The organism is Mesorhizobium sp. M1D.F.Ca.ET.043.01.1.1, from assembly GCF_003952385.1.
GTDB lineage: Bacteria > Pseudomonadota > Alphaproteobacteria > Rhizobiales > Rhizobiaceae > Mesorhizobium.
Genome location: NZ_CP034444.1, coordinates 3,953,094 through 4,010,764 on the forward strand (window position 1 = coordinate 3,953,094; position 57,671 = coordinate 4,010,764).

Genomic DNA, 57,671 nt, shown 5'->3' on the forward strand with positions numbered 1-57,671 from the left:
AAATAGTTTCTTGAATCAGGTTGGTGTCCGCAGCCCGAGGTTGAACGGCGAATATTGATGACCGCCGCGAAGCCGCTCGCTCGCTACGGCGCCATCGAGGAGCGCGCTCGCGAGCGGCTTCGCTACCGCCGAGCGACACAACCTCTGGCGACGCGACCCTGCTGATCTCCTTGGACCCATTCATTTGTGCGGAGGCGCTATGGGCAGCGATGGGTGGGTACGTCAACTACCTGATGCCATAGTATCGGTGCTTTCGCGGAAGGTTTAGAAGCCATCTTGTTGCAGCACATTCCCCGAAGACATCCGAATGGAGGGCAACGCAACCAACAATATTCAATGAGGATCCCGGCACCACCAGACCAAACCCAGACCAAACAAAGCTGCCTCCGGCATTCTGCTTCAATGTTAAACGACGAACATATGCCGCAAACCACTAGCCATTAAACAGCTCTCTTCTTTGACGACTATGTGCAGAGGACTTAATATGGACACCGACGCTTTCACGGCTCATGAATCTAGCGTTCGTCGTTATTGCCGGGCGTTCCCCACCGTCTTTACGAAGGCCCTTGGGGCGACGATCTGGGACGAGACGGGTAAGCCCTTTATCGATTTCCTGGTGGGTTCCGGCGCACTCAACTACGGGCACAACAATCCGGATATTATGGCGCCGGCGATTGAATATCTCGTCGGTGAGAACATTCTTCTGTCGCTTGATATGCATACGGCGGCAAAGCGTGACTTCATTGAAGGGTTCGTCGATTGGATCCTGAAACCCAGAGGCCTTTCATACAAGATTCAGTTTCCTGGGCCGACCGGCACGAACGCCAACGAAGCGGCTCTGGCGCTGGCGCGAAAATACACCGGCCGCTCGAGCGTCATGGCCTTTACGAATGCGTTCCACGGCATGTCGCTCGGCTCTCTAGCGGTGTCGGGCTCGGCCTCAACCAGGGAACTGGGAGGCGTCGCTCGCCACGATGTGATCCGTGTTCCCTATGACGGCTATCCGAGCCAAGCTTTCGATTCCGCCAGTTACATCGACAGCGTTTTGAGCGACCCGGGGAGCGGCATAGAAAAGCCTGCCGCAATCATTCTGGAGACCATCCAGGCAGAGGGCGGCATGAACGCCGCATCCGCAGCGTGGCTCACGGAAATTCAGCGCATTTGCCGCACGCATGGCATTGTTTTTATCGTCGACGACATCCAGGCAGGTGCGGGCCGAACTGGCGACTTCTTCTCATTCGAGTCTGCAAAAATCGAACCGGATATTGTTTGTCTTTCTAAGTCCCTTAGCGGTTCAGGTAGTCCGTTGTCCATCGTTCTGATTCGACCCGACTTGGATATATGGAAGCCCGGAGAACATAGCGGGACCTTCAGAGGAAACAATTTCGCCTTCGTGACGGCAGGAGCCATGTGCAAGATGTGGTCGGATAGGAAATTTACTGCAGGTGTCGAGCGGACAGCCGTCAGGCTGCAAACGCACCTCGATCGCCTGGTTGCGAAATTTCCAAGATACATCGAACAGAAGCGCGGCCGCGGTCTGATGGCCGGCCTGAAATGCCGTTCACCGGCAGTTGTCGGCCGCGTGCACGATGTCGCATTCGAAAATGGCCTTCTTATCGAATCCTCGGGGCCAAATCGCGACGTTATCAAAGTCCTCCCGCCGATAACCATCACCGATGCCGAACTCGATCGTGGCATCACCATCCTTGAACACGCACTACAGGAGCAAGACAATGCCTAGTCAGATATCTCAAGTGCCAGCCATCTCGCCGGTTTCGATCAAAGAACGGACCGGGTCGATCAACACGGCGGAGATCATCTCGGTCCTGAAAGGTGAGCTCACCGCTCTGCACATCAAGCAAGCTTTCAGCACCGAAGTAGCAGAGGAGATCACTACGAACTTTATTGGAAGCTCCGGTCTCAGAGAGCGTAAAGATGGTGTGCCCGGACAATATGTCGGTGCATCTCACTACAGAAAGGATGCAGCCACCTATTTCGCAGACGCCGAAAACGCGCGGCCGTACGTCGATGCCCTTTTTAAGAATTTGGTTGACCCGGTTCGAGCAGTATTCGGGGCGTTGAAGCGAGAGCTTCACAACCAGGGAATCGAATTGCGGCTAGCGCGTTCCGAACACGGCCAGGCCAATGTTTGTCGCGGCCTCAGTTGGTCGGGCACAGGCACGTTTTCCTTGGATCCCCACGACGACGTCGCTCAAGTCTTACGTGCTGGCGATGATTACGAGCTTTCTGCGGTGGCGCACAATACGGTCGCAGCGCTCAACCTCTATCCCAGCATGCCTGAGGAAGGCGGCAATCTGAAGCTCTGGAGCCACAAGCCGACGGTTGCGGACCGGATATCGCAAGGTGTGGAGACCACTGGATACCCCTATTCGGCAGCCTATCTGGAGGCCGTCCCTTGCCGCGAGTTCGAGCTCAAAACTGGGGATATCGCCCTAATCGATGGCGGCTTCGTTCACGGGGTTACCGGTCAATCAGGCAACGGAAAGCGTCGCGTGCTGCTGAATTGCTTTTTCGGATTTGCGCGGCCAGATCTTGTTCTCTGGTGGACCTGAGTGGATGTCCCCGACCGCGGGTCATATCGGCCTGAGTGGGAGCGCCGCGGCGAACAGAAGCCACAAAAGCTCCTGAACCGTCTAGCAGGAGCGGGAAGTAGTCGGCGGTGGCCAGGGAGGCGCCGCCGACGTCGTCCTGATTGTGGGCGATACAGGTGCCGCCCCTCCGGTGTTCAGCTTTGATTGTGCCGATGACGGGCTCGACCGCGTGGCGGTTCCCTTGTCTCGCGATTCATTTCCGGTGTCATGTTCCACCTAGTGCTGAAAACTCCAACCTGGGCTTTGCGGCACGTTGTGCCAGGATGCGCCGGCTACTCAGGGCAGAAGAACTCTTCACCCCAGAACTGGGTATTCGGGTCTCTCCACCCAGGGCGCGCCAGCTCCTCATCCGACAGACTGAAGGTGTCTTCGGGATCATATCAGACGGCCATCAGCCGCATCGGAATTCGGCGGTTCGCAATTTGGATCACGTGAGACTGGGGAGCCAATTTACCGCAAATATGCACTTTTGAAAGGACGTCCAAATGTCTCCGGTGGAATTCACAGCGGGCGCTGCAAACGCCAGTCATTTCCGCAACACCGCTTCGGTCATTGATCGGACGCGAATGCATTTCGAACGGGCTCACCAACGTGGTCTCATGGGTGTTTACGGGCGGTCTTTAGAGGGGAGGGCGGTCATGATCACGGAGGGCGAGCGTCGAGGCGATACCATGGCCGACTACGTACGTTGTTGCTACCTCGGCTTGGACAATCATCCAGCTATCGTTGCAGGCGCGGTTGCCGCGATAAAGGAATACGGATCACTCCACTGGTCTTGTGCACGCACGCGCCTGAATTTCGGACTCGTTGGTGAACTTGAGGGATTGCTTTCCCAACTCTTTGGGGCGCGGATTATTACTTACTCGACGGTTATGATTGCCAACATGGGCGCACTGCCAATCATCGCCTCCGGACATTTAACGGGAGGTCAAAGACCTGTCATGGTGTTCGACCGTCTGGCACATGCCTCGCTTGCCTTTCATAAGCCAGTTGTGGCCGAGGAGACCCAAGTCGAGACAATTCCTCACAATGACCTCGATGCTTTGGAGCAGCTTTGCCGCAAGCATCCAATCGTCGCTTACGTCTGCGATGGCGTCTATTCGATGGGCGGCTTCGCGCCGATCGAAGGGCTTCTTGAGTTGCAGGAAAAGTATGGCCTTTTTCTTTACATCGACGACGCACACGGAATTTCACTATTTGGCGAAAGTGGCGAAGGTTTTGCGCGCTCGCAATTACCCAACGAGCTAGGTGAGCGCACGATCGTCGCGGCGTCCCTCGCCAAGGGCTTCGGCGCGTCGGGCGGCATGCTCATGCTGGGAACGGCATATCAAGAAGAGCTATTTCGTTGCTACTCCATTCCGCATGCCTTCTCGGCTTCGCCCAACGTTGCAGCTGTCGGTGCCGCTATGGCCTCGGCGAAAATCCACCGCACGAGCGAGCTCAGGGTTCGCCGAGATCAATTGATCGACCGCATCGCCCTGTTCGACGATCTCATCAACACAGATCAGCGAGGCGCTCCTCTGCCAATTCGCATGATTAATGTGGGCGATGAATTTGCGGCTATTGATTTCGCAGCACGCCTATTCGATGATGGCTTTTACACTTCCGTCACGTTCTTTCCGACGGTCGCTCGGGGCCATGCGGGCATACGCATCTGTCTTACAGCGAGTCACGATCTGTCAGACTTGGCGCGGCTCTGTAATAAGATTCAGATCCACGGACAATCCGTGTTTACCGCAACAGAGGAGCCTCACTGAACACCAAGAATTGTCAGTCGTCCGTGAACAACGAGATTAGTCAGGCTTCGAGTCCTCTCGGCTGACTGGGCTGCGATGAGAAGCCACAAAACCTGTGAACCAGTTGAGCAGGAGGGAGAAGTTGTAGCCGGCGGCGGCGTTGAGGGCGTCGCCCTGCTGGCCGGCGAGGAGTTGCGGCTCATCCGGTGCTCAGCCTTGATGTGGCCGATGCTCTATGGGCTTGCGAGCGTGTGGCCGCCATAGGGATTGCCGGGCAGCGCTTTTTGCATGCAGGGCGAACTGGCCGCCCGGACGCTTCAGCGTGGTGGCCACCGACACCTTCCCCCCGAACTCGTAGGGCATATGCGCCTTCCCTTGCCAATGCATTCCACCTCGTGCGCGTGCAGGCAGTAGATCTTGCGGACGCGCTGGCGCTGACGTTGCTGGAGAACGGTGGCGGCCTGGTAGAGCGGCCATTTGAAGAGCGCGTCCAGCCCCGCATTGCCGGCGATCTGGCGACCAATGTCGCGAATGGTCCGGCCGACATAGTCTTGAGCCTGCGCAGCGCCTTGTTGGCCCGCTTGAACTGCTTGGCGTGGGCATAGCGCTGGTGGCTGATCAGCGCCAGCTTGCCGACCCGCACATAGCTCTGGCGCAAATGGAGGCCCGTCCTCTTGGCCAGCCGCACCAGCCGCTCGCGCGCCCGGTGGATGAGCTTGGCGTCGGTCGGGAACATGACGTTCTTCGGCTGCACGGTGGTGTCGGTCCTCGGACTGATCCGGGGATCACCTGGCGCGTGTCGGCCGGCTTCATCGCCCCGGTCTTGACCGCAAGGCTGAGTCTCGCCTGCAACAGCGCCACGATCCGCTCCTCGCCCATGCGGCTGCGCCAACGCGTCATCAACGAGCGGTCGAACGGCAGCGTATGGCAAAAGAACGTCTCCCGGTGAGATACTGGAAATAGGGGTTCTCCACCCAGCGCTCGCACAGCACCTCGTCGGACAGGTTGAAGGTGTGCTTGAGGATCGCCAGCCCCGCCATCAGCCGGGTCGGCAGCGGCGGCATGCGGGGGCCGTCCGAATAGACCGCGCCAAAACGCTCCTCCAGCATCGGGCAGTCGATCGCATCCGCCAGCCGCACCAGCTCGTGCTTCATGCTGATGATCTGGTCGAGCCTGGAGCGGAACAGGTCCTGCTCTCCCGTCTCGCGCTTCTCGCGTGGCCCCGACATTCGCCGTCCCTCGATTCGCCCGCCGCCGGCCGAGCGAATCACGTTTCGGTTACAGCGTCTATGAAGCGCCCCGCCCACTTGTCTGATTCTAGGAAGGCAGACTATGTACAAAGGGCCGATTCAATTTGAATTCTAGAACAATCGTCATGCCACTCCATATGTAGCAAACCATTTAGTATGCGAAGGATGCGACACTTCCCGCTCTCGGGACTGGTCAACATGAGCTGAAAAAGGAAGGCTGCGACTTCGCAAAGCCCGGCGTGAGACTGGGCTGCTTGCGGAGCCGTCATGCCTTTGATCATCTTGTCGCAAAAAGAGCTGCCGCTCACGACCGCATCGCTCTCGGCGAATCAAAGAGCACGGAAAACGTGTATCGGATCGGGCACACTCACCATCGTAAGCTGCCATGACAGGTCGAATGTTCGCAAGTGCGACCTCGGCAAGCTGCGAGGTGGCGACCTTTACGTACAATGGCGTTGTGTTGATGCTTCGGTGCCCTAGAAGATCGACGACCTCGTTGACCGGCCTTCACTGCTTGACGAGCTGGGTAGCAAGACTGTGGCGCAGGAGATGCGCACCTGCGACTCGCCCGAGTTCAACCCCGCCATGTCGCAAACGCGCATTTGAATGCTGCCACGGGCGGCGTGAAGGACAGGAACAGATACGGACTATCCACCTTCGGTCGAGCGCGCAGGACGTAGTCGGCGAGCGCGGCGCCGGTCTCCTCGAGCGGCGGCGCCACCCGATCCCGCTTGCCCTTGGTGCGCCGGACCGATACCTCGCCAGCACGCCAGTCGATATCCTGCAGCTGAATGGCGCGTAGCTCACCGTTGCGAATGCCCGTCGTGGCGAGTAGCAGCAGGGCTCGATCGCGGATGTCGACGGGCGTCGTTGCGCCGATCGCATCGATTGTCGCCGAAGGTCATCCCATGAAGACGCGGCGGCAAATGCGCCAAACCGCTTTGATGGGTCCGCGGCTTCGGTGCCGGCGAAGCCCTCCGCCTCTACCTGCTGGCCATCCAGGCCCAGAAGCAACTGGTCCTCGGGCAGGCCCTCCGCCCTTGGCCCGAAGCGATAGCGCTGCAACTCCTTGATGATTTGGCGGAGCCTCTCATTCTCCGCACGCGCGGCCAGAAGCATCGCCTGAAGCCAAAACCTCGAGGCGTTGACGGCTGAGCACGTCCTCGCTGCTGTCGAGCATCCGCTGTCGCTATCGGCCACCACCTCCCGCCAATGAGGCGTCCTTGGAACGACGCGGCCGAGATCCTGTCATGGTGGCCTTCGGATGTGAGAAGTCGCCGCCGTGCGCGTGATGCCAGGGCTCGCTTGGCTTGACCACGGCCCTGTCCGAAGGCAGCCTGTTCCAGGCGTTCGCCATGGCCCCTAGTGCAGCAGGTCCGTAAGTTCGCGCATGCGCAGAATGTGCGGGAGTGGCCGGCGCCGCGTCCTTCGTCACTGAATGGTTTGTGCCGCCGGCCGACAGATTAAGAGGGGGCGAACTCACCGCCGTTGACATCGATGATGGCGCCGTTAATGAAGTCGGAATCCGAGCGAACAAGAAACTTAATGACGCGGCTGATGTCTTCGGGCCTGCCGAGCCGGCCGATCGGGATCCGCGCGAGTGCAGCGCGGTTTCCGGGCCTCTCGGGCGGTCCCGTCATATTGCTTAAGACACGGCCAGGGCAGATCGTGTTCACCGTGATACCAAGCCCGGCGTATTCGCTCATGATCGACCGGGCGAGCCCTGCAAGCGCGCTCTTCGAGGCAACGTAGCTCGCTCCGGCGATCTTCGGCTGCGTACGCGCCGCGAGTGAACTGATCAGGACGATACGGCCTTGCCGGGCTTCCGCCATACCGGGCAACACCTCGCGGCAACAGAGGAAGGCGCCCGTGAGGTTCACCCGGATAACATCATCCCATTTGGCAAGCGGCATATGGCCGAGAGCGACACGCTGATCGTTTGGACCTTTCGGCGAGTAGCCAGCATTGCAGACAAGCGCGGATACCGTTCCCCACCGCTCGCGGACATTGGCGAAGAACCGGCAGACGCCGCGTTCGTCACGGAGGTCGACCGTGTCGGCGTGGATATTCCAAGCTGGAAAACGGGCGCGTAGATCGACAGCGGCAGCCTCCACCCGCTCTCTCGTCTGGCTGAAGAAAGCGACGCGCCAGCCAGCGTCGATTAGATGCGCGACGGTCGCAAACCCGATCCCGGTTGCCCCGCCGGTGACGACCGCAACGCCCATTGATTTGGTGTTTTCTGTCGTCATCAAACGGAACCCACGTCGCGCACGACGTTCTGGTCAACCGCGCCGCCGAAAAGGGAAAGAGCAGGATGGGCGTTGGGGGCGGCGACGACCTTGACTAGCCACGGCCTTTCAGAGGCGAGCGCCTCGAGAGCAGGCCCTATGTCGTCCGGTACCCTGACGACGGTCGCGCCGCAACCGCACGCCCGGGCGATTGCTGCGTGGTCGACTGGAGCGAAATGGCAGGCGCTCGTACAGGGTCCTAACGGCATTGCTTCGGCATGCCTTTGGAAGCCGAGCACGCCATTCTTTAGCACGATTACGACGACGGACACGCAGTTGCGTACCATCGGCGCGGCGGCGCCACAGGTCGATGTGTTGGAGGATTTGACAAAGAGCGTTGATCGTGACCGCAGCATGGACCACGAGGCACAGCGCCTCGTAGGTGCAACCGACCTCGGTTGGATCGACGCCGATATGGATGTTGCACGCGCCAGGCGTGATCTGGCGCCAACTGTCTGTTCCATTCTGGTTGGTGCGCGTTCCGACAGGCTCGCCTTGAAAGCCTCCGGAAGTGATGGCACGAGGATGGCCGCGGGCGGCCCGTTTTGGGTGGTAACCACTGCAATCCTGCTTAAGACGCGTTCAAAGTCGTCTGCCATGGCGCCCCCCATCTTCTCCTGCCGGTAGGCGAGCTGGCGGGATGCCAATCGTACCGCAGGCGAGGAGGACGGCAGACGGCAGGCTCTGGCCAAACAAGGGCTTCAACGCACGCGCGATCGCCTGTGCGACGGTTTCTTCCATGATCTAACCCGTGATAGTGTCGAGGAGCGCCGCGCGCTGAATTAGGAAGCGGTCGAAAGCATTTGCGACGAAGGCGATCTCATCCTCCCCCATCGGTGTTGAGAGGCAAGCGGCGGCCGCTTTGGGCAGAATGATGCCTTCCGTGGCGAAGAAGCGAGTTAATTCCGTCATCACGGCCACCTCCTGTAGGGTAAGGAAACTTTCTCGGAACTCTCGCGGCGGCTTGCGCCGCGGGTGAAGGCGAAAGAGGGAAGTGGCTCCAGTGACGCTGAAAGGGGCGCCGTGCCGCGCGATGATGCGTTCGAGCCCGTTTCGCAGTTTGTCCCCCAGCCGCTCGAGGTAATCGAAGGCAGCGCGGTCGAGGGCTTCCATCGCGGCGAGTCCTGCTGCCATCGAGAGCGGATTGGCTGAAAAGGTGCCGCCCTGCGGCAGAGCAGGACCGCCTGATGCGGCCTCGAAGACTGCCATCACCTCGCTGCGGCCTCCGATCGCGCCGATGGGGAGCCCGCCGCCAATGATCTTGCCGAGCGCGAAGAGATCGGGGGCGAGCCCATAGAGCGCAGAGGCGCCTTCGTAACCCTGTCGGAGGTTGAGAACCTCGTCGCTGATAACAAGGATACCGTGACGACGGGCCGTCTCTTGGATGGCGGATACGAAATCCGGCGTGGGCGAAATGAGCCCACTGCGGCTCGGCATGGGATCAACGAGGACGGCTGCGAGACGCCCTGCATGTTCCGTGATCAGCCGGCGCGCGCCCTCGGCGTTGTTGAAGCGCAAAATCACAACGTCATCGAGCACAGCTGGCGGCATGCCGCGATAAGAAAGAGTGGGCGCGGGATGTTCGGGATCGCCCCACGTTTGAGGCGTTGCAGCCTGGCTGACCTCGACCCAGTCGTAGGCGCCGTGATAGGCTCCCTCGATCTTGGCAATGGCGGGACGTCCCGTGAACGCCCGCGCCGCCTTAATCGCAAACATGACCGCCTCGGTACCGGTATTGACGAAGCGGATGCGGTCAAGATGCGGAATTCGGGCGCAGAGAAGCTCAGCAAGATCGATTTCAATCTCGGTCGGGTTGGCGAAGCAGCATCCGCTTCTGAGCTGCTGCGTCACGGCCTCGATCACGGGCGGGAAGGCGTGGCCATGGATGAGGGTCGTGAAGTTGCCGTTGAGGTCTAGGAGACGACGGCCATCAACGTCGACAAGAAACGCACTCTCTCCGTGATGCATGTAGCGGGGAATGGGATCGCGCTCGATAGTGATCCGCGTGGTGCCGTCCGGGAAAACCCTGCGCGCCCGGCCGAAAGTCTCGGCAGAACGGGGTCCGACGAGCGGAGGGGGGGGCAGGGCTGGTTGCTCTAACACCGCGGCTATCCTCTTGCTGTGGCCTGGGAATTACTCGCGCGACATAGCCGCCGCAAAAAATCAGAAGACAATTGTCCACCGCAGATAAGTTCAATTGCCTAGAGGTTCCCAGAAACAAAATTAGGTATCATTCACTTTGCGACGACCGCACTTGATTTTGCACTACAAGTTTCCTCTTCAATAGCTTCCCCTGGTGCGGCGACTTGAGGGGCTGATGATTGTCTTTGTTCACGGAAATGGAGAGATCGACCAACTGATTAAGTTCACCGCACGCTGAATTATCGCCTCGGTCCGGACACGGTCGGGTGAAGCGGCTATGACATGTCCCATGCGATCTCGATAGTCGCCTTTCCTCACGATAGGGGTATTGGGCTCGACACAAAATTGCACCTCTGCGACACCCGGTACAGCAGCAGCCTGACTGCCGCCATGGATCCAATCGACGATGCCATCACGGTCAGGAATTAGGACCCGGACGGCCACAATGTGTGAATGCCTTCTGCGCAAATCCCATTCGTGGCCGACGGCAAGCTTGATGTGTTCGGTGATAAGATCGACTCCATAAGCCAGCCGAACCAATTGAGAACCCGTCCCGCCCAAAAGTCGCGGATTCACTTCAATGACGACAGGGCCAAGCTTCGTCCACCGGAGTTCAACATTCGTGGGACCCCAGCCAAGGCCGAGAATTCGCAAGCAGCTCAGCGAAACGTCGGCGATTCGCTCGTGCTCGTCATCTGTCAGCGAGGCTGGCTGGGTGCCGCTATGAAAGACGAAATGCGGTGGGGGGCCGTAGTCAGCGGCGGCAATCGCAACGACCTCATTTCCCATTATCTGAGCGATATAATGCGGACCATTCGCGTATTCTTCAACAAGTATCCTCGGCGAAGATCGCCAAATGTGCTTCCCACCCAATAGGTAGGTGGTATGTTCGGCTAACTCATCGACGGTGCTGCATAATCGCACACCGATGCTGCCGCTGCCTATGGCTGGCTTCAGAATCACCGGCAGGCCGATCTCGGCGGCAGAGATTTCAACCTCCGCTGCATTCGCTGCTAAGCGATAAGCAGGTATTGGAATGCCGGCCTCCGCGAGGAGCTGACGTTGAGTAAATTTGTCGCAGCATTGTTCAATCGATGCGGGGTTCGGTCCCGGTAGATCGAAATGCAGGCAGAGCTTGCCAACTGTCGCGTAGATCGACTCGTCGTCGCCCGCAAAGCCAGTAATGCCAGCAATGTCATACGTCGCACGTAGCCGCGAACATTCGTGAATCAGCCATCGATTGTCTGTATCGCAATCCAGGTGAAGTCGAGGTCCTCGAGTCCGGCCCAGGCATACTCCGCACGCGGCGTCATTTCCCTTATCGACGAATTAAGCGGACCTTTCGCAGTATTCAACAAGTATTCGGGAAGTGCCGTGTGGGGGCCGTGGGCAGATTTCGCAGTCAGGCGGTCTGTACGCACCGTGCGCGGTATGCTGGCCAGAATCACGCGGCAGGCGGATCCGGCGCAGGTTACGCTGATTGTGTGGGGGAAGCATATGAGCGGCCTCCGCGAGGAGCTGGATGCTGGATTCGTGTCAGCGCATCGAGATTGTCTGTATCGACACGGATTGTCTCGACACTTTCCGCCGCAAGGTAGTCATACCGAGCAGGATCAGCCGACAGGGTAATTGGATGGAAACCAAGACTCTGGGCCGCTTGGACGTATCGCAGACCAATTACCCTATGACCTTCAACTAGGATAAGCGCTCTCGTTGCTCTTGGCATCCATTTCTCCATTGCGAGCTGCGGCGGTCCGGGCGTAAACAGGGTATTAGCCTCTTTCAGCGCGCCTGACCTCAGATTTAAGATGAACCTATAACCTTCAGGGACTTGCGCTCGCAAAGATTCTATAAATTTATTTGAAGCATTTGTTGCATGTATTCGCGGAGCGTCTAGATACCTGAGTAATTCGTCCACACCGCCTAATCCGGTGAAGTCGATTTCGGCGGCCACATATCCCGACGCGGCGACCGCCATTTGCGTGAGCTTGTTTACGAAGAGGCGTCGGTTAGGGCACGGGTCTACAGCTCCGGGAGAGGATCGGCTTGAAAAGAGCTGCCGTTGGTGTGGCGCGCGAACGCGGTGATATACATACGACGCTTGAAACCGGCGAGCTCTTAAATGCGATGCACGATCGCCTGAGGCGTCCCTGCGGGGACGAGAGCCTAGCTATTCCGCTGATCGGGGTTGCACCGCTGGCTTAGCAAGGTGCGTCGTTCCCATTGAACGCTCGTCCCGTAAAGTCCCATCATGCGGCGAACCAATATTGACCACGAAGAACCGTGTGGCTAGTCAAAAGCTCACGAGGGGAATATCCGCTGCAAACGGCCGCCGTCTCCTCGATCGCGCTCCTCGATCGCGCCAAGATCGGCTGCACAACGCAGCGCACAGCGGATGGGCCGGCCAGAGGATAGCGGTATGCTGGGAGGTGTCCCCACCGAGGCTACCGAGAAAGCTGAAGGCTCTTGGAAGCGGGAGCTGCGCCAGGCCAATGAGATCCTGCGCAAGGCGATGCTTGGTTTGCGGTGGCGGAGTTCGATCGTCTTTAGAGACGATACTCGCCTTCCGCGGAGAAGAGGTTGGTCGAGCCGATCCGTCGATCTGAGGTGCTGCCGAACGCCGTGTCACATGGGATTCACTTGTCGCTGAGCTACCTGCAAGTTCCTTTTTTTGGCCTTATCCAAGTTCCTGCCGACTCCGTGCTTGTCTTCGCGGGTTCACCGTGGTTCCCGGTTACCAGCACGTTGCAACAAATGCTTCAAATAAATTTATAGAATCTTTGCGAGCGCAAGTCCCTGAAGGTTATAGGTTCATCTTAAATCTGAGGTCAGGCGCGCTGAAAGAGGCTAATACCCTGTTTACGCCCGGACCGCCGCAGCTCGCAATGGAGAAATGGATGCCAAGAGCAACGAGAGCGCTTATCCTAGTTGAAGGTCATAGGGGAATTGGTCTGCGATACGTCCAAGCGGCCCAGAGTCTTGGTTACCATCCAATTACCCTGTCGGCTGATCCTGCTCGGTATGACTACCTTGCGGCGGAAAGTGTCGAGACAATCCGTGTCGATACAGACAATCTCGATGCGCTGATTCACGAATGTTCGCGGCTACGTGCGACGTATGACATTGCTGGCATTACTGGCTTTGCGGGCGACGACGAGTCGATCTACGCGACAGTTGGCAAGCTCTGCCTGCATTTCGATCTACCGGGACCGAACCCCGCATCGATTGAACAATGCTGCGACAAATTTACTCAACGTCAGCTCCTCGCGGAGGCCGGCATTCCAATACCTGCTTATCGCTTAGCAGCGAATGCAGCGGAGGTTGAAATCTCTGCCGCCGAGATCGGCCTGCCGGTGATTCTGAAGCCAGTCATAGGCAGCGGCAGCATCGGTGTGCGATTATGCAGCACCGTCGATGAGTTAGCCGAACATACCACCTACCTATTGGGTGGGAAGCATATTTGGCGATCTTCACCGAGGATACTTGTTGAAGAATACGCGAATGGTCCAGACTACGGCGCTTACGCAATGGGAAATGAAATCGTTGGGATAGAGGCTGCTGTATATGGCGGCCAGCCGCATTTCGTCTGTAGTGAAGGAACCTTCCCAGCCCCGCTCATTGATGACGAGTACAAACTTATGGCCGATGTTTCGCTGAGTTGCTTGCGATCTCTCGGCCTTGGCTGGGGGCCAACCAGTATCCAATTCCGATGGACGACACGTGGTCCAGTCGTTATTGAAGTCAACCCGCGGCTTGGTGGTGGTCCTCAACCGGTTCATCTGGCTTACGGAGTCGACCTCGTCACCGAACACATCAAGCTTGTCATCGGTCGCGAATGTAACCTGCGCAAAAGCCATTCACATATCGCGGCCTGGCGCTCATTGTTTCCTGATCGCGATGGCATCCTCGATTGGATCCATGGCGGCAGTCAGGCTGCTGCTGTACCGGGTGTCGCCGAAGTCAAATTTTATGTTGAGCCCAAGACGCCGATCATCAGGAAGGGCGATTACCGAGACTCCATGGGGTACATTATCGCCGTTTCATCCAACCGTTCTCGGACAAAGTCGATACTCCAGCAAGCCATCGACCTAATCGACTGGTCGATCACACCATTTCCGACTGAACAGGAACAATAATCGGTTCCTCGTCTCTCCGCACCAGCGCAGATGTCCCAGCCAAAGAGTGATCGTTGCCGAACATTGGTGCGATTGAGAGCACGAAAGAGATGCGGAGCCATAGCTATACTTTGCGATCCGTGGCGAATCGCGATCGGTTGATTTTTGCTGATTCACAGAAGCCTCGTGCTTTGCTTTCCGCGACACGATCGTGAGTGGCGACTGATTACCTGCGCTCCAAAGGGGCTTTGCGCGAGCTAGGCTTCGCTTGATCAGGCGGCCGCCACCTGCTGAACAAGTCTCTCGGAGACATCTTGCAGCCAGATGACGTCGATATGGAAACTGCATTTGACCATGGCCGCTGGGCGTTCAATCGTCTGACTTCTCTAGCCGCGAGTTGAACAACAAGCACAGGACGATCAAGCCTCAGCGACCGGATTGTGCTGGCCAGTCTTAGCGGAGGCTGTGTCATTGTTGCGCGAATGCAAACCTCAAAAATCAATGGAGTAGACTCATGACGATCCCAAAGGGTGTACAGGCATTTCCACGCACTGAATACCTGCGCCGGCTGTCCGCCGTGAAGGCTGAAATGGAGGGACGCGACGTGGACGTACTGCTCGTTTTGGACGCTTCCAATATCACTTATCTTTCAGGCTATACCACGCCGTCCGGATATGTTCCTCAGGCGCTTGTGATTGACGGGGTGGCTGAGGAGCCGACATTCATCCTTCGTCGTTGCGATGCGCCGGCGGCCATGTACGAATGTTTCATGGAACAGGATAAGATCATCGGCTACCCGGAAGCGCTCATTGGCAATCTAGCCAACGACGGATACGATGCCGTCATCGACTTCCTGAATGAAGCTGGTCTCGCGAAACGGGGGCTGGGTATCGAGATGTCGAGCCTGCCTGCAGCGACATCGGAAAAGTTCAAGTCACGGCTGCCTGAGGCTCGCGTTGTAGACTGCACCAAGCTTGTCAGCTGGCTCCGCCTAGTCAAATCCGATCTCGAAATAGAAGTCATGCGGGAAGCCGCCGCCATTTCCGACGCCGCGATGAAGCGCGCCAGCGAAGTCATACGTGCCGGTGTAGCGGAAGCCGACGCGGCGGCAGAGATCGCGGCGGCGTTAATCCGGGGAGCGAATGGAAAGCCGGGAACGGCGCTGAAGGCCTTCTATCTCTGCGCCTCGCCTCGGATAGGTACCTGTCACATTCCGTGGACGGGGGACGTGTTCCGCGACGGGTCCCAGATCAATCTCGAACTCGGCGGCACTCGCCATGGATATTCCGCGGGCCTCATGCGTACTTTCTCGATCGGCGCCCCGTCCGAACGCCTGCGCCGCATTCATGAGGCCCAGGTCGAAGGCCTTGAGGCGGCACTCGCCGCAGTCCGGCCGGGATCAACGTGCAGCGAAGTGGCCAACGCGTTCTACAAGACGCTCCGCAAACACGGTTTCGAAAAGGAAACGCGCTGCGGCTACGCGCACGGCATTGGCTGGCTCGAACCGACTGCAAGCCTCCGGGATGGCGACACGACTGAGCTGAAGCCGAACATGACCTTTCATTTGATGCTGGGCAACTGGATTGAGGACGACTTCGGTTACGTGATCAGCGAGACATTCCGGGTCGCCGGCACCGGCGCTGAGGTAATCACAAACACGCCGCGGAAGATCTTCGAAATCTGAACGGGCAATCGTGTCCGGTCGCCTATCTATTCGATCGTGTTGATGTCAGGCGCTTCTAAGTTGTCCGAATCGCCGGCGTTTTGATGTCCTCCGGAGGGTCTTGCTTCTCTCCGGATTGGCTCTTGGGATTAGAAGAATGGCGGAAAGATCTGTTCGGCGTCTGATTCAATGATGCGATCAGCACGTGGACCGTAGCGAACTCCCTCCGAAGGACTTCTGTCCGCCAGTTGGCGGATTTGAGGTGACACTAGTTGCGATGGCTTCTGGAGCGATTGCGGTCAAGCTTGTTAGTGCTTCATGTCCTATTCGATTGTTCGATCGGTTGGCGACCATCTCCTCGTCCTGACTTGGCTTCGGCTGTGCCGCGGGGGACTGGCCGGTCGTGTTGGCCGGCAGGTCATCGCGTGCGCGACGTGGCTTTGATGGAGCTACGAGCCCGATGGCTGCGATCGCGGCTGGTCTCGCGGCGCACCGCGACGATTTCCAGATCCGTGCCTTCCTCATCGAACAGGCGCATGGCTTGGCCTCGTGCCACGGCAATACAGTACCGGAGGGAAGCCGACTGTCCGCCGCATCTCAAAACCAGGAAGCCGCTTATCTGCGAATTCTGTTAATCCAGGCGGCCAGCTTCGGCGCATGGCTGCAGAATGCCGCGCCGCGGCTTCATCGCAGCAAGCTCGCCACGGCACTGGCTATCGCTGAAGCGCCAAAGTCCCGACAGCGATCGAAGGCTTCGCTGTGCCGATCGCCGCGACCAGGAGATCATCGGCGCGACGCCGGCACGCTCATCAGGCGACGGCAGTTCGCCTCGTTCTGGCTGATCTCCTCGATCTCCTGGCTGACCGTTTCGATGAGCTCGTCGAGCCACAGCCAGTCCTCGTAGAGTCCAACGATCGGATCGCTCATGCGCGGCGATATCTCGTCGGCACGGTTCTCCAGGATTGCGAACTGCGAGTTGCGAAGTGCTCTCGCGCCGGGCAGCACGGCAATACCGTGCTGCGCAATGGCTGGACATTCGGCAGCACCGAAACGAGGTGACGGCCATCTAAACCGCCACCCCCCAGTGCGCGAGAAGCATGGAGCGAATATGAACGCACCCGGAATCTGTTTGACCCAAATGGTTGCCTGGCAACCTATCCGCTAATGAGATTAACGGTGCGTGCGAATTCCCCATCAAGGCCATGACACGCGAGCCGACCAAAAGGGCCGGATACATATGAGCGACTTCCGCTATCCTCCACGCCTCACTTGCGATCAGCAGCCGGTCCATACAATTGGGTCAGGTGGCCGCAAGCATGGTGTCTTGCCGTTTCCAGCGAAGTTCGGTGGCGTCCAGCCACGTGCGAGGCATGATCACCGCCAGTCTTCTGGCAAGCGCGACAATGGCTTTTTGCGTCCCTCGCCGATTGGCGACGTTCTTCGCCCCGGCCTTAAACCACGACCAATTTGCCAACGCGTCAGCGGGACTGGGCGGCCTCGAAGGCAACGACCTCTTCATGCCTAGGCCCGCAGGGGGACATGCATTCAACGCGCTCCCTTTCTCCCTGCTGAAATTACCCGGTCATGGCCGACTTCATTATCTCCGGAGGGACAACCCCGGTCGCCTACGAAACAAGATCGATCACGACCAAACAATTGCCCTAGCCACCTGACGGCGATCATCGATGCTGTGATTTGCGACAATGACGCTGCTTCCCGGACCCTTTTTCGATCGCAGCCTGATTATGCTCGATGTCGGAGGGAAATCCTAGCTTCCGCCGCCCCGTGACTAGTGCCATCGCCGAGGCCGCGGTCCACGCTGTCATGGATGATCTGGTCAGAGAGGGCCTCACGATCTTAATTCGGTGGGCCGGGCCGACGCGCGAGGACGCAGACATCCAAGGGTCAGTTCCGTAACCGACTTGCCCCACGGCGACCTAGCATGTGCTGGCCGGGACCGACCTCTGTGCTGAAAAGCGAGCCTCGGGTCCATCTCGTTACTAGATGTCGATGATACACAAAAGGCATTTGACGAAATCGTGCTGCGGAATGATGCTCGCTTAAATAAGGCACTAGGACAGAAAAAGCTGGGAACTAATAGATGTACAGCGTCGACACTTTCCGACATCTCCAGGAAGAAGCCACGCAATGGCGCCGCTACCTGCACCAGAATCCGGAACTGGGATACGAGGTGCACAATACGGCGAAGTTCGTTGCTGAGAAGCTGGCCTCCTTCGGTATCAATCACATCGAGACGGGCATCGCCGAGACCGGCGTGGTTGCCCTGATCCAGGGTGAGGGCGGGGAGGGGCCGACGATCGGACTGCGCGCCGATATGGATGCCCTGCCGATCCTGGAAGCGTCGAACAAGGCCTGGTCCTCGCGGATACCCGGCAAGATGCACGCGTGCGGCCATGACGGCCACACCGCGATGCTATTGGCGGCTGCAAAACACCTCGCCGCGACGCGCAACTTCAAAGGCTCAGCGGCTTTGATCTTCCAGCCCGCCGAGGAAGATGGACGAGGTGCTTTGAAGATGGTCCAGGAAGGAATCATGGAGCGCTTCAACATCTCCCAGGTCTACGGCCTGCACAACTCACCCGGCACTGACATTGGCCAGTTCGCCATCCGGGAGGGCGGTATGATGGCGGCGCTTGACGAGTTTGACATCATCGTCAAGGGGAGGGGCGGGCATGCAGCTTCGCCCCACAGGACTGTCGACCCTGTGGTCACCGCCGCACAAATCATCGTTGCCCTCCAGACCGTGGTGTCCCGCAACACCGACCCCACTGACGCCCTCGTCGTTTCTGTCACGAAGTTCACGGCGAGCCAAGCCTACAACGTCATCGCGGACCAGGTCGAAATGGGTGGGACTGTCAGGAGTCTGACCTCCGCCGTGCGCGATCTGGCGCAGCGGCAGATCAGGTTATGCGCCGAGGGCGTGGCCCACGGGATGGGCGCGGAAATTGAGTTCAGGCATCGGCGGCTCGAACCCCTTACATTCAATCACACGGCCGGAACACATTTCGCGATCACCGCAGCCCGCGGCCTCGTGGGCCATGACGCCGTAAACGACAACGTCAAGCCTTCGATGGGATCCGAAGACTTTGCCTACATGCTGGAAGCGCGGCCGGGCGCGATCATCCTCTTGGGGAACGGCTCGACGCCGGGCTTGCACAATCCCGCTTACGATTTCGACGACGAGGCGATCCCGTATGGCGTGGGCTATTGGGTAACCCTCGTCGAGAAGATTCTGGCGGCCTGACTTGTCGGGTTACGGCTCGTGAACCGGGCTGAACGGCGAGAGATGCTTCAGTTGACCGTGAAACGCGCAGGACAGGACCGCGTCGGCACCGCCACGTAGATCACTTCGCGAAGTCTCGATTGCGGCCGTCCGCTGGGTCGGCGAAAATTGCATATTCAATTATGCTCAACATTAAAAAAGGGGAATGGCCATGAGCTTCTCTATTATCATTAACCGCAGGCGTTTCCTGCAGGCAGCATCAACCGCCTTGGCTGCCGGCGCACTTCCTTCCATTGCCAGTAACAAGGCATCGGCGCAGACTCCTGGCGAACTGCGCGTCCTTGTCTACGGTGGCGATACCGGAAAGGCGATGATTGAGGCCTATGTAAAACCATTTGAAGCCGAAACAGGCATTAAGATGACCCCGATTACCGATCAGGGCGACCGGGCATCGATCGAGATGATGGTTGCGCAGAATAACGTCACCGTCGATGTTGTCACCGCTAACCAGGGATCTTCGTTCGAGTTGTCCCAAAAGGGTCTTTTTGAGCCGATCGATTATTCTATTTACAGGAATGAAGACCTAGACGGGCTCGCCGACTTCGCAAAGCAGCCGTTTGGCGTAGCTAACGTAGTTTATGCGTTCGTCATGGTCTACAATACCGAAAAATTCCCAGCGGGTAAGCTGCGGCCGACCACATGGGCGGAATTCTGGGACGTGAACAGTTTCCCGGGTGTCCGCAGTCTTGTCAGCGGCCAATATGGTTCAGAAGGCCCTTGGGAGGAAGCCCTTCTCGCCGATGGCGTAAATCCAAAGGATATATATCCTATGGACCTAGATCGTGTTTTCAAAAGTTTGGACAGAATAAAGCCCGATATTCGCAAATGGTGGGGAACAGGGTCCGAAATCCAGCAGATGATGCATGACAAGGCAGTAGATCTTGTAAATGCCTATGATGGTAGGGCCGGCACGTTGATCAAGCAGGGAGCACCGCTTGAAATTAATCGTAACCAGGCGAAAATAACTTGGGACTACTGGCAGATTGTGAAGGGGTCTCCTAACGCGCACGCTGCGCAACAGTTTGTCGCATTTACCGCGCGCGCCGACCGTCAGGCAGCATTTTCACAACTCATGCCGTTCGGCCCGAGCAACCTCAACGCGTTCAAGGTTCTACCGGAAGATATTGGGCGCTCGCTGGCCAGCCACCCCGACTACCTGAGGTCAAGTGTGCTAATCGACTCGAAATGGTACGCCGAGAAGGGATCGGACGGGCTCACGAACACCGAAAAGCTGGTCCAGCGCTGGAACGAGTGGATCCTGCTTTAAGCCCCTGTCGGCCTTTTGCGACGGCATTTACCGATGACGTGCCGCACCGAACCAGCACGTCATCGTTCGGCTTGGAGTGACGAACATGAATGCACCAGTCAGAACGCTGCATCCGCTAGCTAAGGATAGACCATTGGAGAAACTCGCTCTTTCCGAGCAAATCGAATTTCGGAACGTCACCAAATTATACGGTCAGGTCATTGCGGTCAGGAGCCTGTCGTTGACCGTTGGGCGCGGCGAGTTCCTCACGATCCTTGGTCCGAGCGGTTCTGGCAAGACGACGACACTCATGCTGCTGGCGGGGTTCGAGGCGCCTACCGAAGGTGATATCCGCATCGCTGGGAAGTCCGTCGCCTCGGTACCTTCCTATCGGCGCGATCAGGGCGTCGTCTTCCAAAGCTATGCGCTCTTCCCGCACCTCACCGTTCGCCGCAACCTTGAATTTCCGCTCGAGATGCGCGGCATCAGGTCGGCTGAGCGGGCCGCGAGAGCCGAACGCATCCTGTCACGTGTCCATTTGGACGGCTTGGGTGACCGCATGCCATCACAGCTCAGCGGTGGGCAGCAGCAGCGCGTGGCGCTCGCCCGGGCCCTCATAGCCGACCCTCCAATCTTGTTGCTAGACGAGCCGTTGGGAGCACTAGACCGTAACTTGCGTGAGCAAATGCAGGGTGAGATCAAGGGGCTTCACAAAGAGTTCGGAATCACTACGGTGTGTGTCACACACGACCAGGAGGAGGCGCTCACGCTTTCCGATCGGATCGTGGTGATGAACGCTGGACGAATTGAGCAAACTGACACGCCTGAGGCGCTATATGACCGTCCTGTCTCCCGGTTTGTCGCGAATTTCCTTGGGGACGCCAACATCCTCGATGATCCGTCATTCGCTGTTGAGTCGGATACGCCGCAACCGGACGGCACCGTCGCGATGATCCGGCCGGAACGTATACGGATCTCCGCCCCTGGCGCCACGAAGAGTGCCGACGCCGATCAGCGCCAGCATGTCGCCGGCACCGTGACCGATATGATCTATGCCGGCCCGCTGCGAAGATACCATGTGGCTGTCGGCGATAACGACGTGGTCATACGCGAACACGTCGCCGCGGGGCGTCAGATCTTCCAGATCGGGGACACCATTCAGCTCGACTGGTTGAGATCGGACATCCGCTTCGTCACGACGTGATCTCAGGGGACTCGCAGATGTTGACTTTACAAAAGCTTACGCGGGCCTCTGTTGTGCTGACCTTTCCGGCGCTCTGCCTCCTGCTACTCGTCTTTGCCATACCGATCGTCCAGCTCTTCTTAAACAGCATCAACGCCCCCGCGCTCTCCCTCGTCAATTACGTGACGTTCTTCGTGCATCCTGCGAACGTTCGCGTCCTCATCCAGACCATCGAGGTAAGCATCGTAGCCACGGTCATCTGCGCTATCATCGGCTACCCGACGGCCTACCTGATCACGGCTGCTTCGAAGCAGGTCCGGTCTGTCTTGGTCATCCTCGTCCTGATCCCGTATCTCACGAGTTCGCTGGCCCGAACCTACGCCTGGGTCATGATCCTAGGTGACCGCGGCCTTATCAATAACCTGCTGCTCGATCTGCGCGTCATCACCAGTCCTCTGCCTCTGATTTACAACCGTATGGCCATGTATATCGGCATGGTCCACATCATGTTGCCGATCATGATCCTGCCGCTAGTGAGCGTGATGCTCGGCATCGATAAGTCGCAAGTGGCAGCCGCGCGCAGCATGGGCGCGCGTCCGTTCTCGGCCTTCTGGCGCGTGTTCTTACCGCTCAGTCTGCCCGGCTTACGCAGTGGTGCGTTGCTCGTCTTCATCCTGAGCCTCGGATTCTACATCACGCCCGCAGCCCTTGGTGGCCTGCGCGATGCCATGCTCTCGACTTTCATCGCGGCTGAGGTGCAAAGCTCATTCAATCTCGGCCGGATAGGGGCAGCGTCATTTATTCTCCTCGCGATCGCGATGACGGTGCTCGCCGTCCTCAGACTCAATCCGGCCGGCCCCAAAGGCAATGCTGCGTCGGATCGGCGAAACCGTTTTCCCGCAGCGGGGGCCTTGGTGCGACATCTCACTGAGCTCGGCACGCTTCGGCGGGCGCGTCGCTGGAACATGCATCTTTACCGCGCTGGCGACGCCACCCATGTGTGGAGGTTCATAGGGATCACGGTAGTCATATTCACCCTACTCTTTCTCCTCTTCCCGGGCGTGGTGGTGATCATCGTGTCTTTTAGCGCCGGAACGCAGTTGGAATTCCCTCCATCCGGCTTTTCCGTGCAATGGTATCGTTCGTTTTTTGCCGATCCGTCGTGGAACGGGGCCGCGCTGAGCAGTTTCGAAATTGCAATCTCGGTAACCATAATCTCGACCATACTCGGCACGCTGGCCGCCTATGGACTCAGTCGCAGCGCGCCAATGCTGCGCAACGTGCTCACGTTGGTCCTCCTAGCACCGATCACCTTTCCGGTGATCGTGGTCGGCATCGCAGCCTACCTTGGTCTGGTATCCTTCGGCCTAGTCGGATCGAAGACAGGCATCGTCTTGGCGCACAGCATTGGCGCTATGAGCTATGTCGTAGTTGTCGTCGCGGCAACGCTGGCCAACTTTGACATTAGTCTTGAGCAAGCCGCTAAGAGCATGCGGGCCGGGCCGTTCCGGACATTCATGAGGGTGACTCTGCCTTTGATCCGGCCAGGCATCCTCGGCGGGGCGGTTTTTGCGTTCCTCCATTCGTTCGACGAAGTGGTCATATCCTTGCTCGTCAGCGGTCTATCCATACGCACGCTTCCCTTAAAGATGTGGGAAAACATCCGGCATGAAATCGACCCCACCGTCGCCGCGGTGGCGTCGCTGCTGATGCTTCTGCCCGTGCTCTGGCTCGTCGCCATGTACTTCATCTGGTGGCGGTCAAGATCCAGAATGCAAGCTGCCTCAGCCCGCATGCTCGCCGCGGTCTGAATCCGCACTACTCGTTAGGGCTCCCGGGCAGTGCCAGCGTGTCAACCGCACGGCATGTTACGCGCCTTGGGGCCGCGGTCACTCTGCGCCTGACCATTCAGAACTCTATAGGAAGAAACACGATGACAGAAATCGAACCTACCGTTGCCGTAACAATCGCTCGTGCGTTGTCGCGCCACGGCGTGAAGTTCATATTCGGTCAGAGCCTTCCTTCCGCCGTGATCCTCGCTGCGGAGGAAATCGGAATCCGTCAAATCGCCTACCGCCAGGAGAATATGGGTGGTGCGATGGCCGATGGTTTCGCGAGGGCCTCGGGACAGGTCGCGGTGGTCACCGCCCAGAACGGTCCAGCAGCGGCACTGCTCGTTGCACCGCTGGCCGAGGCCCTGAAGGCCAGCATCCCCGTGGTGGCTCTCATTCAGGAGGTAGAGCGACTGCAGGTGGATAAGAATGCCTTTCAGGAACTCGATCACCTGGCGCTTTTCGCATCCTGCGCCAAGTGGACGCGCCGTATTGGCACCGCGGATCGGGTTGACGACTACGTGGACGCCGCGTTCGTGGCTGCGGCGAGTGGCCGGCCGGGGCCTGCCGTCCTTTTACTGCCGGCTGACCTGCTCCGCGAGACAGCCCAGCCCAGCGCCCACAAGCGCGAGGCATGCCTCAGCGCCTGGCCCCTCGACCGGACCCGGCCGTCGGATGCCAGCATTGCCGAAGCGGCTTTCCTAATCGCGAAAGCCCATTGCCCGGTGGTCATGGCGGGTGGGGGCGCCCTTTCCACCGGCGCGCCATCGGCTCTGGCGAACCTTCAGGAATTTGCCTCGCTCCCTGTATTCACGACGAACATGGGGAAGGGTGCCGTCAATGAATTCCACCCCCTTTCATTCGGCGTGCTCGGATCCCTCGTAGGGCCAACATCGCTTGGCCGCTTCACGCGGAGCTTGGTCGAGGATGCCGACCTGATCCTGCAAGTTGGAACACGAAACAACCAGAACGGCACCGACAGCTGGCGCCTCATTCGTCCGGGTACAAGGATCATCCAGATCGACCTTGACCCGCAGGAGATCGGGCGCAACTACGAGGCAGTCCGCCTCGTCGGGGATGCAGCAGAAACCCTCAAAGCACTCACGCAGGCCCTCAAGACCCAAGATCTCAAGGCAAGGTCACAGGCGCGCCCCGGTCTGGCCGAGCGGATTGCCGATGCCTGGCGCCAGTTCGAGACGGTCAGGGCACCCCTTCTAAAGCAGGCAACCGCAGGGATCAGGCCAGAACGCGTGATGGCGGAACTGCAGAATCTGCTCCAGCCAGAGATGATCATCACTGCTGATGCAAGCTACTCATCGATGTGGGTCGTCGGTCATCTGCGAGCGCCACGGGAAGGGACGCGCTTCCTCACACCCCGTGGGCTCGCCGGGCTCGGATGGGGCCTTCCGCTCGCCATTGGAGCAAAAGTCGCGCGGCCTTCGGCACCTGTTGTGGCGCTTGTCGGGGACGGCGGCTTTGCCCATTCCTGGGCCGAATTGGAGACGATGGTCCGCATGGGAATTCCGGTGACGGTCGTCGTCCTGAACAACGGCATCCTCGGCTTCCAGAAGGACGCAGAAACCGTGAAGTTTGGGGCCTATACCACAGCCTGCCATTTTGCAGCGGTTGATCACGCGGCGATTGCGCGCGCCTGTGGCTGCGAAGGGATAAGAGTCGAGGACGCTGCGGCTCTGCCGGAGGTCCTCAAGCGAGCCCTCGTCGCCGAGCGGCCGACACTCATCGAGGTGATGACGGATCCCGATGCGCATCCTCCGATTTCGCTGTTTGCCGGGACCCTGGATCACTGAGCGGAATGGCGTTACGTGGGCAACCGATGGAACAATAAGCCGGAAGGCGCAAACCGGGGCCTGTTCGGCGCCGACGACGAAGTCGGGCGCCTCAACCTGATCACGGATGACATCCGACTGAAAGCGGCCGCCGAGATCAGGACCGGCCGGGCTTTCTGCCTCAGCTTGCCACTGGATCTCCCCGGCGGGACTGCGCTCAATCCGAACCGCAAGCCGCCGCGTCGTCATGTGGCGATACGCAAGCAGGGACTGCCGGCGGTGAACTATCCCCTATATCTGGAGAACACTCATTACATTGACGCGTCCTGCGATGACAGCGTGACACTATTCACACAATATTCGACGCAGTGGGACGCCCTTAGCCACATCGGGCAGCATTTCAACACCGACGATGACGGCACCGCTGAGATCGTCTATTATAATGGCTTCAGGGGCGGCACGGATGTTCTTGGACCCGATGCCGAAGGCGGAGCTCGCGCGCGCCGATTAGGCATCGACAAGTTCGCCGAGACCTGCGTCCAAGGTTGGGGCGTGCTGCTTGACCTAGGCAGGATCTATGGACGGGACCGAACCCTGGTCGGCTACGATGCCCTAGTGCGTGCTATGCAGACTCAGTCCGTTAAAGTCGAGGCGGGCGACATACTGTGCGTTCACACCGGATTCGCCAAACTTGTTGTCGACATGGACGGCAGCCCGGATCCGCGTGTTCTGCACAATGCCTGCGCCGTACTAGAGGGGCGGGACGACAGGCTGCTCCGGTGGATCGACGACTGCGGTATCGCCGCGCTGGTTGCCGACAACTTCGCGGTGGAGGCGTATCCGAATCGCGTACCGGACGGCTGCGACCACTGCGCCGGCCTGCCGCTGCACCAGCATTGTCTATTCAAGCTTGGCCTTGACGAGCTCTGGTATCTATCGGACTTGGCTGCGTGGCTAAGAGATCATAACCTTAGCCGGTTTTTCCTTACCGCTCCGCCTCTGCGCCTGCCCGGCTCGTTCGGCTTGCCGCTGACACCCGTCGCCACAGTGTAGGAGAAGTAGGTCGTGGACCAGGTTTCGCACGCGACCGCATTCGCCGGCAAGGTGGCTCTGGTGACAGGCGCCGCGCGGGGCATCGGACTTTCGATCGCCACCCGGTTTCTCAACGCCGGCGCCAATGTTGTGCTGGCGGACCTCTCCGAGAGTGACCTGAACGCCAGCATTTCGACCCTGTCTTCGGACTGTACTGGGCGGGCCTTGGCGGTGCGCGTTGATGTGTCCACAGACGCTGATGTCACGCGAATGGTCCAGGCTACATCGGCTCGATTCGGGCGGGTCGACATCCTGGTCAACAACGCGGGAATCTCTCCGAAACACGGCGGACGGAAGGCAACGGTTGAGGAGATGCTCGCCGTGGAGTGGCGTCAGGTTCTCGAAGTAAATCTGACAGGCGCCTTCCTCTGCTGCCGGGCTTGTCTTCCCCACATGCGGGCGGCGAAATGGGGCCGGATCATCAACATCGCATCGGTGGCCGGCCGAACGAAAACCGAGATTGCAGGAGCACACTATGCCGCGTCAAAGGCCGGCATGATGGCCCTTGCCCGCACCCTTGCGGTTGAAGTCGGCTCAGCGAACATCACGGTGAATTCCATTGCGCCGGGTCGCATCGAAACTCCGATGGCTGCCGCGGCTGGTGCCGAACTTAACCAGGCCTACGTCGCCAGCATTCCTGTCGGCCGACTGGGCACCGGTGACGACATCGCCGCTGCGGTCGCCTACCTGGCATCTGAAGACGCTGCCTTCCTCACGGGTGTCACGCTCGACGTTAACGGCGGCTCATTCATGATCTGATCCGCCTGGCGGCTGAATACTTACAAGACTTGAAAGTGGAGCTCTGGGTATGGGTGTACTTACCATGATGCCGGAGGGACTGGCCGTTCCTTCTCTTCTGATCGAACGCGCCTATGTCGCCGGCGAATGGATTTCGGGCGGACGTCGCTTTGACATGACCAATCCCCTCGACCGGCGCGGTCGTTTCGTCGGTCCCCGATGTCGGAAGGGATACGGTGGAGCAGGCCATCGACCCCGCGCACCGCGCGTAACGGGAATGGACCCGACGCACAGGCAAGGAGAGAGCTGGGGTCCTGCGCGCCCTCCATGACCTCATGGTCGCGAATGCCAACGATCTCGCGGCCGTCCTCACCGCCGAGATGGGCAAACCGTTCGCCGAAGCGCGCAGCGAGATCCTGTACGGCGCGTCCTACGTCGAGTGGTTCGCCGAGGAAGCAAGCGTCCTACGGCGACGTCATTCCCGGACATCAGGACGACAAGCGCATTATGGTAATACGCCAGCCGGTCGGCGTGGTCGGTGCGATCACCCCGTGGAACTCCCCGGATGAGATGCTAGCGAGGAAGGTGGCGCCAGCGCTTGCTGCGGCTGCGCCATCGTCTCCAAGCCCGCCGCCCAGACACCGCTCTCGGCGCTGGCACTGGCGCTGCTCGCCGAGCGCGCGGGACTGCCGGGCGGACTGTTCTCGGTGATCACTTCGAAGGACGCGGTCATGGTGGGCAAGGCGTTCTGCGAGAACACCAAGGTTCGCAAGATCACGTTCACAGGCTCTATGCAGGTTGGCCGCACGCTGATGCGGCAGGCTTCCGGCCGGATCAAGAACCTTGGCCTCGAACTCGGCGGCAACGCCCCTTTCATCGTCTTCAACGACGCGGACCTGGATGCTGCCGTCGAAGGCGCGATCCTGTCGAAACTCCGCAATGCCGGGCAGACCTGTGTGTGCGCCAACCGCCTCTACGTGCAGTCCGGGATCAATGATGCCGCCGCGGCGGCGTTGACGAAGCGCGTCAGGAGCCTCAAGGTCGGCGACGGCTTCGAGAAAGGCGTGGCGATCGGACCGCTCATCGAGGAGAAGGCCGCCGCCAAGTGAAGGAGCACATTGCCGACGCATGTGCAATGGGTGCTCAAGTCGTCGCCGGCGGCGAACCGCACGAAAGAGGTGGGCTGTTCTTCACGCCGACGATCCTGACCGATGTAACGCAGGAGATGAAGGTCGCGCGCGAAGAGACATTTGGGCCGGTCGCGCCTCTCTTCCGATTTGATACGGAAGAAGAGGTCATCAAGCGCGCAAACGCTACCGAGTTCGGTCTCGCGTCCTACATCTACACCCGCGATGCATCCCGGATCTTCCGTGTCTCCGAGGCGCTGGAATAGGGCATGGTCGTCATCAACACGGGGCTCATCTCCACCGAGGTTGCGCCGTTCGGTGGCATCAAGCAGTCCGGCATCGGCCGCGAAGGTTCGAGTACGGCCTCGAGGACTACACCGAGTTGAAGTATCTATGCCTGTCCCTCCAGGATCCCGGGCAGAGAGTTATCTCCTGCACTAAGCCGGGTAGGGACCGCGTTGCTGCAGGTCATGAGCGGTCTGGATGATCCCAAGCTGTCGACCTCGAGCGCGGGACGCTTGTTGCCGGTCCGGCCGGATTGCGTCTCCTCGAAGATCTACTCGCAGCCGGCGCGCATCAGAGCATCAGAGCATTGCAGGTCCAAGTTCTGGCCGTCGAAACGTGCGCGTAGCCGATCTGCATGTCCGGATTGAATCACAGAATTACAGAATCGATTCCGTAAGAGCTCACGTCCGGACATACAGACGTTATTTCGGCCGGATGCCGCCAACGCGCATGACGCTCCGCAGATGCCGGGAAACGGTCGCTATGCAGATATGCGGCTGGTTTGCTGCGGGGAGACAGCCGCGACGTCGCCGGGAAAGCCATCTGGCCTCACGATGGTGCCGCCTGCATTCGATATTTGACCGGCCGGCACAAGTGCGATCACATGGGCACGTGACCACCCGCAAGGGCGGCGCTGCCTCCGATGATGATGATATAGAATACTGCTCGAGGTTCCCCGCGTGACATCACATAGACCTCCTGCCTCCTTAGGCTTTCTCGAGCTTGAGCGCGGGCTCGCGCCGGGCGAGAAACCTCCGCAAACGTATCCCGGTTCCCTGCTCAATCCAGATACTTACGACTTTCCGATCATCATCGAGACAGTGGAGGGTGCTTGGGCGGATCGCGTCATCCGAGGCGATCCGTCGCTTGAACCGGCCTACGTCACGTCAGCGCAACGCTTGGTCGAACGGGGCGCCGTTGCCGTGATCGCCAACTGTGGGTTCGCCATCCGACATCAGGCAGCGGTGGCCGCGTCGGTGAACGTACCCGTGGCGCTGTCAAGTCTCCTGCTTATACCGACCCTGCTACGTCAGCTTCCACCCGGCGCCAAGCTCGCGGTACTGACTGCCGATTCCACGCATTGCAGCGAAGGCCTATTCGGGATCGACGACCCGGCCGAGCGTGCGCGGATAGTGGTCGGCGGTATCGAAGGTGGAAAGCTCCTGGATAACGAAATGCAGCGCCCGCCGCGGCGCACGCTAGTGTCTGAAATCGAGGACGATGTCACGGCGTGCGTCACGCGACTGAGAAGGAGATATCCGCACATCGCGGCTTTTCTGTGTGAATGTACCGCATTCCCTCTGGTGTCCCCGATCATACGCCGGTTGACTGGGCTGCCTGTTTTCGACACGGTGATGCTGAGCCGAATGTTATTCACCAGCGCGGCGTGGACCGAATCATTCGAAACCAATCAGCGGACCCTCGCAGAAATAGTGAAGGACCGGGATGAAGGCGCTTATCTGGATAGGCGAGTGAAAGTCTTCACGGCGTCGCGATGGGCACCAGCGGCCGGGTCGCCAGCTCCCTCAAGCGACGCCTGTCAGTCGACGTCGACCATGAGCGATGGCAAGACATCGTAGTTATAGCGTCACCTTTAAGCGTTGGCCGTGCAGGAAAATCTGTCGGGCGAGACGCTGCACATTTGGGGGAACGGCATGACATCACCCGCACCCTGATCCTTGTCTGGATTGGCAGAGGCAGGTGGAGTGGTTCGATGAACATACGGCTTCGGCCGCTCTGATCACGGAAATGAGGCGCGAATCGCCGCAGCTGATCGGCAAGCAGGCTCAGGAGCTGGAATTTCTAGGGCGATCACGGCCTGCAACCGAAGGTCAGACGCCGGTTCGTCGCCGCGACCGACAGCATTCATAGCAGTCCGATCTACTCCAATCTGGCAAAAGGACATTGTCCCGACCTGCCAACCAACTCTAGGTCGGCGATATCACCTATGCCGCGCTACCGGCCCGCTTCGTCTACGTCGCCGTCATTCTCGACGTCTGGTCGCGCATGATCGTCGGCTACGCCATCGCCCGCGCGATCGATGCCCCCCGACGGTCGCCGTTGCGCCGCAATCGAGCGCAGAAAGCCGCCGCCAGGCCGCGTCCAGCGGCTCCCGGCCCGCAACGATCGAGGATTAACACATCCGGCAGACGAGCAAAACCGCAGCCCGATCGGTGTAACCCTAGAGCGCACTCCAGATCGCGGTCAGTTTCTGCAGTCGAGCATTGCGACCAACATCTCATGTCGACCGCCGTCATCACCGCCGCCTCGCACTCGGCGCAGCACCGAAATCGGTTGGCGACGTCTCGGCTGCCACGCTGATGGGGCACCGAGTGGGCGCCGACTCGACGCGTGACCGGCTACGGGATGCCGATCCCGAAATACCGCTTGTGGGCCACATCAAGGATGCGATTGATCAAGCTCGAATAGCTGTGCCCAGCGGCGATTGCGGCTAGGACATATTCGGATTGCATACTGAGCCCAGGCATCGTGTTGATCTCCAGCACAAAGGGTTGGCCGGAGCGGTCGATCCGGACGTCGAGGCGTGCATAGTCCCGGCACTCGCAGGCACGGAAGGTTGCAATCGAAATATCCCGCAGCAAAGTCGCAAGACTGCTCCCGACTCGCGCCGGGCAAATCGTCGACGCCTGCTCGGCAGGCAGGTACTTCGCTTCCCAAGTCAAAAGGCCAATTTCGCGTTCGCCGAAGTCGATCTCTGCGAAGGGCAACACCTCGGGTTTTCCGTTTCCCAGCAGCGCGACATGGATTTCCCGCCCATCGATGTATTCTTCCACTAGCGCATCCTGCCCATATTGCCCAATGATCATTTCGACGGCTTGCGCCAGCTGAGAGGGCTCATGCACGAGTTGCAAACCGAAGCTGTTGTCTTCACGGCGCGGCTTCACCACAAGTGGGAATCGCAAATCGCCGGTGCTGTCGGTGCCGCAGCGCATGATGCGAAAGTTCGGCGTCGGCACGCCGCAACTGCGCATGAGCGTCTTGCTGATAACTTTGTCGTCCGTCAGTCCATGCCCGAGTGGGCTCGATCCGGTGTATGGAACGCCGGCCATCTCAAGCATGCCCGGAACGTGCGTGAAACGGTAATCTCCTTGAATCCCCTCCGCCAGGTTGAAAACAAATCCTGAAGGGCGGGCTTGCGGATCGGGTGGCATGAAGCGCTCGAGCGTATTGAGCAGTCCTTTGTCGCCTTCACACAAAAGCGTTTCATGGCCGCCATCTTGCAGTGCCGCCACCGCCCTTTCGACTGTCTCGCCGGGCGGCCAAGGCTGCGGGGGCTGTGGATAAGGCTGACCGAATCGGTTGATCACGCCTGTAAAATCACGATTCCGGACGACGGCTACTCGCATGACGTACTCCTTGATGGTTCGGTTCTGCACTTCATTCGCTCGGATTTGTTTTCTCGAGGGAACAGCCCGCTTTATCCGCGCTCGCCTTCACGGAGTCCTATGCAATCCGCGTGCCACCAAGAGACGGTGCGAATAAAGGGGCAAGCGCTATGTGTCTCGCGGCGCGCCCGCGCGGGACACTTGTGCCTATGCCGCCGCTTGACTTCTGCCGAGGGACCCAGCCCGAGCCAGGCGGCGAAATCGCGACCGCACTTGAAGGGTTCCATCGGTGGCGAAAATGCCAAGGGCAGCAATAGGGCCGACACCGGGCATGGTTTGCAAGCGCCGAGATGTTGCAGCTTGCTTGGACAGCATGTCGATCGTCTTCTTCAATGCCGCGAAACGGCTGCTCAACTGTTTGATTTGGTCAAGAGCGCTGCAGATGTCGCGGACCAGATCCGGCAGGTCTGCACTCTCGTCCTCGACGATCTCTGCCAGACGTGGCAGGTGGCCGATGCCTTGCGGAACAACATAACCGAACTCCTAGAGGTGCGCGCGCAACGCATTCACCCATTCGGTTCTCTGATTCACGAACTGCTCTCTGGTGCGAAACACGATAGCCCGGGACTGCTACTCCTTGGTCTTCGGTTCGACAAAGCGCGTTGTCGGTCGTTGCGCTGCTTCGACGATCGCCTCCGCTTCGGCGACGTCGTTCTTCTGCCGCTTGACGGACGGTTTGGGACATAGGCCGGGACAATCAGTCTTGGCTCATGGCCAAGCCGAGCCATCTGACAGGTCTGTAGTGGGAGCTGCCGCACGCTTCCATTGCCACGACACATGCCGGTTGACTCGCCATGAACTTGCAAAACTGCAGGCGCGACAGCTTCTTGCGGAATACAACCGATCCATCAGCTGCCGCCCCCTGCAGCTGAATGCCGTTCTTTCCCAGATCGACCCCAATGATAGTAACTTTTCCATCGATGCCTGCCTCTCCTTTGCGTGGCGCTAACACCACCAACTTGGCACATTGCGATGCCGTCGGAGAAGGCTGGCATCCACCCCATCAGTAAAATGGGACAGCCATGGTGCTGGTCGCGCGGCTTGGCGCAGAGCATGTTTCTTGTGCTCACGCAGATCGTCCATGTTGATCTAGCGGTTGGCGCCATCCGTTTTCGTTGGTTTCGACAGCCAATGTCCTGACGGGGGCGGCATCTCTATGTTTTGGAAAGATGAGCACGACACAGGTGCGCCGGCGGATTTCCTCGTTGAGGCCGCCCTCGTCCATCTCGGCCTCGAGCACCTCCTGCATCCGCACGGATCACTTCGTGCGGACCTGCGGGGCTGGAAGCAGAATGTCTTTGGCGGCAGCGCTGGTCGATTACCGGGGAATCAACAGGTGCGATTTTCAGAGCTGCACCGTCGACAGAAAGCGTCCATCTGGGCGGGGAGAGTCGTTAGCCATCTACTTATTAGATGGCGATTATATCGAGTCTCTATTTGCCAATTCAGCAGCTGTCGAAGAAATCTAACTTAAGACTATAAAGGGGAACCGCCACACCAATTACCTTGTGCACGCGCTGGCCATCAGTTCCAAATGGGCGCGACGAGGTGCGGGAATGCGGCGTGGCGAGGCTTAAAGGAGGACCAGAATGATGTGGTCTATGAATCGCCGTGCGGTCGTCAAAGCAATGCTGGTGGGATCGGTTGCCCCGTGGGTCATTAACTCAAGGGCGTTCGCTTCGTCTTGTAGCGACCATATTGTGCGTGTCGGCTCGATGGGTGCTCCCGATTCCATGAATCCATTCGCCACCTGGAGTTCGTTCTGGCCGCTTGTCTTGTCCTACGATTCGCTGGTCGGCGTTGACGCCCAGCGACACCCTGACCGGAGGGGGTTTGCGAAGGCGTGGGCCGTTGCTGATGACGGGCTCACTTGGACAATCAAGGTATGGCCCGGCATGAAGTGGTCGGACGGCCAACCCGCCACCGCCAGAGACGCCGCGTTCACCTATAATTATCTGCTTGGCTCCGTGGGCAAGCCAGACGAGCTGAATATTGGCCAAAACAGCACAGACGGCATGGAACAAGTCGCATCCGTTACGGCCATTGATGACGAAACTCTGCGGATCGTGACCAAGGCTCCTACGCGCTGGCCAATTGACAACTTCGTTCTAATGGTCCCTGAGCACGTTTGGAAGGACATCGGCTACGCGGATGCGCGCAGCACTTTTCGCAACGACCCGCCGCTGGTGGGAACTGGGCCTATGATCGTTGCGGAGTTTCAGCAAGGCCAATTTGTGCGCCTTACGCCAAACGCGTATTTTCGCACTGAGCAGCCGAAGACGGCCGGGATGATTATCCACTTCTTCACCACGCAGGATCCAATTGCCCAGGGTCTGAAGAGTGGGAGCTTCGATTGTGGGGGCGTGACAACCGCACAGTGGGCTGCCTTCTCGAAGGAGAGCGATATCGGGGTCTATGAATCTCGCGTGGAGCAGCGGGACTATCTGGCATTTAATACGGCCTCCGGGAAGGGGGCGGGCAGCACCAAGGCCCTGCAGGATCCAGCGTTTCGCGACGCGATCGGCTATGCGATCGATCAGAAAGCGATCGTGGATCGCGCCTACCGCGGGCACGCAGACCCTGGTGTCGGAATTGTGATGCCGGTAGCCGCCGACTATTACTCAGACCTAAGCGACATCAGGCGCCGCTTCGATCTAGCCGAGGCGGGTCGTCGGCTAGACGCGGCCGGATATCGGGACACGAACGGCGATGGTGTCCGGGAGGACAAGGAGGGAAAGAGCTTACAGCTTGAGCTAATCACAGGAAAGGCTTCGGGTGTGAGCGAGATTCCGATTGCAGCCGTGCAGCTTGTTGCGGGCTGGCTGGGACAAATTGGCATTCCCGTGTCGGTGACCCAGCTCGATTCCGGTGCGCTCACAGCCCGCACGACAGCGCCGACGGACGGCGGCGGAAGCTGGGATCTGCTAATCGCCAGCAACTGGCTGTCTTCCTCGCCTCACGACCTGCTCGTCTTGGGCAGTAGCAAGTCCATCGGCCTCACTAACAGATCGTACTGGACAAATGAGAAGTTCGACGCGCTCCTGACTGAGGTCGACCGTACCGTCGACCTGAAGAGGAGCCAGGAGCTGGTCGATCAGGCAGCGCGCCTCATCTATGCTGAGGCGCCGTATATCATTCTGAGTCACCCCTTAACGCTCGGTGCCTATCGTAAGGACTGCTTCCAGGGCTGGGGACCGGAGGACGCGATATCGGATTGGAGCTATTTCCCGTTCGATCGGTTGAGGCCGATCTAACGTGGCTGGCAACGCACAGGAAGGGCGAACAAGCCGCATTGGGAATGTCCTGATCAGGGCGGCCATAACTCTTTCGATGGTGGCCACACTGAACTTCGTCCTGTTCAGGGTCATTCCCGGTGACCCTGCAGCGCTTCTGCTTGGCGGTGCTCGGATGAGCGTGTCCGCTGAACGGATCGAGGCGCAGCGCCAGAACTGGGGACTCGACCGGCCGCTTTTCCCGGACCAGATACTTGACTACCTGTCGGCAACTCTACATGGCGATCTCGGCTACAGCTTCAAGTTCAGGGGTAGACTTGTCTCTGACCTTATTTGGGAGCGCTTGCCGGCCACCATCGCCCTGGTTGGCTTGGCCCAATTAATCGCCATGCTATGCGGTGTCATGCTTGGGCTCTATGCGGGTTGGCGCAGAGGAGGAGCTGTCGACCGTATCGCCATGGGAGCATCTCTAGCGCTCTATTCTACGCCGTCTTTCTGGCTTGCTATGGTACTAGTAGTCATTTTTAGCACGGCATTGGGGTGGTTTCCGGGTTATGGCATCTATTCACCCGGCGCTAGCATAGGTTCAACTGATAAGATCCTAGACTACTTGCGACATCTCGCACTTCCGGTCGCCGCGGTAGCCCTTGGGCTGATCGGGCAATACGTTGTGGTCGCGCGTGCAGCGATGAGTGACGTCGTTACTGAGGACTACATGGTGACCGCACGCGCCAAGGGACTTACCAACGGTCAGATGCTGATGCGCCATGCATTTCGTAACGCAATGCTGCCGCTCGTGACCTTGATTACTCTCAATCTTGGCTACGTGGTCGCTGGTGCGATCACCGTCGAAGCCGTCTTCGCCTGGCCGGGAATTGGTGGTCTCACGGTCGAAGCGCTCAACGCGCGGGACTACCCAGTTCTTCAAGGGATATTCCTGTTGCTTGGTGTATCGATCGTTGTCGCGAACCTCCTAGCCGATCTTGCCTACGGCATTCTTGATCCGCGAATCCGGCAATGAGTGAAAGTATCGTGCGATATTCCTCGCGTAGCCGGGCGAGAGCGATCAAGAGCTTTCTATCCAATCTTCTTGGTCACGCCGGGGCTCAGCTCGGCCTGTTGTGTCTGGTGTTTTTCCTTGTCCTCTCTGCTGTGCCCAATATCCTCGTAGGTCCACTTGAGACCGTAGCCACCGCAACTGGTGATTTCCTCGTTCCACCATCAAGCCAGCATCTGCTGGGGACCGATGAGGTGGGGCGTGACGTGCTCAATCTGGTCGTCCATGGTGCCCGGATATCGCTCACGATCGCGCTGCTGGCGACCGTCATCAGCCTCGTCGTCGGCACTACGGTTGGTATCATTGCTGGCTACTACGGTGGCAGAGTTGACGTCTGGCTGATGCGGCTGACGGATTTCTTTTTCGTCATGCCGTCCTTCGTCCTTGCGCTGGTCATCACACCCGTGGTGCTCGAAGTAATGGGGCGGGGCAGAGAAATCCTCGGCTTCCGTCCTTCCCTCTTCGTGATCCTTGTCGTCATCGGCATAACAAGCTGGGCGTTTGTCGCCCGTATCGTTCGCAGTCAGACACTATCGCTTAAGGAGCGAACATTCATTGATCGCGCACGAGTTGTGGGCAGCAGCAATTTGAGCATCATGGTGCGGCATATCCTCCCCAATCTCGTTCCGCAAATCGCAGCGAATGGTGCGCTGGTCGTCGCTGGCGCAATCTATGTCGAGACGTCGCTCTCGTTCCTCGGGCTTGGCGACCCATTGCAGCCTTCATGGGGCACTTTGCTTTCGCTCGCTCAGCGCGCCGGTGCGGCCAGTACCGGAGCTTGGTGGTACCTCGGCGCCCCCGGGCTGTGCGCCCTCGCGGTTTCCCTTAGCTTCGTCCTGGTCGGCAATGCCCTCGACGACACGTTCAATCCACGGCAGAGGGTGATCCCATGACAAACCTCTCCCAAGACAAGGCATCGCTTTTGGAAGTCGACGGGCTTTCTGTTGAGTATCGGCTCAAGGGCGTTTCATTGCGAGCGATCGACCGCGTGAGCTTCGCGCTCCAGGCTGGAGAGGCCGTTGGCCTCGTCGGTGAATCGGGCAGTGGCAAGACTACCACCGCCATGGCGATCGCTGGTCTACTATCGCCCAATGCACGGGTCAGCGGCGGCCAAGTGCGCTATCGTGGTAACCTGCTGTCGATCGACAATGATGCGGCGATGCGGCCACATCGCTGGACCGAGACGTCCGTCGTTTTCCAGGGCGCGATGAATGCGCTCAATCCCGTTCACCGCATTATCAAGCAAATCGCCGAGCCATGCATCCTGAAGCTCGGCATGTCGCGTGCCGAGGCGACCGCGCGGGCACGGGAGGTTCTAGAACTCGTCGGCATTCCGACGGATCGCGGCACTGCCTATCCCCACGAGTTGTCGGGCGGTATGCGTCAAAGAGTGATGATTGCCATGGCGCTCGCATGTCGCCCCTCGATCATCATCGGTGACGAGCCGACCACGGCGCTCGACGTCATCACACAGGCTCAGATCCTCAAGCTGTTGGGGAAGTTGCGATCGCAGCTTAACCTAGCGCTCATTTTAATCACCCACGACCTGTCTGTCGTCGCTGAGTCGTGTGATCGCGTGATGATCATGTACGCCGGCCGGATAGTCGAGGATGGAACCGTCGCGGAGATCTTCGCTAAGCCCAAACATCCCTACACTCGCCTGCTGATCGAATCGATCCCCAACCCGGCGAGCGGCATACGGATAATTCGCCCTATCCCCGGTGATCCTCCCAACTTAATGAATCGACCGTCAGGCTGCGCCTTCCATCCACGTTGCCCGTCAGCAACGGGGGTCTGCACGACCGAAGTTCCCAGCCTCGAAAAGTTCGGGTGGGGACGCGTCGCCTGTCACCTTCACCGTTCCTCGCAAGAAGGCAGGGTTGCAGTTCATGCCTGACACCTCCGACATCCTGAGTCTCGAGAGCCTGAAGGTCCATTTTCCTATCCAGGGCGGACTGTTCGACCGGGTCCTGGGGCGATCTGCCGGGGCGGTGCGTGCGGCGGATGGAGTCGACCTCAACATTGGACGAGGTGAAATCGTCGCCCTGGTTGGAGAATCCGGAAGCGGCAAGACGACAGTGGGCCGCGTCATCACCAAGCTAGCCCAGCCCACAGGAGGCAGGTTGCTGTTTGAGGGCCGCGATATGACGTCTGCAAAGGGCTTCTCGGCTCTGCGTCCCTACCGGCGACGCGTGCAAATGATCTTTCAGGATGCTTATCAGGCGCTCAACCCGCGACACACCGTGTTCGACAGTGTGGCAGAGCCGTTGCGCTCCCTGCGGCTGGTCAAGAACCATGCTCAACTCACAGAAAGGGTCAGCGAAGCGCTTTCGGCGGCCGGGCTCAATCCTCCCGGTGATTTCTTCGCCCGCTTCCCACACGAACTCTCCGGCGGCCAGCGCCAGCGCGTCGTGATTGCCGGAGCGCTTGCCGTGAAGCCGGAGCTCATCGTTGCCGACGAGCCCGTGTCGATGCTCGATGTATCGATACGCGCACAAATTCTTCAGGTCCTGGTTGACCTGCGCGCCAAGCACAACATGGCGCTACTGTTCATCACCCACGACCTGCCGCTCGCCTGGCTGATCGCCGACCGGATTGCAGTCTTATATCTTGGGAGATTGGTCGAGATCGGCAGCGCCGATGACATCACATTCAACCCCCGGCATCCCTATACGGTCGCGTTGCGCAACGCCACGCCGCAGATTCGCAGCGACGCAAGTCGCTTCGAGCTGCCGGCGTTGCAAGGAGAGGTTCCAAGCGCCGCACGCGTGCCGAAGGGCTGTCGTTTCCATCCTCGCTGCCCGCTTGCTTTCGACCGGTGCAAGGAGGAGGAGCCGCCGGCCATCGAAGTCGGGCCGCAGCATATGTCCGCATGCTGGCTGCCGACGTCAGGTGCGAAAGCAGAATTGTCGACACCCAACCTGAAAAGTGCCGACCATGGTTCCGTCTGACAGTAAGTAATAATAGGGCACTCGAAGCGCTATTCTGCCAGAACGGAATTAACGGATGTTGGTAATAACGCACCGTGGCTCGTTAAACGGTTTACACTATATCGCCTAGGAGCAACATTGATGCACAAACTGTCTGCTCGCGGACTGCCGCGCCAATTCCTTGCTCTTTTTTCCTGAGGGCCTTGTGATGGTAGACAAGCACCTGCAGCCACCGCTTCCTCGTTCCGAGGCACGGATCCGGGTCCTTCATGGCGACGTCACGATAGACTCGTATGGCTGGCTCAGGGACTGGGAGAATCCCGACGTCCGCGCGTATCTTGAAGCCGAGAACAGCTACGCGCAGCAAGCGACAGCCCACCTGGAAGGGCTCAAGGCGGAACTTATCGCCGAGATCGAAGGGCGTCACACCTGCGAGGGCGCCCCACCAACCTTCCAGGTTGGGCCTTTCGAGTACTTCGAAAGACACGGGCGGGGCCTGTCTCATCCTGCGTGGTGGCGCCGGCCGGTGACCGGAGGCTCGGCCGAGCTTGTTCTCGACCCGAACGCGATCCCGGGGGCCGAGATCTTCTATTCGCTCGGTGTCTTCGAGCCGAGTGACGACGGGCGTTACGTGGCGTTCAGCTTCGATGTCATCGGGGACGAGAACTTCGAGCTTAGGGTGCGGGACATAGAGACCGGCCATGACGTCTGGACGGGCTCGAGGCGGGCTGGGATGGTTACTTGGACCGCGGACGGCAACACGCTCTTTTTCACGCGGGAGCGGGCGGACCGGCGGCGGCAACGCCATGAGCTTATACGCCTGGACGTCAACGATTCGCACTCTGAGGTAGTGTTCGAGGAGGCGGACGAGCGACTGAACTTGCGGATTTGGCGCTCTGATAGCGGCGCCTGGCTGCTTTTGGACGTTATGGACAACGCCGGGGCGGTGGAGGTGTGGTGCCTTCCTGCCGACCAGCCGGGCGTTGGGTGGCGCCGGATTGTGGCGCGTGATCTTGGCCACCATGTCTTTGCCGAGCACTGGGGCGACAGGTTCTTGTTTCGGGTAAACGACGCTGGACCCTACTGGCGGCTCGTGTGTGCGCCGATAGGTGACCCGTCACCATCGTGCTGGGAGGAGGTCATCCCGCATCGAGCGGGCGTGACGCTTGAGGAGGTCCACGTGCTCGACCAGCACCTGGTTGTCCTGGAACGAGAGGGCCTTCGTCCTCGCCTCGTCTCGCATAACCGAAGCGGGGGGGTCGCCGCCACGATCGTTCCCGACGAGCCGAGCTGCACTCTTAAGGTCGGCTTGTCTGCAGGGGGTAGCTATTCGGTCGCACGGCATCCGTTCCGAAGCTCGAAGTTGGTCTACTCGGTTAGCTCATTCGTGACGCCCGACACGTTTGTAGAGCATGATCTCGCCGACGACCGATCGGCAGTCCTGTACCAGGCCCGCGTTCCCGGATATGACCCGGCTCAATACGTGGCGACGGTCGTCATGGCGCAGGCGGAAGACGGGGTGGATATACCAATTTCGCTCGTCGCGCGGCGCGATCGAACCACCCCAGGGCCGGTGTTATTGAATGTCTACGGCTGTTATGGAAAACCGAGATGGCCCTCGTTTTTCACTTGGCCCTCATCCATGACCAAACGTTTGAGCCTGCTCGATCGCGGAGTTGCTTTCGGCATCGTGCACGTACGGGGAGGCGGGGAGCTTGGACGTCCGTGGCACGAGGCGGCTACCCGCGATCGAAAACGTATCACCCACACAGATCTGATCGTCGCTGTCGAGGCGCTTGTTAGGCAGGGGGTCGCCACCGGCGACGGCATCGTCATTGAGGGAGCGAGCGCTGGCGGGGGTACCGTGCTTGCCACGGCCGACTTGCGGCCCGACTTGTTCCGCGCCGTACTCGCCGAGGTTCCGCTCGCCGACATCATAGATACCGAGCTGGACTTCACGATGCCGTACGCGCTGCCGGAAATAGCGGAGTACGGCGATCCCCACATAGCCGACGAATATCGGCACCTGCGCAGCTACGATCCTTACTACAACCTCAGTGCCGATCGCCCGCGCCCGCCAACTTACGTCGACGCCGCGCTCGACGACAGCCAGGTGCTCTACTACCAGCCTGCTCGGTACGTTGCCCAGCGACGTTCCTTTACGGCCGGTCGAGACCCAGGTCTTGTTTTCCACATGCGTATGGTCGGTGGCCACGGCGGCGCTTCACATGGGCCTAGTGTAGCCGAAGAAGCAGCACTTCGTATGGCTTGGATTCTAGACCAGGTCCGATGCTCGGGCAATTAGGCATTTCTATGTTACAATCGGAATCAAAGCTAGGGTCAGGACCCATAATCTATTGAGTTGATATCTGTTTGGTGATTCAGGGTGGCAGGAGGTGCTGCCTTGAGTGATTTGCTGATGTTGACGCCGGAGCAGATGCGCCGGATCGAGTCCTATTTTCCTTTGTCGCATGGTGTTCCGCGTGTGGATGACCGCCGGGTGCTGAGCGGCATCCTGTTCGTGATCCGAAATGGCCTTCGCTGGCGAGATGTCCCTTCCGACTACGGTCCGTACAAGACCATCTACAACCGCTTCATCCGCTGGAGTCGGCTGGGTGTGTTCAACCGCATCCTAGCGGAACTGGCCGCGCAGGGCGGCGAAACGGACAATCTGATGATCGATGCCACCCATCTCAAAGCGCACCGCACTGCCGCCAGCCTCCTTAAAAAACTCTATCCCGATGTATCGGACGCAGCCGAGGCGGACTGACCACCAAGGGACGTCCGCGGCTGCTGCATCTGAGCGAAGGGCAGACCAATGATCACAAGACTGCTGCGGCCGTGATCGAGGATTTGCCCGCCGCCAACGCCCTGCTGGCCGATCGGGCCTACAGTTCAGCGGCCTTCCGCCAGGCGCTCGTCGAGCGCGGTATCAGGCCATGCATCCCACCCCATGCCAAGCATCGTGTTCAGCACAGCTATGATCCTGTCCGATACCGGCAACGTCACAGGATCGAGAACATGTTCGCACGCCTCAAAGACTGGCGACGCATCCACACCAGATACGACCGATGTGCTCACACCTTCCTGTCGGCTATCGCCTTCGCTGCAGCCTTCATCTTCTGGATCAATGAGTCCTGACCTAGCTACATGTTTGATCCGGGGCTTTGATGGGGCATCCTTATCTTTCGAATCAAAGGATGCCCTATGGACCAAGTTCTCCATGGGAGCGCCATAACGAAATCAAAGGCGTGCCTTGCCATCATTCATCTCGCTGCTGCCATCAAAGTCTAACGCCTTATTCCTAGGGGTCGTAGGTAACAAGGAAGAATTCAGATACCGTCTTGTGCAACCAGCACCTAGGCGGGTTAAGACTTCGTGTGGGCTGAGGCCCACAGCTTCTGCAAGGTCATCTAAGGTAAAATCATTTCCCAGTAATTCCACAAAGTTACCTGGCCCACAAAGCGCTTCTGGAACATCTGTTATATCAATTGTCATGTTCTCCATGCATATTGTTCCGATTAGAGGGGCCGAATAACCTGCGAACCGAGCTGATATCTTGTTCGCGCAGGCCCATGGAAGGCCATGTGTGTAGCCGATCCCGACGGTCGCTACGCGGGTAGCTCGACCCGTACGAAATGTCGCACCGTAGCCAACAGCCTCCCGCCTAGCGACATTGCGCACGTCGAGTATTTTCGCTCGGAGCCTTGCAACCGCTTGCAGCGGATTTGGTCGAATGCCAGCATCGTTGAGCCCGTACAGGGCTGAGCCCACCCGTACCATGTCGAAATGATAGGATTTACCTAGCCAGATACCGGCGGACGCTGCGAGACTGCCGCAGGTGGGCTTAATCAGATCGTAGATCGCCCGGAAGCGGTTCCGTTGCAACACATTAGTTGGGTCCGCAACGGTTTCGCTGCACGCTAGATGGCTGAGTACGACCGAAGGGGGATACATGTCGAACGTACCAGAAAAATACGCGCGACGCACGTCCGCAATGGCGAGCCCAAAGCGGGAAAATCCCGTTTCCACGTTAAGAAAATATGTCTTCGTTCCTGTTGCAATAACGGCTTCCAATTCGGCGCAATTGTTCACAACCGGTATGAGGTTATTGGATTGGTAGAATCTACCAAATTTCGCGAAATCATCGCAAAAAACCGCGATTGCCTCGTCTACATGGGACGATCTTAGAAGCAGCGCTTCCTCAAGATTGCCGACGAAGAGCAGATCGCAGCCGACATGAATAAGCGCCCTTGCAATCTCTACAACACCAAGTCCATAGGCGTCGCTCTTGACGACAGCGGCGACCCTTACGCCTAACCCAACGAGGGCCGTGATGGCCCGGAAGTTCGCCTGAATAGCCCCAAGATTGATTTCAAATATAGCATTTCTGGGGCGAACTAACGGCAACATCTTTTGCTCTCCAACAGTCCCGTTTTTTATAAACCTCGCCGCCCCGCGATGCAGCCTACTATCCTAGGTAGGCGCGCGAGCTGAGATTGCCGTTTAAAAAGGGGCGCCGTCGAAGCACGGATTAGACACTGGTTAAAGCGGACTGAGACGCAAGCAGTCGCTTCGGCAGGGCACTTGCACGCAGATGACAAAGCATAGTCGTTCAACTGACTAGTAAGCTGTGTTCTGGATAGGGCAGTTGCTGCGCAGCTCTTCGTGCCAAAATCCGCCACAAGCTACTGCTGGTTTCACGCAGTCAGGGCGAAAATCTCGGCACCGGCTGCGAATACAAGGTATTGCGTAAGCTTAGATCAATCAATTTTTGTTAAGGGGTTGGCATGAGCGAACAATCTGAGATCCTTTACGTTAGTGAGCCGAACCTTGACCCGGCCGAATTCTGCCGCGTGTTGGCCGAATCCGGCTTCGGGGCGACCCATGGCGAGCTTCGGCTGCATGCGATGCTCCGCCAAGCCGACTTGGTGCTGACGGCCCGGCTCCATCGGCCGGGGCGGAAGCTGGTCGGAGTACTTCGATGCGTTACTGACTTTTCCTGGATCTGCTACGTCTCCGAGCTTGCCGTATCGGCGTCGGCGCAAGGCCTCGGCATCGGCAAGGGCCTCCTGTATGAAGCCCGCCGGCAACTCGGGCCTGCTGTGGCCATAGCTTTGATCTCTACACCCAACTCTGTCGGCTTCTATGAAGGGATTGGATTGACGCGCATTTCAGACGCATTCTGGTTAATGCGCGAATGCTAACCCAAATGAGGTGAGTACGACGTTGCAATGTCCACCTATACAATAATTCGACGTTCGTCGAATGCTTGCCGGAATACGGGGTGCATGTGTCTGACGCCGGCCATCTGAAAACGCGATGGGACCGTCCGGGACATTATGTTGGCGAACTCAAGATCAAGTGGTGCATAGTCGGCGCAGCAAATCCAACTGCCATCAACGATGTCCGAAAATCGAGCGAAGTGAAATGCAGATCAAAGACGTCCTCCTTGCGCCTGGCAATGGCGCTTTTTTCTATGACGATCAGGGTGCCATCAGGGCCGGCGCGCCCCAGGACGGTTTCGTCTATAGCGGCGAGGCGACAGCGATTGGGTTCACGTCCATCCGCGTTCCGGCATCTTCGCTCAGCATCGGGCTTGCTCTCACCGACGGGGCCGTGGTTTGGGGTGACATGATGAGCGTTCAATATTCTGGTGCTGGAGGACGAGATCCTTTGTTTGAGAGTGCTCAAATCTCGGAGTTAACCTCGCGTATAGTCGTGCCCCGGCTTCTCAATGTCGACGTATCTCGTTATCTCGATGCCTGTGCAAAGGTTTTTGAGCCTCTCCAGCACCAGCGGTTACCTCTCGCGATTGAGTATGGCGTTAGCCAGGCGCTCCTTCGCGCCTCGGCCCATCTTCAAAGTACCACGATGGCGGAAGTCGTTTGCAGTGAATTTAACCTGCCGCTGCCAATTCGCAGGGTTCCGATCTACTGCCAAAGCGGCGATGCTCGCGAAATCAACGTCGACAAAATGATCTTGAAAGCGGTAGATATACTTCCCCACGGCCTGATCAACTCACGGCAGAAATTCGGCGTCGAGGGCCAGGCCTTCATGGAGTTCGTGAAGTGGGTTGCGGCGCGGACGCGCGAAATTGGCCGCCCGGGGTATCATCCGGTGCTGCATTTCGATGTGTATGGCTGGATCGGCCAGGAAATCAGCCTGGAGCCGCAACTCATCGCCGACTTTATCTGCAGGGTCGCCGACGCTGTTCCGGGTTTCACCCTCAATGTCGAGTCCCCGGCGGATTTTGGTTCGACGCAAGCTCAAATTGAGAACTACGCCAAGATCGTATCAATTTTGGACAACCGGGGTTCCACCGCTCGCATTGTCGTGGACGAAAGGTGCAACACGCTCGAGGATATTCGGCTCTTTGCCGAAGCGAAGGCCGCGCATCTCATTCAAATCAAGACGCCTGATGTCGGCTCATTGGCTGACACGGCACGTGCAGTGCTCCTGTGTAAGGAGAACAAGGTAGGCGCGTACGTTGGAGGAAGCTGTACCGAGACAGATCTCTCTGCCCAGGCTTCCGTCCACATATCGATGGCGACCCAGGCAGACATGATGCTTGCGAAGCCTGGAATGGGAGTCGACGAGGCATTCTCGATCGTGGGCAATGAACAGAATCGGTTGCTTGCGATGCTGAATCGTCGTCGGGCTCAAAACGAAAATGTTGGATGAAGAGCGCGGTGTTGCATGCAGAACTCTCTTGAGGGGATCACTGTCGTAGCTGTGGAGCAGGCCGTTGCTGCACCGTATGCATCGTCTCGTCTTGCCGATGCAGGCGCCCGGGTGATCAAGGTTGAGAGGCCTGAGGGAGACTTTGCCCGGAAATACGATAAGTTGGTGCGGGGGCAAAGCGCCTATTTCGTTTGGCTCAACCGGGGTAAGGAGTCAGTATGCTTGGATTTGAGGTTGGAGGCGGACCGTGCTGTGCTGGACACGCTTGTTGCTGCTGCTGACGTCTTTATCCAGAATCTGAAGCCAGGCAGCATCGAAAAACTCGGCTTCGGATCTGCGGATCTGCGTCGCCGTTTTCCGCGGCTAATCACCTGCGACATTTCGGGATTTGGGGAGGGGGGGCCATTTTCTCACCTCAAGGCCTATGATCTCATCGTCCAAGCCGAAACCGGTCTGTGTGCGATCACCGGGACGCAACAGGGACCCGCCCGTGTGGGTGTGTCGGTTTGCGACATCTCGGCAGGCATGACGGCACATAGCGCCATACTTCAGGCGCTGTATCATCGCGAGGTCACTGGCGAAGGGGCTAGCATTCAGGTGTCCCTGTTCGATGCCGTCGCCGATTGGATGAACGTGCCGGTCCTGCAACACGACTACAGCAGCTACCACACGGTACGCGCGGGCGTGAAACACCCCTCGCTGGCGCCTTATGGCGCCTATCGCTGCGCCGATGGCAAGGACGTCATCTTTTCCGTGCAGAATGACCGGGAATGGGTGAATTTCTGCGAGAAATTCCTGAAGCGGCCTGAGCTCACGCGTGCACTTGGTTTCGCCGACAACATGGAGCGCCTCGGCCACCGTCCTCAACTTGATGAGATAATTGAGCTGCGGTTTTCCGAGCTGTCCTGCCACGAAGCGATGCAGGAGCTTGAGGCGGCCGGTTTGGCATATGGGCGACTGAACGAAGTGGCGGACATTTCAAAGCATCCACACGTTCGCAGGGTTGAGATTGGCACACCTGAAGGAACAGTAGAGACGATCGCCCCGGCGGCGATCTTCAACTCTGAGCGCCCCTCGCTGCGCCCAGTTCCGGGCCTTGGTGCGCATACGGAGGCTGTCCGCGAGGAGGTTCGAGCAGGTTTGCGCGCAAGAGCCGCGTCAGCATGAGCGTGCCTGTTGTCGGGAAGGAAGCGCGATCGCGATTCACAGAGTGCATGCCTAGTCCTGGCCCCTCTGGGTGCCACGGCCGCCCAGCAAACTCACTGACAGCGCCCACGCTAGAATCGACCGCAGAGGCGACTTCATGAATGACGCCGTTCAGGCCGTTGAAAGCCCGATGTCTGTTCCCCGCTGGAGATCTCTGCTCTTTGTTCCCGCTCATGTTCCGCGCTTTGTGGAGGCGGCTCATGAGCGCGGGGCAGATGGCGTCATACTCGACCTTGAGGACTCCGTTCCCCAGGATCAAAAAGGTGAGTCACGGCGCCAGCTTTCTGCATCCGTGGCAAAGGTGGGCCGCAGGGGCGCTTATGTTTTAGTTCGCGTGAATCGCGGTTTGCGTGCCTTGGCGGCCGATCTCGATGCAGCCGTAGTAGCGGGTGTTGATGCACTTGTCCTTCCGAAGACGGATTCGGCAGCGTGGGTAATAGAGATCGCAAATGCGGTATCGGAACTTGAACGAGAAAGAAATCTTGCGGTGGGTCGAATCCGGTTCCTTGCCTTGATCGAGACCCCGGCAGCATTACAAAGTCTCTCAGCCATTGCGTCGGCCCATCCCAGGATGGTTGCAATGGCGCTGGGTCCTGAAGACTTCAGTGCCTCCGTTGGCGGTGCCCCGGAACTCGACCTTCTTTTGACACCGAACCTTTCTGTTCTGTTTGCCGCTCGCGCCGCTGGCTTGCTACCGCTTGGTTTCATAGGAAGTATCAGCGAGTTCTCAGACAATGATAGACTTCGTGAGGCCGCGGCCCATGCGCGGCGGCTTGGCTTTACCGGGGCTTTGGCGATCCATCCAAATCAGGTTGCCATATTCAATGAGGCTTTCTCACCAAGCCCACAGGAACTCGAGTGGGCCCGTCGTGTCCTCGCGGCGGAAAAAGATGCGACGGCGCAAGGCAGAGGCGCGTTCGCATTGGACGGAAAGATGGTCGATCCACCGGTTATTCGAAGGGCCCGAGAAATCATCGCGACGGATCCGGGCGCCGAGTTGGCCGTTTGAGTCCTCAGCGGGTTGATCAACAAGACTGGGACGACGACAGCAAGCGTCAGCAGCTCGGCACAATTATTGCTGTCGTGCCATCACATTTTAAGATAGATTGCGTCAATTGCAGTCCGCCCTCGGAAGAGTACCCGTGGAAATCAGGCAGTTAAGATACTTCGTCGGCGTGGTCGAAGCAGGCAGTTTCACGAAGGCCGCTGGCTTTCTGAATGTCGCCCAGAGTGCGCTGAGTCTGCATGTACGCCAATTGGAGGAAGGCTTCGGCACTCAGCTGCTGATACGCGACAGAACCGGCGTGAGCGTGACGGCGTCAGGAGCCAAACTGCTCGAGCGGGCGCGGGCAATTCTCAAAGAAATTCGACTTACCGAGGTGGAATTGACCAACACAGCCGCTTCCCCTGCCGGGGAGGTGACTATTGGGATTCCGTCTGGAGCTGCTCGCGTCCTGAGCGGTCCGCTGCTTGAGGCGGTGAGACACGAACTGCCCAAGGTGTCCCTCAAGATGGTCGAGGGTATGACGGGACCGCTAGAGGAATGGATGGCGGCTGGACGCTTCAATCTGGCGGTTCTGTACCGCACAGCAGACAGTGTGGGGCGAATGACGGTGCTAGCGCGCGAAGACCTTTGTCTGGTGGTTCCGTCCGGCGAGCCACCGTTTGAAGATGCGATATCGCTGGTCGACCTGCATGAATTCCCCCTGGCGGTTCCCATGCGCAACAACAATGTCAGGCGTTCGGTGGCTGATGTCGTCGCACAACACGGTTGCGCGCTGGACGTCAGGTTTGAAGTGGACTCCCTCTCAACGATCATCAACATGGTCGTAGAGGGAAAAGCGCATTCTATTCTCGCCCCGTCTGCGGTTCAGAAAGAAGCCTCCCAAGGGCTGGTCCGGACTGTCAAGATCGTCGATCCGGTGATTACTCGGTCCGTGGTGCTCGCTGTAAATCCCAAAGATGAGCGTTCTGCGGCCGTTTCTGCGGTCTGCAAGCTCATTCCGAAGGTCGCCAGAAAATTGATTGAAATCCGGGACTGGGCGGCGGTGGCGCCTGAGGCGACCTGACAAACTAACCTGTAAAGCTGGGCATGATCTTTTGCGGCCATAAGGACCAGCCCGATCTGGATTCCAGATGGATTTCGGCAATATTCGATATTTGACCCGCCGCGACCATCGCGATGAAACTGGCTCAAGCGAGTTCAGCAGTTTCGATATCGAAACTGCGCTCGTATGCAAGAATTCAGTCAAGTGGAGCCCGTGATGTCCGACGCCAAGAGCTACGAGCTCTTCATTAATGGCAAATGGCGAGCCGGTGGTAGCCGAGCCACTTTGCCGGTGATCAACCCGGCGACGGAGAAGGTATTTGCCTCAGTGGCCTCGGCTACGGTTTCAGACTTGGATGAAGCTCTTGCCTCGGCAGAACGCAGCCGCAAGGCGTGGTCCTCACGACCCGCCAAAGAGCGTGGCGAGATCCTCGTCTCTGCCGCCAGCATTCTGGCAGAGAAAGCTGGCGCCGCAGCCAGGGACCTGTCGTCCGAACAGGGAAAGACGATTGCCGAAGCGACAGGAGAATACGCGCGCGCAGTCGAAACGCTGGAATGGAATGGCCGGCATGCCGATGAGTTGTCGGCCCCGATTCCGTTGGGCTCGAACAGGATGATAGCCCCCGAGCCGCTCGGTGTCGTCGCTGCATTTACGCCATGGAACTATCCGGCCGTTCTTATCGCCCGCAAGCTCGCCCCCGCGCTGGCGGCAGGCTGCCCGGTGATCCTCAAAGGGGCCGAGGAGACGCCAAGTGTGGCTGTCCATATCGTGGAATCTTTGCGTCAAGCAGGGATACCAGAAGGCGTGGTCAACCTGGTGTTCGGTGTTCCTGTGCATATATCGCGGCATCTGCTCAGTTCGCCAATTGTGAAAGTCTTGACGTTCACGGGGTCGACGGCTGTTGGAAAACAGCTAGCCACGCTGGCCGCGAATAATCTGCAGCGTTGCATCCTTGAGCTCGGTGGACATTCCCCGGTTATTGTGTGCGAAGATGCGGATCTGGCAAGGGCGATACCGGCTATTTCGGAATACAAATTCGAGTGCGCGGGCCAGAGCTGTAATGCGCCCAGCAGGATTCTTGTCGCCCGGTCCCGCTATGAGGAACTCCTGTTCCGGATGACGGAGGCGGTCCGAAGAATCAGGATCGGACCACCGGATGACCCTGCAACGCAAATGGGGCCAATGGCAAACGCGCGGCGAATAGAGGCCATGCAGCGCCTGACCAAGGATGCGGTAGAAGGCGGCGCCCGCATCGAGACCGGTGGCATCCCCCTTGACCGACCGGGGTTTTACTGGCCGCCAACCATCCTGACGGGCGTACCGAAGCAAGCGAGAGTGCTTCATGAAGAGCCGTTCGGACCGATTCTCACCGTGGCGCCTTTCGATACGATCGAAGAGGCGATCGAGGAAGCCAACGCCACCGAGTACGGTCTGGCCGCCTACTTGTTTACTGGCGCGGCCGATACGCAACAGAAGCTTATCAATGGTCTCTCTGCGGGCGCAGTTAGTGTGAATTACCTGAAAGGGGTTTCCGCGGATGCGCCTTATGGGGGCGTCAAGCAAAGCGGCTATGGATATGAAGGCGGCGAGCAGGGGGTGCGAAGCTTCCAGATTTTGAAAATGGTCAATGGCCTCGGTTCGTTTGGATAAAATCCGGTGGGAAACAGAACACGGACCATCGCAGGTCGCGACATCACAAGGAGCGTCGCCGACGCCCTTCAGTACATCTCGTACTATCATCCTCCAGATTATATCCGGTCTCTTTCTCACGCATACACGCGAGAACAGAGCCCGTCGGCGAAGAATGCCATAGGTCAGATTCTGCTGAACTCCCGCATGGCGGCCTTTGGGCGGCGCCCGATCTGTCAGGACACCGGACTTGTGGTTGTCTTCGCAAAGGTCGGCATGGATGCCCGCATTAAGTCAACAGCCAGTTTCGCTGATCTTGTGAATGAGGGCGTACGTCAAGCCTATCTCGATCCGGACAATCCCCTTCGGGCATCGATCGTTGCGGATCCCCTCGCTAGACGGGTCAACACCCGCGACAACACGCCGGCAGTTGTCCATGTCAACTTGGTGCAAGGTGACCAGATTGAGATCACTATCGCCGCAAAAGGCGGCGGGTCCGAGAACAAGGCACGTTTTACCACCCTTAATCCCAGCGCCTCCGTTTCCGACTGGGTGGTCAATACCGTTTCGACCCTGGGCAGCGGATGGTGTCCGCCTGGGCTGATCTCTGTTGGTATCGGTGGTAGCGCTGAAAAGGCGATGCTGCTGGCCAAGGAAGCCATGAACGAGCCCATCGATATGGCGGAACTAATCGCAAGGGGGGCGTCAAGCCCGGAAGAGGGACTGCGGATTGAGCTTTATGAGCGGATCAACGCGCTTGGCATCGGCGCCCAAGGGCTTGGTGGTCTGACGACAGTCGTTGACGTCAAGGTTGCGACCTATCCTACTCATGCGGCGTCCAAGCCTGTGGCGCTCATCCCGCAATGCGCCGCCAACCGGCACCTGAAGTTTACTTTGGACGGCTCTGGACCCATCAGGCTCCAGCCGCCCGATTTGCGCGAATGGCCCGACATCGGAGCCGACGAATTGAACCCAGCCGGCGTCCGGCGGGTCAATTTAGATACGCTGACGAAGGAAGAGACGGCATCGTGGCGCTGCGGTGAAACGCTCCTGCTGTCTGGAAAGATGCTGACGGGCCGTGACGCTGCCCACAAACGAATGGTCGAGCTGATCGATGCCGGCAAGCCGCTTCCGGTCGATCTGACGGGACGCGTGATCTACTATGTCGGTCCCGTCCGGGCAGTGAGGAATGAGGTCGTTGGACCCGCCGGTCCAACAACCTCCAGCCGCTTGGACGATTTTACGGACAAGGTGCTCGCCGAAACCGGCCTTTTTGCGATGATCGGCAAAGCGGAAAGGGGACCGGCGGCCATCGAGTCGATTATAAGACACAAAACGCCCTATCTTGCTGCAGTGGGTGGCGCTGCGTACCTGATTTCAAAATCGATTAAGAAGGCGCGGATCGTTGCCTTTGAAGACCTGGGCATGGAAGCCATCTATGAATTCGATGTGCAGGACATGCCTGTTATCATGGCCGTCGATGTTGAGGGAAACTCCATTCACAATTCCGGGCCTCTCGAGTGGCGTAGGCGTATGGCGGCCGACAGCATCGCACGCAACATCGGCGTTTGAATCTTCCCAGTTAGGCGATTTCGGCCAGACACCAGCGTCAAATTGTTGGGCACGCCGTACGACGAGCGGCATTTGCGGTGCCTTGCGCCTCGGCGAGCCGGACGAGCAAGGCCTTCAATTCACCCCAATAGCTGAATGTGCCACTGAATACTGCATTGAGTATGCCGTCCACGCGATCGAGGCTCGAATGCAGTCGCGCGTCTATCAAGTACGGTAGCGGGGATTCAAGAAAATGGGTTATCTATTTTATTTATCAGAAGGTCTCTGCCGCCGCCGACTTCCTCTCCAGCTGCACCATTGCCCGTTAGGCGCTGGGGCGATAGCCAAATTACTTCTGCAGCTTTTCTCAGCGGATCGCTCTCCTTAGCTGATTTTCATACCCATTCTAGCACATCTCGGGCCTGGAACGGATGCCTTCCACTGCTACATTCGGTCGTTTCAATGATAATAGAATTGATCGGCACACGGCGCGCTGTCGATCGCTGCTTGAGAGCAACAGGTTATGAAGTCGAAACCCGATCCCGTGCAACTCGACAGTTGGGACGTCCGGATTCTCTCCGAGATTCAGGCAGACGGTCGGATTTCAAAAAGTGAGCTTGCAAAACGAGTTCATCTTTCGGCGTCGGCCTGTTCGGAGCGGCTCCGAGCACTCAAGGCCGCAGGAATTATTGAGGGATTTTATGCGCGACTGAGTCCTGCACTCGTCGGCGGCATGATCTTTGTGATGGTAGAAGTCGTGCTGGATCGCCATCGTCTTGAGGACCAACGAGTCTTCGAAACTGCAATCCAAGAGATTCCGGAAATCCTGGACTGCTGGGCAATTGGGGGGCGCGTGGATTATTTGATGCGGGTCGCATCTCGTTCTATGGCCGCCTATCAGGATTTCATGGAGGGACTGCTGCAGGCAGGCTTGGGGATTGATCAATACTATAGCCTTGTCGTCACGAAACCAGTGAAGTCCAATTCACCGATACCTTTGTCCGCCCTGAGGCAACGGTGAAAGCGAAAGTTTAAGTTTCAACGGCGTTTGGCACGGATCCCGTAGATTCGTCGGCAAAAGGCGCCCATTCCGACGAAACTCAAGGGACATTTGCGGTATACTAATTGCTGGAAAAAGGTGGCCGAGCGCTATCCGCCAGTTGATGGCGAGGAAGGACGATGCGCTTGAGCAATCTGGAACCGATCATTCCAGGAGACGGATCGAAGCAGCCATCGGACGCACTTGGCCAGCACGGTTACGGCGAGAAGCCAAACCGGATCGTGCCTGGTTGAGGAGGCGTCCATATCTAAGATGCGAAGTGCCGAAAAAATGCCTCTACCGCTACTTCAAGGGGGGAACTTTCGCCCTGGATTGGCGATCAGTGGCGATTGAGCTTAGTCGCGGTCAGCGCATCCGTGTGGGGGGGGCGAAATCTACAGCGAGGGTTTGGCAAGCCGACGGGTAGCGGGAGTGCAAGCTGGCCCGCTCGGCCCTGGCGACCAACCCGGCCCTCGACGCCTGCGGACATTCGGAGATCGCTCCATCGCGTTTTTACGTCGTAAGTTCGTTGCTGATCGAGATTAGGAGATCGTCTGTCCTGTTTGACATCGCTGGTCTCGCAGCCTTCTAAGCGAGGAGCATGGCTGTGCCGGGGTCGCGTAGGTGGGTGACAAGGCCGGTCACTCCTGCCAGCCGACGTGGTCTTTGAGAAGGTGGAGGTTGCGCTACCGGCTGGAGAGCATGGTGCCAGTTTTCACAAGACAAGGGTCGCTTAATCGAATGGGCGTCAAGTTCATAGATTGCGAACAGATCATGGGGGATTTGAATAGTGCTACTGACCGAGGCAGAGCTGAAAAGAGTTGCGAATGCCAGTCGAGGACATAGAGCCGCATCGATCGTTCTAAAGGAAGAGACGGCCGCAGCTACAGCCAGATCTTCATTCGACGTTTTTCTGTCACATTCTTTCAAGGACGCAGAGATCATTCTCGGTGTGAAGCGAATTTTCGAGGAGCTTGGGTTCACTGCTTACGTAGATTGGGTCGAAGATTCACAACTGGACCGCACAAAGGTCTCCTCGGCCACCGCCGAGTTGCTGCGGACCCGTATGAGGCAGTCAAAGACGCTAATCTATGTGCATTCAAACAATTCTCCAGAATCCAGATGGATGCCTTGGGAGCTTGGCTTTTTCGATGGGTTTCGGACCGCGGTAGCGGTTCTGCCCGTGGCAAAAAATTCTTCGGAAACATTCTCCGGGCAAGAATTTTTGGGCCTATACCCTTACATTGATGGGACAGGACCTGCATTCCTGTTTATGAACAGAGGGACCGCGCCTCGCTCAAGAATAGGCTCTGTAAGCTCGACTGCTAACCTCACGTTTGCCAAATCCTGGCTTAAAGAATTTACCGCCACAAAATAGACTGGTGTGCTTCAAAAATGAAATATCCTGGACTCTATAATAGCGCCGACGTGGCATCCAACGAGCAGCAGGCGACGTTTCTCCGCCTGATCCGGGCAGAGTACGTTCTTCTTTTTTTAGCGTCGGTGCTCTCTTTGGACTTGTCGCCATCAAAAGCCTATTTCGGTGTCTATGCTGCGGTATTTCTTTGCTCAATGGGAGTCCTCATTTTCCGGTCGGTCACAAAGCCCGAGCAGGTCTGGTATCAGGCTCGAGCTCTTGCAGAGTCGGTGAAGACATTGACTTGGCGCTTCGCGATGCGAGCACAGCCGTTCGATGACGCGCGCGCCGCTGACGCCAGAGCTGATTTTCGAAAGCTCATGGAAGGTATCCTTGATAGCAATCGTCACCTTGGTAGCGCGTTGAGCGGCACCGATTCAGCATCCCCCCAAACAACCGACCAGATGATGTCGATAAGGGACTCCCCGCTAAAAGAAAGAAAAGACATATATCTGCAGAGACGAATCTGCGACCAGCGGAAGTGGTACGAGAAGAAGGCGCGCTCGAACAAGAGGTCCGCGAAAGTCTGGATGGGCCTTGGTATTTTTGCATACGCTCTGGGATTCTCGTTCATCGTAGTACGCATCGCTGACCCCGCGATGCCTGGCTGGCCGACCGAGCCGCTAATTGTCATCGCCGCCTCGCTTATCGGGTGGACCCAGATCAAGAAATTTAACGAATTGGCATCGGCTTACACGTTGACAGCTCACGAGATCGGCTTGACTGCCGACCTTATTACGGACGCCAACTCGGATGAGGCATTCTCCGCCGCGGTGAACGAAGCCGAACTGGCTTTCTCACGGGAGCACACCCAGTGGGTTGCTCGTCAAAACAACTAAGAGACAACAATGGCATACAGCGATCCGACCTATGTAATATTTGACGGCGATGAAGACGCTTGGGCATACCGCTTTATGAAAGGGTGGAATGCCAGCGAGAATGTGAGTTTTGAATTCGCGAACGCTCACGATCTGGACAATATGACGAGCCGAGCACAGGACGAAGATTATGTTAAACGCAATCTTCGCAACAGAATGAATGGATCGAGCCAGGTACTTGTCCTGATCGGTGAGAAAACGAAAAACCTTTTTCGCTTCGTGCGCTGGGAAATGGAATTGGCCCTTGATCTAGGTCTGCCGATAATCGCAGCAAACCTTAACGGCTCGCGGCAACAAGATGCGAGCTGTCCGCCTATCATCAGGGACAAATGTGTTGTGCACGTGCCGTTCAAGATGAAGGCCATCAAGCACGCGCTAGCCAATTGGCCCAGCGAATTTCATCGGCTTTCAAACGCTCAGCGTGGCGATGGCGCCAGGAGCTATGGCGAAAGCACCTATCGCGATCTCGGCTTATAATCGCCCACCTAAAAGCACTTAGCCGCCAAAACATCCTCGCCATCCGCTGGCGGCGACTAGCCTTAGCAACGTCCCCCAGCGTGTTCCGAGCTTGCCGAGCGATGATAAGAAGAGACGTCCGATTTGCTGAGTTTGGCTGAAAGCTGCAGGTCATGTGCAACCTATTAGAGGAGCCCCGCTCGAAGCGTCGGATCGTCAGACAAGATCATGTCGCGCGAGGGCGCTGGTTTCGCGAGGAAAAGGAGCGGCTGTTCGATGTTTGAGGCTTGATCCAGCGTTTCGAGACTGCACGAGCGGCCAGCATTGATGGAGGCAGCTTTTCAGGCCGCGCAATTCTGTCGGCTCGCCCCCTCCTGCGAGCCGCAGCTCGGCTCGCCCTGCGCAGCAACCACGAATTTGCGATCGCAAGAAAGGCAACACGCTCACGATAGAACTTGGCGGCGCTGGTCGGCTGCGAATCAAGATGTCAATGGCAAGGAGCTCTCGCCGCGCGTCTTTGCCGGGCCGAACCTTCTGGCTATGCTCCTTCGAGAAGTCTGCCGAGCACCAGCCGCCGCACCGCCAAAGCGATCAATATGCGCGAGGGCACGACCTCAGCCTCTCAGCGCTGGCCAACCAGGTTGGAGCCTGTGCCGCGGCACGGAACCCGCTGCCTGCTGATCGAGGCGAATGTGCTTTGCCCCTGATCACCTGCATTACCACCCTTGGGAACGGCAAGACCGATCCGGACCGTCAGAATGTAAGGGATGACCGGCAGTTCGGCGGAACATGGCCGCCGGCGCTCTATCGTGCCTCGCGCGGCCGGCGGGAACAGCGTCCCGAGCGCTATTCATCCGTCAATATCGCCCGCTAATCGGGCACTATGCTGGGCGCATGCGCGTCGTAAGCTGTTCGTGTTTGCATGACGCGCCCCCGACCCTCGGCTAAGGCGAACGTGACGCCTTAGTTTTCACGGCAATTCGGGCCGATCCCGCGAATTTCACGGCGAATAACCTGCATTCCCGAGAAACTCAAGGGACGTTTCCGGTATGCTATTTGCTAAACAGGTGGCTGGCCGAGTGCCCTCCGCCAATTTATCGCGAGGAGAGGGACATGCGCTTGAGCAATCTGGGAACCGAGCAACTCCGGGAGAAGGATAGAAGCTTCGTCTTCCATCCTTCTACGCATTTGGCCAAGCACAGCCGAGGCGAAACGCCAAATAGGATTATGGCCGGTGCGGAAGGCGTCTATATCTGGGACACCGAAGGCCGAAGGAGCCTCGACGGTTTCGGAGGACTCTACTGCGTCAACATGGGATATGGATGCACGGAGATCGCCGAGGCCATTGCCAGGCAAGCACACGAATTGCCGTTCGCACACGTCTATGCCAGCCAAGGTACGGAGCCGGTCGCCCTGTTGGCAGAGGCCGTGGTCGAGTATTTCGGTCAGAACATGCGAAGGGTCTATTTCGGCCTCTCCGGTTCCGATGCCAACGAAACCAACATCAAGCTGGTCTGGTACTATAATAACATTCTTGGCCGGCCCGAAAAGAAAAAGATCATCTCGCGAAATCGCGGCTATCACGGGTCTGGATTGGTCACGGGTAGCCTAACTGGCCTTCCCTTCTTTCACAATTTCTTCGACCTGCCTCTGGATTTGGTGCGCCATACAACCACGCCGCACTATTACCGCCAGGCGCGTGTCGAGGAGAGCGAGGAAGCGTTCTCCCGGCGCTG

The 57,671-nt window shown here is 58.5% G+C and carries 39 protein-coding genes and 10 pseudogenes (1 of these 49 only partly in view); 37 read left to right on the forward strand and 12 right to left on the reverse strand.

Annotated elements, in window-relative coordinates; all coding sequences use genetic code 11:
- Positions 1 to 484 precede the first annotated feature (484 nt).
- The 3 genes from ectB (at position 485) to EJ067_RS19275 (ending at position 4,369) form a co-directional block, all read left to right on the forward strand.
- Positions 485 to 1,741 (forward strand): diaminobutyrate--2-oxoglutarate transaminase, encoded by a 1,257-nt coding sequence (ectB, locus tag EJ067_RS19265; RefSeq protein ID WP_126080646.1) that lies wholly within the window; start codon positions 485 to 487, stop codon positions 1,739 to 1,741.
- The gene (locus EJ067_RS19270; protein ID WP_126080647.1) at positions 1,734 to 2,573 is read left to right on the forward strand and encodes a hypothetical protein; all 840 of its coding nucleotides are present in this window, start codon (positions 1,734 to 1,736) and stop codon (positions 2,571 to 2,573) included. The genes ectB and EJ067_RS19270 overlap by 8 nt, the downstream gene beginning before the upstream one ends.
- 524 nt (positions 2,574 to 3,097) lie before the next feature.
- A complete protein-coding gene (locus EJ067_RS19275; protein ID WP_126080648.1) occupies positions 3,098 to 4,369 on the forward strand; it encodes an aminotransferase class I/II-fold pyridoxal phosphate-dependent enzyme in 1,272 nt (423 codons plus the stop codon).
- 36 nt (positions 4,370 to 4,405) lie between these two features.
- On the opposite strand, the pseudogene EJ067_RS19280 reads toward EJ067_RS19275, so the two are convergent.
- From EJ067_RS19280 to EJ067_RS35850, 5 genes and pseudogenes are all read right to left on the reverse strand, one after another.
- A pseudogene (locus EJ067_RS19280) lies at positions 4,406 to 5,577 on the reverse strand (IS5 family transposase).
- A 595-nt stretch (positions 5,578 to 6,172) separates the two neighbouring features.
- Positions 6,173 to 6,487 carry a tyrosine-type recombinase/integrase gene (locus EJ067_RS35435; protein WP_348627501.1) on the reverse strand — a complete coding sequence of 105 codons (315 nt, stop codon included), beginning with the start codon at positions 6,485 to 6,487 and terminating at the stop codon, positions 6,173 to 6,175.
- A 107-nt stretch (positions 6,488 to 6,594) separates the two neighbouring features.
- Positions 6,595 to 6,717: pseudogene (locus EJ067_RS35845) on the reverse strand (hypothetical protein); the annotation flags it as partial.
- A 344-nt stretch (positions 6,718 to 7,061) separates the two neighbouring features.
- Positions 7,062 to 7,847: a 3-oxoacyl-ACP reductase FabG gene (gene fabG, locus EJ067_RS19295; RefSeq protein ID WP_126080649.1), complete on the reverse strand. Its 786-nt coding sequence runs from the start codon at positions 7,845 to 7,847 to the stop codon at positions 7,062 to 7,064.
- Positions 7,847 to 8,242 (reverse strand): thiamine pyrophosphate-dependent enzyme, encoded by a 396-nt coding sequence (locus tag EJ067_RS35850; RefSeq protein WP_348627502.1) that lies wholly within the window; start codon positions 8,240 to 8,242, stop codon positions 7,847 to 7,849. Before EJ067_RS35850 ends, fabG begins: the two co-directional genes overlap by 1 nt.
- Here EJ067_RS35850 and EJ067_RS35855 point away from each other — a divergent pair.
- Positions 8,163 to 8,513, forward strand: a complete 351-nt coding sequence (locus EJ067_RS35855) for a hypothetical protein (RefSeq protein WP_348526696.1) — start codon at positions 8,163 to 8,165, stop codon at positions 8,511 to 8,513. The two genes, EJ067_RS35850 and EJ067_RS35855, sit on opposite strands and share 80 nt — an antisense overlap.
- 117 nt (positions 8,514 to 8,630) lie before the next feature.
- Here EJ067_RS35855 and EJ067_RS19305 read toward each other — a convergent pair whose 3' ends face one another.
- The 3 genes and pseudogenes from EJ067_RS19305 to EJ067_RS35440 form a co-directional block, all read right to left on the reverse strand.
- Entirely contained in the window at positions 8,631 to 9,989 is a 1,359-nt protein-coding gene (locus EJ067_RS19305; protein ID WP_245466456.1) for an aspartate aminotransferase family protein, read from the reverse strand.
- Between the two features lie 228 nt (positions 9,990 to 10,217).
- Positions 10,218 to 11,279: pseudogene (locus EJ067_RS19310) on the reverse strand (acetyl-CoA carboxylase biotin carboxylase subunit family protein); the annotation flags it as partial.
- A gap of 286 nt (positions 11,280 to 11,565) precedes the next feature.
- Positions 11,566 to 11,754, reverse strand: a pseudogene (locus EJ067_RS35440) (hypothetical protein); the annotation flags it as partial.
- A 201-nt stretch (positions 11,755 to 11,955) separates the two neighbouring features.
- Between EJ067_RS35440 and EJ067_RS35445 the strand changes: the two are divergent.
- The 4 genes and pseudogenes from EJ067_RS35445 to EJ067_RS19335 all read left to right on the forward strand — a co-directional run.
- Positions 11,956 to 12,233, forward strand: a pseudogene (locus EJ067_RS35445) (hypothetical protein); the annotation flags it as partial.
- Between the two features lie 692 nt (positions 12,234 to 12,925).
- Positions 12,926 to 14,164, forward strand: coding sequence for an acetyl-CoA carboxylase biotin carboxylase subunit family protein (locus EJ067_RS19325; protein ID WP_126080650.1), 1,239 nt, complete (start codon positions 12,926 to 12,928; stop codon positions 14,162 to 14,164).
- A 493-nt stretch (positions 14,165 to 14,657) separates the two neighbouring features.
- Positions 14,658 to 15,827, forward strand: a complete 1,170-nt coding sequence (locus EJ067_RS19330) for a Xaa-Pro peptidase family protein (protein WP_126080651.1) — start codon at positions 14,658 to 14,660, stop codon at positions 15,825 to 15,827.
- 513 nt (positions 15,828 to 16,340) lie between these two features.
- Positions 16,341 to 16,443 (forward strand): annotated as a pseudogene (locus tag EJ067_RS19335) (transposase); the annotation flags it as partial.
- 146 nt (positions 16,444 to 16,589) lie between these two features.
- Here the strand turns inward: EJ067_RS19335 and EJ067_RS35450 are convergent.
- The gene (locus EJ067_RS35450; protein WP_189341492.1) at positions 16,590 to 16,733 is read right to left on the reverse strand and encodes a hypothetical protein; all 144 of its coding nucleotides are present in this window, start codon (positions 16,731 to 16,733) and stop codon (positions 16,590 to 16,592) included.
- A gap of 1,174 nt (positions 16,734 to 17,907) precedes the next feature.
- On the opposite strand from EJ067_RS35450, the gene EJ067_RS19340 reads away from it, so the two are divergent.
- The 9 genes and pseudogenes from EJ067_RS19340 (at position 17,908) to EJ067_RS19380 (ending at position 29,980) form a co-directional block, all read left to right on the forward strand.
- The gene (locus EJ067_RS19340) at positions 17,908 to 19,071 is read left to right on the forward strand and encodes a M20 aminoacylase family protein (protein ID WP_126080652.1); all 1,164 of its coding nucleotides are present in this window, start codon (positions 17,908 to 17,910) and stop codon (positions 19,069 to 19,071) included.
- A gap of 190 nt (positions 19,072 to 19,261) precedes the next feature.
- The gene (locus EJ067_RS19345; protein ID WP_126080653.1) at positions 19,262 to 20,377 is read left to right on the forward strand and encodes an ABC transporter substrate-binding protein; all 1,116 of its coding nucleotides are present in this window, start codon (positions 19,262 to 19,264) and stop codon (positions 20,375 to 20,377) included.
- A gap of 85 nt (positions 20,378 to 20,462) precedes the next feature.
- Positions 20,463 to 21,560 (forward strand): ABC transporter ATP-binding protein, encoded by a 1,098-nt coding sequence (locus EJ067_RS19350; RefSeq protein WP_126080654.1) that lies wholly within the window; start codon positions 20,463 to 20,465, stop codon positions 21,558 to 21,560.
- A 17-nt stretch (positions 21,561 to 21,577) separates the two neighbouring features.
- Positions 21,578 to 23,350 (forward strand): ABC transporter permease subunit, encoded by a 1,773-nt coding sequence (locus EJ067_RS19355; RefSeq protein WP_126080655.1) that lies wholly within the window; start codon positions 21,578 to 21,580, stop codon positions 23,348 to 23,350.
- Positions 23,351 to 23,472: 122 nt separating this feature from the next.
- On the forward strand, positions 23,473 to 25,179 hold the full coding sequence (locus EJ067_RS19360) for an acetolactate synthase catalytic subunit (RefSeq protein WP_126080656.1): 1,707 nt from the start codon (positions 23,473 to 23,475) through the stop codon (positions 25,177 to 25,179).
- A gap of 15 nt (positions 25,180 to 25,194) precedes the next feature.
- Entirely contained in the window at positions 25,195 to 26,211 is a 1,017-nt protein-coding gene (locus EJ067_RS19365) for a cyclase family protein (RefSeq protein ID WP_126080657.1), read from the forward strand.
- Positions 26,212 to 26,223: 12 nt separating this feature from the next.
- Complete coding sequence (locus EJ067_RS19370; RefSeq protein WP_126080658.1) at positions 26,224 to 27,009, forward strand: SDR family NAD(P)-dependent oxidoreductase; 786 nt, start codon at positions 26,224 to 26,226, stop codon at positions 27,007 to 27,009.
- A 64-nt stretch (positions 27,010 to 27,073) separates the two neighbouring features.
- Positions 27,074 to 28,515, forward strand: a pseudogene (locus EJ067_RS19375) (NAD-dependent succinate-semialdehyde dehydrogenase); the annotation flags it as partial.
- 565 nt (positions 28,516 to 29,080) lie between these two features.
- On the forward strand, positions 29,081 to 29,980 hold the full coding sequence (locus EJ067_RS19380; protein WP_245466449.1) for a hypothetical protein: 900 nt from the start codon (positions 29,081 to 29,083) through the stop codon (positions 29,978 to 29,980).
- A gap of 780 nt (positions 29,981 to 30,760) precedes the next feature.
- Here the strand turns inward: EJ067_RS19380 and EJ067_RS19385 are convergent.
- Positions 30,761 to 31,768: a hypothetical protein gene (locus tag EJ067_RS19385; RefSeq protein ID WP_126080659.1), complete on the reverse strand. Its 1,008-nt coding sequence runs from the start codon at positions 31,766 to 31,768 to the stop codon at positions 30,761 to 30,763.
- Between the two features lie 252 nt (positions 31,769 to 32,020).
- Between EJ067_RS19385 and EJ067_RS19390 the strand changes: the two genes are divergently transcribed.
- Positions 32,021 to 32,494 carry a hypothetical protein gene (locus EJ067_RS19390; protein WP_126080660.1) on the forward strand — a complete coding sequence of 158 codons (474 nt, stop codon included), beginning with the start codon at positions 32,021 to 32,023 and terminating at the stop codon, positions 32,492 to 32,494.
- Positions 32,495 to 32,896: 402 nt separating this feature from the next.
- Here the strand turns inward: EJ067_RS19390 and EJ067_RS35455 are convergent.
- Positions 32,897 to 33,017: pseudogene (locus EJ067_RS35455) on the reverse strand (IS256 family transposase); the annotation flags it as partial.
- Positions 33,018 to 33,396: 379 nt separating this feature from the next.
- Between EJ067_RS35455 and EJ067_RS19395 the strand changes: the two are divergent.
- From EJ067_RS19395 to EJ067_RS19425, 7 genes and pseudogenes are all read left to right on the forward strand, one after another.
- Entirely contained in the window at positions 33,397 to 35,061 is a 1,665-nt protein-coding gene (locus EJ067_RS19395; protein ID WP_245467327.1) for an ABC transporter substrate-binding protein, read from the forward strand.
- A gap of 1 nt (position 35,062) precedes the next feature.
- A complete protein-coding gene (locus EJ067_RS19400) occupies positions 35,063 to 36,061 on the forward strand; it encodes an ABC transporter permease (protein WP_281013029.1) in 999 nt (332 codons plus the stop codon).
- Entirely contained in the window at positions 36,058 to 36,990 is a 933-nt protein-coding gene (locus EJ067_RS19405; RefSeq protein ID WP_126080661.1) for an ABC transporter permease, read from the forward strand. The genes EJ067_RS19400 and EJ067_RS19405 overlap by 4 nt, the downstream gene beginning before the upstream one ends.
- On the forward strand, positions 36,987 to 37,994 hold the full coding sequence (locus EJ067_RS19410) for an ABC transporter ATP-binding protein (RefSeq protein WP_126080662.1): 1,008 nt from the start codon (positions 36,987 to 36,989) through the stop codon (positions 37,992 to 37,994). The genes EJ067_RS19405 and EJ067_RS19410 overlap by 4 nt, the downstream gene beginning before the upstream one ends.
- On the forward strand, positions 37,987 to 39,048 hold the full coding sequence (locus tag EJ067_RS19415) for an ABC transporter ATP-binding protein (RefSeq protein ID WP_126080663.1): 1,062 nt from the start codon (positions 37,987 to 37,989) through the stop codon (positions 39,046 to 39,048). The genes EJ067_RS19410 and EJ067_RS19415 overlap by 8 nt, the downstream gene beginning before the upstream one ends.
- 187 nt (positions 39,049 to 39,235) lie before the next feature.
- Complete coding sequence (locus tag EJ067_RS19420) at positions 39,236 to 41,332, forward strand: S9 family peptidase (protein ID WP_126080664.1); 2,097 nt, start codon at positions 39,236 to 39,238, stop codon at positions 41,330 to 41,332.
- Between the two features lie 99 nt (positions 41,333 to 41,431).
- Positions 41,432 to 42,168 (forward strand): annotated as a pseudogene (locus tag EJ067_RS19425) (IS5 family transposase).
- Between the two features lie 102 nt (positions 42,169 to 42,270).
- Here EJ067_RS19425 and alr read toward each other — a convergent pair.
- A complete protein-coding gene (alr, locus tag EJ067_RS19430) occupies positions 42,271 to 43,440 on the reverse strand; it encodes an alanine racemase (protein WP_126080665.1) in 1,170 nt (389 codons plus the stop codon).
- A gap of 377 nt (positions 43,441 to 43,817) precedes the next feature.
- On the opposite strand from alr, the gene EJ067_RS19435 reads away from it, so the two are divergent.
- From EJ067_RS19435 to EJ067_RS19490, 12 genes and pseudogenes are all read left to right on the forward strand, one after another.
- Positions 43,818 to 44,234, forward strand: coding sequence for a GNAT family N-acetyltransferase (locus EJ067_RS19435; protein WP_126080666.1), 417 nt, complete (start codon positions 43,818 to 43,820; stop codon positions 44,232 to 44,234).
- A gap of 223 nt (positions 44,235 to 44,457) precedes the next feature.
- On the forward strand, positions 44,458 to 45,711 hold the full coding sequence (locus EJ067_RS19440; protein ID WP_126080667.1) for a methylaspartate ammonia-lyase: 1,254 nt from the start codon (positions 44,458 to 44,460) through the stop codon (positions 45,709 to 45,711).
- A 15-nt stretch (positions 45,712 to 45,726) separates the two neighbouring features.
- Complete coding sequence (locus EJ067_RS19445) at positions 45,727 to 46,878, forward strand: CaiB/BaiF CoA-transferase family protein (RefSeq protein ID WP_126080668.1); 1,152 nt, start codon at positions 45,727 to 45,729, stop codon at positions 46,876 to 46,878.
- A 136-nt stretch (positions 46,879 to 47,014) separates the two neighbouring features.
- Positions 47,015 to 47,926: a CoA ester lyase gene (locus EJ067_RS19450; protein ID WP_126080669.1), complete on the forward strand. Its 912-nt coding sequence runs from the start codon at positions 47,015 to 47,017 to the stop codon at positions 47,924 to 47,926.
- 133 nt (positions 47,927 to 48,059) lie between these two features.
- On the forward strand, positions 48,060 to 48,986 hold the full coding sequence (locus EJ067_RS19455; RefSeq protein WP_126080670.1) for a LysR family transcriptional regulator: 927 nt from the start codon (positions 48,060 to 48,062) through the stop codon (positions 48,984 to 48,986).
- 195 nt (positions 48,987 to 49,181) lie between these two features.
- Positions 49,182 to 50,615: an NAD-dependent succinate-semialdehyde dehydrogenase gene (locus EJ067_RS19460; protein ID WP_126087044.1), complete on the forward strand. Its 1,434-nt coding sequence runs from the start codon at positions 49,182 to 49,184 to the stop codon at positions 50,613 to 50,615.
- Between the two features lie 6 nt (positions 50,616 to 50,621).
- Positions 50,622 to 52,166, forward strand: a complete 1,545-nt coding sequence (locus EJ067_RS19465) for a fumarate hydratase (RefSeq protein WP_126080671.1) — start codon at positions 50,622 to 50,624, stop codon at positions 52,164 to 52,166.
- A 502-nt stretch (positions 52,167 to 52,668) separates the two neighbouring features.
- Positions 52,669 to 53,166 (forward strand): Lrp/AsnC family transcriptional regulator, encoded by a 498-nt coding sequence (locus tag EJ067_RS19470; protein ID WP_126080672.1) that lies wholly within the window; start codon positions 52,669 to 52,671, stop codon positions 53,164 to 53,166.
- Positions 53,167 to 54,579: 1,413 nt separating this feature from the next.
- On the forward strand, positions 54,580 to 55,440 hold the full coding sequence (locus EJ067_RS19480; RefSeq protein ID WP_126087045.1) for a DUF4231 domain-containing protein: 861 nt from the start codon (positions 54,580 to 54,582) through the stop codon (positions 55,438 to 55,440).
- Positions 55,441 to 55,449: 9 nt separating this feature from the next.
- On the forward strand, positions 55,450 to 55,956 hold the full coding sequence (locus tag EJ067_RS19485) for a TIR domain-containing protein (protein WP_126080675.1): 507 nt from the start codon (positions 55,450 to 55,452) through the stop codon (positions 55,954 to 55,956).
- Between the two features lie 676 nt (positions 55,957 to 56,632).
- Positions 56,633 to 56,809, forward strand: coding sequence for a hypothetical protein (locus tag EJ067_RS34650; protein ID WP_164781893.1), 177 nt, complete (start codon positions 56,633 to 56,635; stop codon positions 56,807 to 56,809).
- 239 nt (positions 56,810 to 57,048) lie between these two features.
- Positions 57,049 to 57,671: pseudogene (locus EJ067_RS19490) on the forward strand (aminotransferase); it runs 783 nt beyond the window's last position.

Bases quoted from the DNA above. Each gene is read 5' to 3' on its own strand.
- EJ067_RS19275 (WP_126080648.1), top strand. From the start codon at position 3,098: ATGTCTCCGGTGGAATTCACAGCGGGCGCTGCAAACGCCAGTCATTTC.
- ectB (WP_126080646.1), top strand. From the start codon at position 485: ATGGACACCGACGCTTTCACGGCTCATGAATCTAGCGTTCGTCGTTAT.
- EJ067_RS19405 (WP_126080661.1), top strand. From the start codon at position 36,058: ATGAGTGAAAGTATCGTGCGATATTCCTCGCGTAGCCGGGCGAGAGCG.
- EJ067_RS19410 (WP_126080662.1), top strand. From the start codon at position 36,987: ATGACAAACCTCTCCCAAGACAAGGCATCGCTTTTGGAAGTCGACGGG.
- EJ067_RS19480 (WP_126087045.1), top strand. From the start codon at position 54,580: ATGAAATATCCTGGACTCTATAATAGCGCCGACGTGGCATCCAACGAG.
- fabG (WP_126080649.1), bottom strand. From the start codon at position 7,847: ATGACGACAGAAAACACCAAATCAATGGGCGTTGCGGTCGTCACCGGC.
- EJ067_RS19460 (WP_126087044.1), top strand. From the start codon at position 49,182: ATGTCCGACGCCAAGAGCTACGAGCTCTTCATTAATGGCAAATGGCGA.
- EJ067_RS19470 (WP_126080672.1), top strand. From the start codon at position 52,669: ATGAAGTCGAAACCCGATCCCGTGCAACTCGACAGTTGGGACGTCCGG.
- EJ067_RS19385 (WP_126080659.1), bottom strand. From the start codon at position 31,768: ATGCGAGTAGCCGTCGTCCGGAATCGTGATTTTACAGGCGTGATCAAC.
- EJ067_RS19420 (WP_126080664.1), top strand. From the start codon at position 39,236: ATGGTAGACAAGCACCTGCAGCCACCGCTTCCTCGTTCCGAGGCACGG.
- EJ067_RS19450 (WP_126080669.1), top strand. From the start codon at position 47,015: ATGAATGACGCCGTTCAGGCCGTTGAAAGCCCGATGTCTGTTCCCCGC.
- EJ067_RS19395 (WP_245467327.1), top strand. From the start codon at position 33,397: ATGATGTGGTCTATGAATCGCCGTGCGGTCGTCAAAGCAATGCTGGTG.
- EJ067_RS35450 (WP_189341492.1), bottom strand. From the start codon at position 16,733: ATGAGCGATCCGATCGTTGGACTCTACGAGGACTGGCTGTGGCTCGAC.
- EJ067_RS19415 (WP_126080663.1), top strand. From the start codon at position 37,987: ATGCCTGACACCTCCGACATCCTGAGTCTCGAGAGCCTGAAGGTCCAT.
- alr (WP_126080665.1), bottom strand. From the start codon at position 43,440: ATGTTGCCGTTAGTTCGCCCCAGAAATGCTATATTTGAAATCAATCTT.
- EJ067_RS19325 (WP_126080650.1), top strand. From the start codon at position 12,926: ATGCCAAGAGCAACGAGAGCGCTTATCCTAGTTGAAGGTCATAGGGGA.
- EJ067_RS35850 (WP_348627502.1), bottom strand. From the start codon at position 8,242: ATGCTGCGGTCACGATCAACGCTCTTTGTCAAATCCTCCAACACATCG.
- EJ067_RS19350 (WP_126080654.1), top strand. From the start codon at position 20,463: ATGAATGCACCAGTCAGAACGCTGCATCCGCTAGCTAAGGATAGACCA.
- EJ067_RS19440 (WP_126080667.1), top strand. From the start codon at position 44,458: ATGCAGATCAAAGACGTCCTCCTTGCGCCTGGCAATGGCGCTTTTTTC.
- EJ067_RS19340 (WP_126080652.1), top strand. From the start codon at position 17,908: ATGTACAGCGTCGACACTTTCCGACATCTCCAGGAAGAAGCCACGCAA.
- EJ067_RS19355 (WP_126080655.1), top strand. From the start codon at position 21,578: ATGTTGACTTTACAAAAGCTTACGCGGGCCTCTGTTGTGCTGACCTTT.
- EJ067_RS19435 (WP_126080666.1), top strand. From the start codon at position 43,818: ATGAGCGAACAATCTGAGATCCTTTACGTTAGTGAGCCGAACCTTGAC.
- EJ067_RS19445 (WP_126080668.1), top strand. From the start codon at position 45,727: ATGCAGAACTCTCTTGAGGGGATCACTGTCGTAGCTGTGGAGCAGGCC.
- EJ067_RS19330 (WP_126080651.1), top strand. From the start codon at position 14,658: ATGACGATCCCAAAGGGTGTACAGGCATTTCCACGCACTGAATACCTG.
- EJ067_RS19345 (WP_126080653.1), top strand. From the start codon at position 19,262: ATGAGCTTCTCTATTATCATTAACCGCAGGCGTTTCCTGCAGGCAGCA.
- EJ067_RS19485 (WP_126080675.1), top strand. From the start codon at position 55,450: ATGGCATACAGCGATCCGACCTATGTAATATTTGACGGCGATGAAGAC.
- EJ067_RS19270 (WP_126080647.1), top strand. From the start codon at position 1,734: ATGCCTAGTCAGATATCTCAAGTGCCAGCCATCTCGCCGGTTTCGATC.
- EJ067_RS19360 (WP_126080656.1), top strand. From the start codon at position 23,473: ATGACAGAAATCGAACCTACCGTTGCCGTAACAATCGCTCGTGCGTTG.